At 74.5% G+C, this 57,501-nt stretch carries 50 protein-coding genes, 5 pseudogenes and 1 riboswitch (1 of these 56 only partly in view); of the genes and pseudogenes, 16 read left to right on the top strand and 39 right to left on the bottom strand.

The genetic code is table 11. The features are described 5' to 3' along the window. A protein-coding gene (locus GA0070216_RS25310; RefSeq protein ID WP_091251372.1) for an ABC transporter substrate-binding protein crosses the window boundary here: on the bottom strand, window positions 1-369 show its 5' end (the start). Its footprint begins 1,167 nt before the window's first position; only the first 369 of its 1,536 coding nucleotides appear in the window; it begins with the start codon at window positions 367-369; its stop codon lies off the left edge, out of view. A gap of 232 nt (window positions 370-601) precedes the next feature. Further along, the gene (paaI, locus tag GA0070216_RS25305; protein ID WP_091251369.1) at window positions 602-1,003 is read right to left on the bottom strand and encodes a hydroxyphenylacetyl-CoA thioesterase PaaI; all 402 of its coding nucleotides are present in this window, start codon (window positions 1,001-1,003) and stop codon (window positions 602-604) included. A gap of 453 nt (window positions 1,004-1,456) precedes the next feature. Between paaI and GA0070216_RS25300 the strand changes: the two are divergent. Continuing rightward, window positions 1,457-1,939, top strand: a pseudogene (locus GA0070216_RS25300) (FluC/FEX family fluoride channel); the annotation flags it as partial. A 116-nt stretch (window positions 1,940-2,055) separates the two neighbouring features. Beyond that, complete coding sequence (gene crcB, locus GA0070216_RS25295; protein ID WP_091251166.1) at window positions 2,056-2,418, top strand: fluoride efflux transporter CrcB; 363 nt, start codon at window positions 2,056-2,058, stop codon at window positions 2,416-2,418. A 140-nt stretch (window positions 2,419-2,558) separates the two neighbouring features. On the opposite strand, the pseudogene GA0070216_RS25290 reads toward crcB, so the two are convergent. The 17 genes and pseudogenes from GA0070216_RS25290 to GA0070216_RS25220 form a co-directional block, all read right to left on the bottom strand. Beyond that, window positions 2,559-3,461 (bottom strand): annotated as a pseudogene (locus tag GA0070216_RS25290) (sirohydrochlorin chelatase); the annotation flags it as partial. Then, entirely contained in the window at window positions 3,458-4,051 is a 594-nt protein-coding gene (locus tag GA0070216_RS25285) for a precorrin-8X methylmutase (protein WP_091251161.1), read from the bottom strand. The pseudogene GA0070216_RS25290 and the gene GA0070216_RS25285, both read right to left, overlap by 4 nt. Before the next feature lie 46 nt (window positions 4,052-4,097). Then, window positions 4,098-4,325, bottom strand: a complete 228-nt coding sequence (locus GA0070216_RS25280; protein ID WP_091251367.1) for a 4Fe-4S binding protein — start codon at window positions 4,323-4,325, stop codon at window positions 4,098-4,100. A 35-nt stretch (window positions 4,326-4,360) separates the two neighbouring features. Next, a complete protein-coding gene (gene cobJ / locus GA0070216_RS25275; protein ID WP_091251158.1) occupies window positions 4,361-6,160 on the bottom strand; it encodes a precorrin-3B C(17)-methyltransferase in 1,800 nt (599 codons plus the stop codon). Then, window positions 6,157-6,744, bottom strand: a pseudogene (gene cbiT, locus GA0070216_RS36675) (precorrin-6Y C5,15-methyltransferase (decarboxylating) subunit CbiT); the annotation flags it as partial. The pseudogene cbiT and the gene cobJ, both read right to left, overlap by 4 nt. Window positions 6,745-6,903: 159 nt before the next feature. Beyond that, window positions 6,904-7,584: pseudogene (cbiE, locus tag GA0070216_RS36670) on the bottom strand (precorrin-6y C5,15-methyltransferase (decarboxylating) subunit CbiE); the annotation flags it as partial. After that, complete coding sequence (locus GA0070216_RS25265; RefSeq protein WP_091251156.1) at window positions 7,581-8,732, bottom strand: cobalt-precorrin-5B (C(1))-methyltransferase; 1,152 nt, start codon at window positions 8,730-8,732, stop codon at window positions 7,581-7,583. The pseudogene cbiE and the gene GA0070216_RS25265, both read right to left, overlap by 4 nt. Beyond that, entirely contained in the window at window positions 8,729-9,559 is an 831-nt protein-coding gene (gene cobM, locus GA0070216_RS25260) for a precorrin-4 C(11)-methyltransferase (protein WP_091251153.1), read from the bottom strand. Before cobM ends, GA0070216_RS25265 begins: the two co-directional genes overlap by 4 nt. Beyond that, window positions 9,556-10,293 (bottom strand): precorrin-2 C(20)-methyltransferase, encoded by a 738-nt coding sequence (gene cobI / locus GA0070216_RS25255; protein WP_091251363.1) that lies wholly within the window; start codon window positions 10,291-10,293, stop codon window positions 9,556-9,558. The genes cobM and cobI overlap by 4 nt, the downstream gene beginning before the upstream one ends. A 98-nt stretch (window positions 10,294-10,391) precedes the next feature. Next, window positions 10,392-11,729 (bottom strand): cobyrinic acid a,c-diamide synthase CobB, encoded by a 1,338-nt coding sequence (locus tag GA0070216_RS25250; protein ID WP_091251361.1) that lies wholly within the window; start codon window positions 11,727-11,729, stop codon window positions 10,392-10,394. Between the two features lie 128 nt (window positions 11,730-11,857). Beyond that, window positions 11,858-12,469 carry a cob(I)yrinic acid a,c-diamide adenosyltransferase gene (gene cobO, locus GA0070216_RS25245; RefSeq protein WP_091251151.1) on the bottom strand — a complete coding sequence of 204 codons (612 nt, stop codon included), beginning with the start codon at window positions 12,467-12,469 and terminating at the stop codon, window positions 11,858-11,860. Then, window positions 12,469-14,777, bottom strand: a pseudogene (locus GA0070216_RS25240) (VWA domain-containing protein). The gene cobO and the pseudogene GA0070216_RS25240 overlap by 1 nt, the downstream one beginning before the upstream one ends. A 56-nt stretch (window positions 14,778-14,833) precedes the next feature. Then, window positions 14,834-18,529, bottom strand: coding sequence for a cobaltochelatase subunit CobN (cobN, locus tag GA0070216_RS25235; RefSeq protein WP_091251149.1), 3,696 nt, complete (start codon window positions 18,527-18,529; stop codon window positions 14,834-14,836). Between the two features lie 130 nt (window positions 18,530-18,659). Next, window positions 18,660-18,788: a hypothetical protein gene (locus GA0070216_RS36235; RefSeq protein ID WP_281190465.1), complete on the bottom strand. Its 129-nt coding sequence runs from the start codon at window positions 18,786-18,788 to the stop codon at window positions 18,660-18,662. Window positions 18,789-18,811: 23 nt separating this feature from the next. Further along, window positions 18,812-18,988, bottom strand: a riboswitch (cobalamin riboswitch). Window positions 18,989-19,092: 104 nt separating this feature from the next. Next, window positions 19,093-19,428, bottom strand: a complete 336-nt coding sequence (locus GA0070216_RS25230; RefSeq protein WP_091251147.1) for a hypothetical protein — start codon at window positions 19,426-19,428, stop codon at window positions 19,093-19,095. 90 nt (window positions 19,429-19,518) lie between these two features. Beyond that, complete coding sequence (locus GA0070216_RS25225; RefSeq protein ID WP_091251145.1) at window positions 19,519-20,418, bottom strand: aldo/keto reductase; 900 nt, start codon at window positions 20,416-20,418, stop codon at window positions 19,519-19,521. A gap of 73 nt (window positions 20,419-20,491) precedes the next feature. After that, window positions 20,492-21,718, bottom strand: coding sequence for an MFS transporter (locus GA0070216_RS25220; RefSeq protein WP_091251358.1), 1,227 nt, complete (start codon window positions 21,716-21,718; stop codon window positions 20,492-20,494). 380 nt (window positions 21,719-22,098) lie between these two features. On the opposite strand from GA0070216_RS25220, the gene GA0070216_RS25215 reads away from it, so the two are divergent. Beyond that, window positions 22,099-23,034: a hypothetical protein gene (locus GA0070216_RS25215; RefSeq protein WP_245722715.1), complete on the top strand. Its 936-nt coding sequence runs from the start codon at window positions 22,099-22,101 to the stop codon at window positions 23,032-23,034. A 578-nt stretch (window positions 23,035-23,612) separates the two neighbouring features. Here the strand turns inward: GA0070216_RS25215 and GA0070216_RS25205 are convergent. The 3 genes from GA0070216_RS25205 to GA0070216_RS25195 all read right to left on the bottom strand — a co-directional run bounded on the left by GA0070216_RS25205 (window position 23,613) and on the right by GA0070216_RS25195 (window position 26,832). Beyond that, entirely contained in the window at window positions 23,613-24,410 is a 798-nt protein-coding gene (locus GA0070216_RS25205; protein ID WP_245722733.1) for a sugar phosphate isomerase/epimerase family protein, read from the bottom strand. A 122-nt stretch (window positions 24,411-24,532) separates the two neighbouring features. Next, the gene (locus tag GA0070216_RS25200; protein ID WP_091251142.1) at window positions 24,533-25,684 is read right to left on the bottom strand and encodes a dihydrodipicolinate synthase family protein; all 1,152 of its coding nucleotides are present in this window, start codon (window positions 25,682-25,684) and stop codon (window positions 24,533-24,535) included. Then, window positions 25,681-26,832 carry a Gfo/Idh/MocA family protein gene (locus tag GA0070216_RS25195; RefSeq protein ID WP_091251140.1) on the bottom strand — a complete coding sequence of 384 codons (1,152 nt, stop codon included), beginning with the start codon at window positions 26,830-26,832 and terminating at the stop codon, window positions 25,681-25,683. The genes GA0070216_RS25200 and GA0070216_RS25195 overlap by 4 nt, the downstream gene beginning before the upstream one ends. Before the next feature lie 154 nt (window positions 26,833-26,986). Here GA0070216_RS25195 and GA0070216_RS25190 point away from each other — a divergent pair, with 154 nt between their 5' ends. Further along, window positions 26,987-28,003: a LacI family DNA-binding transcriptional regulator gene (locus GA0070216_RS25190; RefSeq protein ID WP_091251138.1), complete on the top strand. Its 1,017-nt coding sequence runs from the start codon at window positions 26,987-26,989 to the stop codon at window positions 28,001-28,003. A 142-nt stretch (window positions 28,004-28,145) separates the two neighbouring features. Here the strand turns inward: GA0070216_RS25190 and GA0070216_RS25185 are convergent, their stop codons facing one another. Genes GA0070216_RS25185 through GA0070216_RS25150 form a run of 8 tightly spaced genes read right to left on the bottom strand, consistent with a single transcriptional unit; the run spans window position 28,146 to window position 35,757 of the window. Next, window positions 28,146-28,754 (bottom strand): bifunctional 4-hydroxy-2-oxoglutarate aldolase/2-dehydro-3-deoxy-phosphogluconate aldolase, encoded by a 609-nt coding sequence (locus GA0070216_RS25185; protein WP_091251136.1) that lies wholly within the window; start codon window positions 28,752-28,754, stop codon window positions 28,146-28,148. Beyond that, window positions 28,751-29,803: a sugar kinase gene (locus GA0070216_RS25180; RefSeq protein WP_245722714.1), complete on the bottom strand. Its 1,053-nt coding sequence runs from the start codon at window positions 29,801-29,803 to the stop codon at window positions 28,751-28,753. Before GA0070216_RS25180 ends, GA0070216_RS25185 begins: the two co-directional genes overlap by 4 nt. Beyond that, a complete protein-coding gene (locus GA0070216_RS25175) occupies window positions 29,800-30,762 on the bottom strand; it encodes a DUF6807 domain-containing protein (RefSeq protein ID WP_245722713.1) in 963 nt (320 codons plus the stop codon). The genes GA0070216_RS25180 and GA0070216_RS25175 overlap by 4 nt, the downstream gene beginning before the upstream one ends. Then, window positions 30,759-31,391 carry a hypothetical protein gene (locus GA0070216_RS25170; RefSeq protein WP_091251134.1) on the bottom strand — a complete coding sequence of 211 codons (633 nt, stop codon included), beginning with the start codon at window positions 31,389-31,391 and terminating at the stop codon, window positions 30,759-30,761. Before GA0070216_RS25170 ends, GA0070216_RS25175 begins: the two co-directional genes overlap by 4 nt. Beyond that, window positions 31,388-32,269, bottom strand: a complete 882-nt coding sequence (locus GA0070216_RS25165; protein WP_091251133.1) for a carbohydrate ABC transporter permease — start codon at window positions 32,267-32,269, stop codon at window positions 31,388-31,390. Before GA0070216_RS25165 ends, GA0070216_RS25170 begins: the two co-directional genes overlap by 4 nt. Continuing rightward, on the bottom strand, window positions 32,269-33,246 hold the full coding sequence (locus tag GA0070216_RS25160) for a carbohydrate ABC transporter permease (RefSeq protein WP_091251132.1): 978 nt from the start codon (window positions 33,244-33,246) through the stop codon (window positions 32,269-32,271). Before GA0070216_RS25160 ends, GA0070216_RS25165 begins: the two co-directional genes overlap by 1 nt. A 35-nt stretch (window positions 33,247-33,281) precedes the next feature. After that, a complete protein-coding gene (locus GA0070216_RS25155; RefSeq protein ID WP_091251130.1) occupies window positions 33,282-34,622 on the bottom strand; it encodes an ABC transporter substrate-binding protein in 1,341 nt (446 codons plus the stop codon). Between the two features lie 16 nt (window positions 34,623-34,638). Continuing rightward, window positions 34,639-35,757, bottom strand: coding sequence for a LacI family DNA-binding transcriptional regulator (locus tag GA0070216_RS25150; RefSeq protein ID WP_091251128.1), 1,119 nt, complete (start codon window positions 35,755-35,757; stop codon window positions 34,639-34,641). Window positions 35,758-35,997: 240 nt separating this feature from the next. Here GA0070216_RS25150 and GA0070216_RS25145 point away from each other — a divergent pair, with 240 nt between their 5' ends. From GA0070216_RS25145 to GA0070216_RS25120, 6 genes are all read left to right on the top strand, one after another. Further along, the gene (locus tag GA0070216_RS25145; protein WP_091251126.1) at window positions 35,998-37,326 is read left to right on the top strand and encodes a Gfo/Idh/MocA family protein; all 1,329 of its coding nucleotides are present in this window, start codon (window positions 35,998-36,000) and stop codon (window positions 37,324-37,326) included. Window positions 37,327-37,464: 138 nt separating this feature from the next. After that, window positions 37,465-38,889, top strand: a complete 1,425-nt coding sequence (gene uxaC / locus GA0070216_RS25140; RefSeq protein WP_091251124.1) for a glucuronate isomerase — start codon at window positions 37,465-37,467, stop codon at window positions 38,887-38,889. Then, the gene (locus GA0070216_RS25135) at window positions 38,886-40,190 is read left to right on the top strand and encodes an enolase C-terminal domain-like protein (protein ID WP_091251122.1); all 1,305 of its coding nucleotides are present in this window, start codon (window positions 38,886-38,888) and stop codon (window positions 40,188-40,190) included. Before uxaC ends, GA0070216_RS25135 begins: the two co-directional genes overlap by 4 nt. After that, window positions 40,181-41,671, top strand: a complete 1,491-nt coding sequence (locus GA0070216_RS25130) for a mannitol dehydrogenase family protein (protein WP_091251120.1) — start codon at window positions 40,181-40,183, stop codon at window positions 41,669-41,671. Before GA0070216_RS25135 ends, GA0070216_RS25130 begins: the two co-directional genes overlap by 10 nt. Next, window positions 41,668-42,939 carry a Gfo/Idh/MocA family protein gene (locus tag GA0070216_RS25125; protein ID WP_425413194.1) on the top strand — a complete coding sequence of 424 codons (1,272 nt, stop codon included), beginning with the start codon at window positions 41,668-41,670 and terminating at the stop codon, window positions 42,937-42,939. Before GA0070216_RS25130 ends, GA0070216_RS25125 begins: the two co-directional genes overlap by 4 nt. Before the next feature lie 35 nt (window positions 42,940-42,974). After that, the gene (locus GA0070216_RS25120; protein ID WP_091251118.1) at window positions 42,975-44,321 is read left to right on the top strand and encodes a pectate lyase family protein; all 1,347 of its coding nucleotides are present in this window, start codon (window positions 42,975-42,977) and stop codon (window positions 44,319-44,321) included. A 125-nt stretch (window positions 44,322-44,446) separates the two neighbouring features. Here the strand turns inward: GA0070216_RS25120 and map are convergent, their stop codons facing one another. Continuing rightward, window positions 44,447-45,217, bottom strand: coding sequence for a type I methionyl aminopeptidase (gene map / locus GA0070216_RS25115; RefSeq protein WP_091251116.1), 771 nt, complete (start codon window positions 45,215-45,217; stop codon window positions 44,447-44,449). A 66-nt stretch (window positions 45,218-45,283) separates the two neighbouring features. Here map and GA0070216_RS25110 point away from each other — a divergent pair, with 66 nt between their 5' ends. The 3 genes from GA0070216_RS25110 (at window position 45,284) to GA0070216_RS25100 (ending at window position 47,123) form a co-directional block, all read left to right on the top strand. Then, on the top strand, window positions 45,284-45,586 hold the full coding sequence (locus tag GA0070216_RS25110; protein WP_091251114.1) for a helix-turn-helix domain-containing protein: 303 nt from the start codon (window positions 45,284-45,286) through the stop codon (window positions 45,584-45,586). Window positions 45,587-45,842: 256 nt separating this feature from the next. Beyond that, entirely contained in the window at window positions 45,843-46,346 is a 504-nt protein-coding gene (locus GA0070216_RS36230) for an ATP-binding protein (RefSeq protein ID WP_281190464.1), read from the top strand. A gap of 60 nt (window positions 46,347-46,406) precedes the next feature. Beyond that, complete coding sequence (locus GA0070216_RS25100; protein WP_091251112.1) at window positions 46,407-47,123, top strand: HD domain-containing protein; 717 nt, start codon at window positions 46,407-46,409, stop codon at window positions 47,121-47,123. A gap of 139 nt (window positions 47,124-47,262) precedes the next feature. On the opposite strand, the gene GA0070216_RS25095 is transcribed toward GA0070216_RS25100, so the two are convergent. The 5 genes from GA0070216_RS25095 to GA0070216_RS25075 all read right to left on the bottom strand — a co-directional run bounded on the left by GA0070216_RS25095 (window position 47,263) and on the right by GA0070216_RS25075 (window position 51,546). Further along, entirely contained in the window at window positions 47,263-47,703 is a 441-nt protein-coding gene (locus GA0070216_RS25095) for a barstar family protein (RefSeq protein ID WP_091251110.1), read from the bottom strand. A 61-nt stretch (window positions 47,704-47,764) separates the two neighbouring features. Beyond that, entirely contained in the window at window positions 47,765-48,244 is a 480-nt protein-coding gene (locus GA0070216_RS25090; RefSeq protein WP_425413193.1) for a ribonuclease domain-containing protein, read from the bottom strand. A gap of 215 nt (window positions 48,245-48,459) precedes the next feature. Continuing rightward, window positions 48,460-49,683, bottom strand: a complete 1,224-nt coding sequence (locus GA0070216_RS25085) for a cellulose-binding domain-containing protein (RefSeq protein WP_245722712.1) — start codon at window positions 49,681-49,683, stop codon at window positions 48,460-48,462. A gap of 442 nt (window positions 49,684-50,125) precedes the next feature. Further along, complete coding sequence (locus GA0070216_RS25080) at window positions 50,126-50,980, bottom strand: hypothetical protein (RefSeq protein WP_091251106.1); 855 nt, start codon at window positions 50,978-50,980, stop codon at window positions 50,126-50,128. Window positions 50,981-51,306: 326 nt separating this feature from the next. After that, complete coding sequence (locus GA0070216_RS25075; RefSeq protein ID WP_091251104.1) at window positions 51,307-51,546, bottom strand: winged helix-turn-helix domain-containing protein; 240 nt, start codon at window positions 51,544-51,546, stop codon at window positions 51,307-51,309. A 315-nt stretch (window positions 51,547-51,861) separates the two neighbouring features. Here GA0070216_RS25075 and GA0070216_RS25070 point away from each other — a divergent pair, with 315 nt between their 5' ends. Both GA0070216_RS25070 and GA0070216_RS35760 read left to right on the top strand, forming a co-directional pair. Further along, window positions 51,862-52,131 carry a DivIVA domain-containing protein gene (locus GA0070216_RS25070; RefSeq protein ID WP_245722711.1) on the top strand — a complete coding sequence of 90 codons (270 nt, stop codon included), beginning with the start codon at window positions 51,862-51,864 and terminating at the stop codon, window positions 52,129-52,131. Further along, window positions 52,128-52,550: a hypothetical protein gene (locus GA0070216_RS35760; RefSeq protein WP_245722710.1), complete on the top strand. Its 423-nt coding sequence runs from the start codon at window positions 52,128-52,130 to the stop codon at window positions 52,548-52,550. The genes GA0070216_RS25070 and GA0070216_RS35760 overlap by 4 nt, the downstream gene beginning before the upstream one ends. Window positions 52,551-52,579: 29 nt before the next feature. Here the strand turns inward: GA0070216_RS35760 and GA0070216_RS25060 are convergent, their stop codons facing one another. Both GA0070216_RS25060 and GA0070216_RS25055 read right to left on the bottom strand, forming a co-directional pair. Beyond that, window positions 52,580-53,281: a VOC family protein gene (locus tag GA0070216_RS25060; protein ID WP_091251102.1), complete on the bottom strand. Its 702-nt coding sequence runs from the start codon at window positions 53,279-53,281 to the stop codon at window positions 52,580-52,582. Between the two features lie 209 nt (window positions 53,282-53,490). Then, window positions 53,491-55,293: an ABC transporter ATP-binding protein gene (locus GA0070216_RS25055; protein WP_091251100.1), complete on the bottom strand. Its 1,803-nt coding sequence runs from the start codon at window positions 55,291-55,293 to the stop codon at window positions 53,491-53,493. Between the two features lie 279 nt (window positions 55,294-55,572). Between GA0070216_RS25055 and GA0070216_RS25050 the strand changes: the two genes are divergently transcribed. Then, entirely contained in the window at window positions 55,573-55,956 is a 384-nt protein-coding gene (locus GA0070216_RS25050; protein ID WP_091251098.1) for a MarR family winged helix-turn-helix transcriptional regulator, read from the top strand. Window positions 55,957-56,102: 146 nt separating this feature from the next. Here the strand turns inward: GA0070216_RS25050 and GA0070216_RS25045 are convergent, their stop codons facing one another. After that, window positions 56,103-57,104, bottom strand: a complete 1,002-nt coding sequence (locus tag GA0070216_RS25045) for an endonuclease domain-containing protein (protein WP_245722709.1) — start codon at window positions 57,102-57,104, stop codon at window positions 56,103-56,105. Window positions 57,105-57,501: the final 397 nt, after the last annotated feature.

Here is a 57,501-nt window from a genome sequence, read left to right as displayed (position 1 = left end):
GACGACGTCCTCCGAGGTCAGCGGGGAACCGTCGGAGAACGTCACGCCCTCGCGGAGGGTGAACGTCCAGGTGAGCTGGTCGCTGCTGGTGGTCCACCTGGTGGCCAGCGCGGGCCCCATCTTGAGGTCGGCGTCCGGCTCGACGAGGGTGTCGTAGACGTTCTCCAGCACCTCGAAGCTGTAGTAGGCCGATGTCCGGTGCGGGTCGAGCTGGTCCGGTTCGCCGCCGATCGCGGCGGTGAGCGTGCCCCCGGCCGATCCGCCGGCGGTGGCGTCACCGTCGACGTCGACGCTGTCTCCGGCGCCGCATCCGGCCAGCCCGGTCAGGGCGACGGCGAGCGCCGCTGCGACGATCCTCGATCTGGTCATGGACTCGGTCACCCTCCGTCGCCTGGCAGATCAAAGGGCGAGTCTTCTCCGCCAACCGGGGCGATGTCAATGAAACCAACGCAATTCCCCGACTGTCCCCGGACGACCCCCGCACCTCAGGGGGTCACCGGCGGAGCTGATCGGCGCGCCGACCGCCGACCGCCGCGCGCCGTCGCGTGTGGAGCGTGCACGGCGGACGGGCGCATACACCCTGTTTCCCACCGCGCGACGGTCAAACCTCCTGCGGTGCCGGTCGGTCGCCGGAGGACCGGTCGAGGGTGCGACTGCGTCCCCGGAACTCGGCGACCACCTCGTCCCCGCGGGTGACGGTGACGTCGTAGATGCCACTGCGGCCGTACCGGGCACGTTCGGTGGCGTACGCGGTCAACAGGTCGTCCTCGCGCACCGGACGGAGAAAGCTGATCTCACCGCCGGCCGCGACGGTGGCCGGGCCGTGGGTGTTGCAGGCCAGCGCGAAGGCGGTGTCGGCGAGCAGGAAGACGAAACCACCGTGACCGATCCGGTGGCCGTTGAGCATCCCGGCGGTCACCCGCATCCGGGCCACCGCCGCGCCGCCCCCGGCCGAGACCAGCTCGATGCCGAGGCCCCGGGAGGCCACGTCGGCGTCGAACATGTCGTGGGCGGCCGTCCGACCGGCCCCGCCACCGCCGCGCGGCACCCGCTCGACCCCGGCCCCGCCGCGCGGCACCCGCTCGACCCGGCCGCCGCCAATTTCCTCGGCAGGGTCGGGCGCGCTGGGGGGCGGGCTGCGGTCCGGCACGGTTCCTCCTGATGGTCACGGCGCGGCGGCCGGCACGGGTCCCGGTCGTCGCTGCCGACCGTACGCGGCCGGGGCGGTATCCACCCGGTGCGGGCCGTGGCGGGCATCCGACCTGCCGCACGGCCCGGACACACCGACCCGGGTCGGCCGCCGGTGCCGCCTCCTTTCGCGGTGGGGGGCGGCCGGTCGGGCTATGCTCACGGACGTGTCGGCGGTGGGGCCCGCCGTCCCGGCCCGACCGGGAGAACCGCGCCGGAGGCGCCAACGGTCCCTGCCAGTGGTCCGCATACTGGTGGGGAGGTCCCGATGACCCAGGGGGCACCGCGTCGCGTCGATCCCGACGTCGACCTGCGCGTCCCGACCGACCGGAGCGAACTGACCGCGCACCCGGCCACCGTGCTGGGCGCGATCGCCGCCGGTGGGGTGCTCGGGGCCCTCGCCCGGGCCGGGGTCCAGGCCGCCCTGCCGCACACCCCGACCGGCTTCCCCTGGTCCACCTTTGCCGTGAACGTCACCGGTTGCCTGCTGATCGGGGCGCTGATGGCGGTGCTCGGCCGGCGTCGGGTGGGCCCGCTGGTCCGGCCGTTCCTCGGGGTCGGCGTGCTCGGCGGTTTCACCACCTTCTCCGCGTACGTCGTCGACGTGCACCGGGCACTGGCCGCCGGGGCGGCCGGGATCGCGTGGGGCTACCTGGCCGCCACCCTGGCCGGCGGGCTGCTGGCGGTCGTCGCCGGTGACGCCCTGGCCACCCGGCTGCTGGGCCGGGGGGCCGGCCGGGGCGGACGACCGCCAGGCTCTGGTCGGCGCCGCCGGTCGCCGAAGGCGGGCCGGGACGACCGGTCGCCGGGCACGGGCCGAGACGACCGGTCGCCGGAAGCGGGCCGGATGGACCGGGAGGGCCCCCGGTGACCGTGCTGCTGATCGCGCTCGGCGCGGCGCTGGGTGCGCCGCTGCGCTACCTCACCGACCGCGCCGTGCAGGCCCGCCACCACTCCCGGTTCCCGTGGGGGACGCTGACCGTCAACGTCGTCGGTTCGCTGCTGCTCGGCGCGGTGGTCGGGGTGCCCGCCGGACCGGCGGTGACCGCGCTGGTCGGCACCGGCTTCTGTGGCGCGCTGACCACCTGGTCCACCTTCGGCTACGAGACCGTACGGCTGGCCCGCGCCGGTGACCGGCGGTACGCGCTGGCCAACGCCCTGGTCAGCGTGGTCGCGGGGCTGGGCGCGGCGACGCTCGGCTTCGCCCTGGCCCGGACGCTGACCGGCTGACCGGCGAACCGGCGAACCGGGCCTCAACGCACCGGGGTCACGTCCCGCACCGCATGCTGGCCGCCGTCCTGGTGATGACCGCTGTCGTGGTGATGACCGCTGTCGTGGTGGTGACCGCTGTCGTGGTGGTGACCGCCCTCGTGATGGTGGTGACCGCCCTCGTGGTGATGGTGGTGGCCGTGACCGTCGACCGGGTCGTCGGGATGGTCGTGGGGGGTCTGCGGGCGACCCACCTTGTCGGCGAAGCCGGGCATCAGCACCCGGTACGCGCAGGTGTCGCAGTTCATCCGGATGTCCCCGCGCAACGCCTCGGAGTGCCGCTCCAGGACCAGGTCGGCCAGGGCGTCGCAGTCACCGATCAGGTCGGCGACCCGGATGTCGAGGTCGGGATGCCCGGCCGCGTACGCCTGCGACTGGGCCACGATCCGGTCCGGCAGCACCCCGGCGAACAGGAAGTACGGCGCGACCACGATCCGGCGGGCACCGAGCCGGCGCAACCGGTCGAGCACCGCCGGCACGGAGGGCTCGGCCAGCGAGATGAACCCCGGTTCGACCCCGGCGTAACCGCGCCCCTCCCAGAGCAGCCGGGCCACCTTCGCCACCTCGGCGTTGGCGTCCGGGTCGGTGGCGCCGCGCCCGATCAGCGCCACCCAGGTGCCGGCCCGGTCCGCCCCGGCCAGCGCCGTGTCGATCCGCTGCTCCAGGACGGCGTGCAGCAGCGGGTGCGGGCCGAGCGGCCGACCGTAACGGTAGGTCAGGCCGGCGTGGCGGTCCTGCTCACGCGCCATCGCCGCCGGGATGTCGCCCTTGCCGTGACCGGCGCCGGTGAGCACCAGCGGCAACGCGACCAGTGCCCGGTGCCCCCGCCCGACCAGGGCGCTCACCGCGTCGGTCAGCGGCGGCCGGGACAGCTCGATGAAACCGCCCTCGACGTCGCCGACGGCGGCGCCGGCCCGGTCCCGGACCCGGTCGACGAGCGCGGCGAACTGCGCGACCCCGGCCGCGCTGCGCGTACCGTGCCCGACGATGACCAGTGCGGTCATGTTTCCTCCTGGTAGAGCAGGGCGTTGAGGGCGGCGGCGGCGACCGCCGAGCCACCCTTCTCGCCGATGTTGGACACGGCGGGCAGGCCACTGGCCCGCAGCGCCGCCTTGGACTCGGCGGCCCCGACGAAACCGACCGGCAGCCCGACCACCAGCGCCGGGGCGGCGTCGACGGCGATCAGCTCGAACAACGCGGTCGGCGCGCAGCCGACCACCCAGACCGCCCCCGGTCCGACCCGGTCCAGGGCGATCCGCACGGCCGCCGCCGACCGGGTCAACCCGGTCTCCCCGGCCAGGACGGCGGTGGCCGGTTCGGCGACCGGGCAGACGATCTCCCGCCCCGCGCGGGTGATCCCGGCGGCCACCATCGCCACGTCGGTGACGATCGACGCCCCGGCCCGCAGCGCGGCCAGCCCGCCGGCCAGCGCCGCCTCGTCGCAGACCAGGTCGGTGACGTAGTCGAGGTCGGCGCTGGCGTGCACCACCCGCTCGACCACCGCCCGGGTCAGCGGGGGCAACTGCCGCAGGTCGACCCGGTCCCGCAGGATCCGGTACGACTCCTGTTCGATCGGGTGGACGACCCGGCTCACCGCCCCCCTCCCGGAGCGGGCCGGTGGCGGGCCGGGCGGATGCTGGTCATGGTGCTCCTCGTCGGTCGGTGACGGTCCGGATCGCGTCCACCGGGCAGACCTCCACGCACTCCAGGCAGCCGGTGCAGCGGTCGGCCCGGACGGTCAGGCCGCCGGGCACCGGGCGGATCGCGTGGGTGGGACAGGTGAGCAGGCAGGCCCCGCAGCCCTGGCAGGCGTCGATCACCACCGGCGGGAAGGCCGGGACCCCCGCCGACGGGTCAGCCGGTGGCAGCACCGCGACCGGGTCGGGCACCGGAAGGGCGGGGATCACCCGCGCCACCGGTAGCCCCGGGGGGTGACCATCCGGCCGCCGACCAGCCGGGTCTGCGAGCTGCCCACCACCACCAGGCCGTACATGTCGACCACGGTCGGGTCGAAGGTGGCGAGGGTGGCCAGGTGGACCTGTTCGTCGGGCCGGCTGGCGTTGCGTACCACCCCGACGGGGGTCTGCGGCGGGCGGTGCGCGGCGAACGTCGCCAGCACCGCGCCGAGCTGCCAGTCCCGGGCCCGGCTGCGCGGGTTGTAGAGCAGCGCGACCAGGTCCGCCTCGGCGGCGGCGGCGACCCGCCGTTCGATCACCGCCCACGGGGTGTGCAGGTCGGACAGGCTCAGATAGACGTGGTCGTGTCCGATCGGCGCGCCGAGCAGGGCGGACGCGGCCAACGCGGCGGTCACCCCGGGCACACCGACCACGTCGATCCGCTCGTCGGCGTACTCCAGGGCGGGGCTGGCCATCGCGTACACCCCGGCGTCACCGGAGCCGATCAGCGCGACGGCGTGCCCGGCGGTGGCCTCGGCGACGGCGCTGCGGGCCCGTTCCTCCTCCGCGCCGAGCCCGCTGGCGAGCACCCGGGTACCCGGCCGGAGCAGGTGGCGGACCTGGTCGACGTACTGGTCGAGGCCGACGACCACGGCGGCCCGGCGCAACTCGGCGACGGCGCGCGGGGTGCGCAGGTCGGCCGCGCCCGGGCCCAGGCCGACGATCGCCAGCCGGCCGCGCGGGGCCTGCCGGGCGACCGCGACGGTGGCCATCGCCGAGGCGGTCTTCGGCGCCAGCAGGGTGCCGCCGTCGCGCAACGCCGCCGCCTCCGCGACGCTGGGCGTGCCGACGGCGGCCCGGACCACCTCGCTGGGGTGCGGCACGTCGACCGTCGCCAGGTCCGCCGCCGGCCAGGTCCGCAGGGGTACGCCGCGCGCGTCGGCGGTGGCCCGGATGCCCTCCTCGTCGGCTTTCACGTCGACGCTGGCCAGGCAGCGCAGGCTGGCCGGGCTCAACCCGGCGTCGGCGAGCACCCGACACAGCAGCGCGTCGACCTCGGCGGCGGCCACCCCCCGGCTGGACCCCACCCCGGCGACCAGGGACGGCGGTCGCAACACGGCGGTGCGGTCGTCGACCGGCACCACCCGGTCGGTGACCAGCACCCGGTACCCGCCCGCCGGATCGGCGGCCGGCCCCGGTCGGACGGGCGGGTGTGGCGCGGCGGGAGACGGTGCGGCGGCCGGTGGAACGAGATGGACGTTGGGCGGCAGGGCCGGCAGCGGCCACACCGCGTCGGCGACCAGTTGGACCGGTTCGCCGTCGAGGATCGCCCGGGACACCGCGGCCACCGCCCCCTCGACCGGCCAGCCGAGGGTGTCCAGGCCCGGCAGGTCGACCGCGTCGGTGGCCGTGGTGACCACCGGCCGGGCGTCGAGCAGCGCGGCCACCTCGGCGGCGAGCGTGTTCGCGCCGCCGGCGTGGCCGCCGAGCAGGGCGACGGCGTGCCGGGCGGCCTCGTCGACCACCACCACCGCCGGGTCGGTCCGCTTGTCACCGAGCAGCGGCGCCAGGATCCGCACCACCGCCCCGGTGGCCAGGAACGCCACCACCGCGTCGTACCCCGTCCAGGCCGTCCGCAGCGCGTCGGCGACCCCGTCGGCCTCGACCAGCCGGGCGTGCGGCCAGGCGGCGGCCAGGGTGCGGGCGTGCCGGCGGCCGGCGGCGGTGGCCGCGACGAGTCCGACCCGGGGCGGGCCGGTGCCGGTGCCGGTCCCGGCCCGGTGCCGGTGTGGTGCGGTGGCGGTCACGGGCGCTCCCCGGTGAGGACGACCACCGGGTTGGTGGCCGCGAGTCGGATGGACCCGCCGGGCAGATCGGCGAGGCGGGCGGCGGTGAGCTGACTGCCCGTCACCGCGTAGCCGGCGGCGCGCAGCAGGTGCACCGCCGGGGCGACCCGGTCCAGGGCGGCGAGGGCGACCACCACCCGGGCGGGGCGGCGGTCGGCGACGGCGGTCAGCACGTCGGTCCCCCCGCCGCCGACGAAGACGGCGTCTGGGTCGGGCAGCCCGCCCAGCACGGCTGGCGCGTCGCCGGTCACCACCCGGACGGCGACGCCGTGCCGGGCGGCGTTCTCGGCGACCGGTGCCGCTGGGTCCCGCTCCACGGCGATCACCGCCGCGCCGAGCAGCGCGCACTCGATGCCGACCGATCCGCTGCCCGCACCGACGTCCCAGACCAGTCGCCCGAGCCGGGGGCGTAGCCGGGCGACGGCCAGGGCCCGCACCTCGGCCTTCGTGATCATCGAGTCCCGGTGCCGGTACGCGTACTCGGGCAGCGCCCAGCCGCCGACGGGCGCGGCGGCCGGCTGGTTGTCCGCCCGCACCGGCCCGACCCCGGCCGGGGCACCATCGCCCGCCGGACCGCCGTCGCCCGCCAGGCCGGCGTCATCCGACCGGCCGGCGTCACCCGGTCCGACGGCCCCGTCCCGCTCAGCGGTGCTGGGACGCCCGGCGGGCTGCGCCCCGGGGTCGCCGTCGGCGGCACCGCCGGGCGCGGCCAGGCTGAGCAGGACGTGCGGGTCGGCCCAGGCGCGGGTGACGGCCTGCTCCGGGGTGGTCCAGGTGACCCGCTCGGCGGGCGTGCCGAGGTGTTCGGCGACCACCAGACACCGGGCCCAGCCGGTCAGCCCGGCACCGATCTCGGCGGCCCCGGCACCCGGCGCGGTGAGCACGGCCACGGCGGGCAGCGCCCGGCAGGCGTTGAGCGCGGGACCCAACTCCCGACCGTGGGCGGTGACCACCACGGCACCGTCCCAGTCGAGCCCGGCGCGGGCGAACGCGGCGGCCACGCTGGACACCGCCGGCAGCACCCGCACCGGCAGGCCGGCGGCGCGCAGCCGGCGTACCACGCCGAAGAACCCGGGGTCGCCGCTGGCCAGCACGACAGCCGGCTGCCCGGCGGCGTGGGCGGCGGCGAGCCGGTCCAGCGCGGGGGCGAGCGGGCCGAGCACGACGGTGTCGACGCCGGACGGCACCGGCACGGCGGCCAGGTGCCGGGCCGCTCCCACGACCAGCCGGGCCCCGGCCAGGGCGGCCACCGCCGACGGGGACAACGGCCGGCCGACCGCGTCCATCCCCACCACCACGACCGGCTCTGGCTGCAGCACCGGCGGCACCGATCCGGACCCGCCGGCCACCGGCTCCGATCCGGACCCCGGCACCGACCGCGTCATGCCGGCCACCGGCCGGAGGAGGCGACCAGGTGGTCGCCGGTGAAGTCGACCATCGCCACGTCGACGGTGAGCGCCGGCCCGGCGAAGCGGCGCAGCACCTGCCGGACCCGGTCGCAGAGCACGTCACCGGCGGGACGCAGCAGCCCGGCGGCCTCCCACAGCTCGTACGCGTGCCGGCCGGTGTTGGCCGCCACCACCGCCGCCACCAGGTCGGCGTCGCCGCCGGCCTCGGCGGTGACCGTGCCGAGCAGGGACAGGTCCACCTTCGAGCGGGTGTAGTGGGTCATCAGGATCCCGGCGGCGAGTTTCGCCAGCTTGCCGGCCATCCCGACGAAGACCACCCCGGTCATCGCGTCGCCCACGGCGGCGGTGACGGCCGCGCCGGTGAAGTCGCCGACCTCGACGAAACACACCTCGGGCAGCTCCGGCAGCAGCGCGCGGGCGGCCCGCTCGGTCCGCCCGCCGGTGCACAGCACCACGGTCCGCTCCCCCTGGGCGGCCATCACGTGCACCGCCTGTACCACGCTGGCCCGCCAGGAGGCGGTGGAGAACGGCCGGACGATGCCGGTGGTGCCGAGGATCGAGATGCCGCCGACGATGCCGAGCCGCCGGTTGGTGGTCTTGCGGGCCATCACCTCACCGCCCGGCACGCTGATCACCACCCGGACGCCCACCTCGGTCAGGTCGACCACCTCGGCCACGGCCTGGCCGATCATCCGCCGGGGGGTGTCGTTGATGGCCGGCCCGCCGACGGCGAGGCCGAGCCCGGGTCGGGTGACGGTGCCGACGCCCGAACCGCCGGCGAGGTCCAGGCCGGGTCGGGGCCGCCAGCCGACGGTGGCGGTGAGCTGGGCGCCGTGGGTGACGTCCGGGTCGTCCCCGGCGTCCTTGACCACCACCGCCTCCGCCTGCGGATCGGGCGACGGCGTCAGCTCGCACCGGGCGACCGGGAAGGCCACCCGCCGCCCGGCGGGCAGCCCGATCTCCACCTCCCGCTGGGGCACGCCGGTGACCAGCGCGGTCACCGCCGCCTTCGCCGCCGCCGTCGCGCACGCGCCGGTGGTCCAGCCGGTCCGCAGCGCCACCGGCCGGACCTTCGCGGTACGCGGCAGGTCCGGCTCGCGCAACGGCGGCTCGGCGTACGTCACGGTGTCGCGTCCTCCGCTGTGGTGGCGCGGGACCGGCGCAGCTCGGCGCGGGCGGTCGGCTCGGCCCGGCGGAAGGTGTGGAAGTGCCCGGGGTGGTAGAGGTGCGAACGGGTGCCGCTGGCGGCGAGCGCCGGCCCGACCAGGAACAGGGTGTGCTTCCACAGCCGGTGTTCCTTGACGGTGGCCGCCAGGTCGCCGAGCGCGCACCGCACCACCAGCTCGTCCGGCCAGGTCGCCTGGTAGGCCACCACGACGGGGGTGTCGACCGGGTAGCCCCCGGCGAGCAGCTCCGTCTGCGCCTGCCCGGCGCGGGCTGCGGAGAGGAACAGCGCCATGGTGGTGCCGTGCCGGGCGAAGTCGCGGACCCGCTCCCCCGCCGGCATCGGCGTCTTGCCGCCCTCCAGCCGGGTGAGGATCACCGACTGGGCTACCTCGGGGATGGTCAGTTCCCGGCCGACGATCGCGGCGACGGCGGTGAACGAGGAGACCCCGGGGACGATCTCCACGGCCAGGTCGAGGGCCCGGCACAGGTCGAGCTGCTCCTGCACGGCGCCCCAGAGCGCCGGGTCGCCGGAGTGGATCCGGGCCACGGTGAGCCGCTCGGCGGCGGCCCGTCGATAGAGCGGCAGCACCCCCTCGATGGGCAGCTGCGACGAGTCGACGATCTCGGCGTCGGGGCGGGCGTGGGCCAGCACGTCGGCGTGCACCAGGCTGGCCGCCCAGATCACCACGTCGGCGTCGGCGATCACCCGGGCGGCGCGCAGGGTGAGCAGGTCGGCCGCGCCGGGCCCGGCCCCCACGAACCACACCTTTCCGGTGGACGTCACAGTTTTCCTCCCCGCCCGTCCCGGCGCGCCGGGACCAGCAGCGTCGACAGGTACGGCAGGTCGTCGTCGGCGGGTCCGACCGGCCCGATCGACTCGTCGGGCAGGCCGAGGCCCCGGCCGAGCACCGCGTCGTCGAGCCGGTCGTGCCGGCGCAGCTCGTCGACGAGTTCCCGGTGCCGACGCCAGCCCTTGTAGACCACGACGGTGCCGGGCCCGGCGAGGGCGTCGGCGACCAGCGCCGGGCCGGCGGTGGCGGGCAGCAGGGTCAGCGGCTCCCGCCCCTGGCAGAGCGGGACGCCGCTGCGCGCGGCCAGCTCCTGCATGGCGGTGACGCCGGGCACGGTCCGCACCCGCACCGCCGGCCGCAGCGCGCGGACGCCGTGGGCCAGGTAGGCGAAGGTGGAGTAGACGTTCGGGTCGCCGATGGTGGCGAAGGCGATCGACCGGGCACCGGCGTCGATCGCGTCGACCACGGCACGGGCGGCGGCGTCCCAGGCGGCTTCCCGCCGGGCGGTCACCCCGCCCCGGTCGTCGAGGGCGAACGGCAACCGGCGCAGCCGGTCCGCCGGCACGTGGGCGCGGACCGTCGTCTCGGCCCGGCCGGGGGGCGTCGCCGGGTCCGCCGCCAGCCGGTCCAGCACCGGTACGACCACCAGGTCGGCCTCGGCCAGCACCCGGACCGCCTTGAGGGTGAGCAGTTCCGGGTCCCCCGGCCCGACCCCCACCCCGGTCAGCGTGGCGGGGTCCGTCGGCGCGGCCCGATCCGCGTCGGCTTCGACGGCACGCGGGCCGCCTGCCCCGGTCGTCGGCGGGCGACCCGCCCCGGCGGCGGTCACCGGCTCGCCGCCTCGACCAGGCGACGGGCGGCCTGCGGTCGACCCGCCCAGTGGGTGTGCAGGTAGGAGGCGTGCACCTGCCCGGTGACGAAACCGTGGGCGGTGTCGTCCCAGCGCCAGGCGGGTCGGTCGCCGTGCCCGGGGTCGGTGACGGTGCGGTGGAACTCGTGGCCGCGTACCGGCTCACCGGCGGGGTGGACCGGGGAGTCGGTGACGGCGACCGCGTCGCGGTAGCCGAGGGTGAGCCGGCCGGTCATCCGGGCGTGGTGGTCGAGCCGACCACACATCGGCACCCCGTCCAGCGAGCGGCCGAGATAGAGCAGCCCGGCGCACTCGGCGACCACCGGCCCGGCGAAGCCGGCCAGCTCGGCGCGGAGCCCGGTGTTGGCGCTCAACGCCTCCACGTGCACCTCGGGGAAGCCGCCGCCGATGACCACCGCCCGGGTGCCGGCGGGCAGGGCCGGGTCCCGCAGCGGGTCGAACGGGGCCACGTCCGCCCCGGCGGCGGTGAGCAGTTCGGTGGTCTCGGCGTACGAGAAGGTGAAGGCGGCTCCGGCGGCGACCGCGACTACCGGACGGTCCCCGCCGGCCGGGCCGCCGACGGCCGTCGCCGGGTTCCAGGCGTCCACGGTCAACGGTGGCGCGCTGCGGGCCAGGGCGAGCACCGCCTCGAGGTCGACGGTGGACTCGACCAGCCCGGCGAGCGCCTCGACGACGGCGAGCGACTCCGGTGCCCGTTCGGCGACCGGCACCAGCCCCAGGTGCCGGGCCGGCGCGGCCACCTCGACGGCCCGGGTGACCGCCCCCAGCACCGGTACGCCCACCTCGGCGAGCGCGTCGCGCAGCAGGGTCTCGTGCCGGGGCGAGCCGACCCGGTTGAGGATCACCCCACCGATCCGCACGGCCGGGTCGAAGGCGCGCATGCCGAGCACCAGCGCGGCGGCCGAGCGGCCCTGCGCGGTGGTGTCCAGGACCAGCAGCACCGGCGCGTCGATCAGCGTGGCGACGTGGGCGGTGGAGGCGTACCCGGCCCGGCCGACCGCGCCGTCGTGCAGCCCCATCACCCCCTCGACCACCGCGACGTCGGCGGGGGTGGGGACGCTCGCGCCGTGCCGCAGCAGCGGGGCGATCAGCTCCTCCCCGACCAGCCACGGGTCGAGGTTGCGGCCGGGTCGGCCGGCGGCGAGCGCGTGGTAGCCGGGGTCGATGTAGTCGGGGCCGACCTTGTGCGGGCTGACCCGCAGGCCCCGCCGGCGCAGGGCGGCGAGCAGGCCGGTGGCCACGGTGGTCTTGCCGTGTCCGCTGGCCGGGGCGGCGACCACCAGCCGGGGCAGCGCCCAGGCTCCGGCCGACGCGGCGCGCCCGGCCGACGGCTCCGGTCCGCCCGGCGCAGTGCCGCCCGGGTGGCCGGCCGGCGCGGTGCCGTGCGGGCGACGCTGGTCGGTGCGGCGGGTCGGTCCGGTCACCACTCGATGCCCTTCTGGCCCTTCTGGCCGGCGTCCATCGGGTGCTTGACCTTGGTCAGCTCGGCGACCAGGTCGGCCGCCTCGACCAGGCGCGGGTCGGCGTCCCGGCCGGTGATCACCACGTGCTGGAAGCCGGGCCGGTGGGTGAGGGTGTCGACCACCTCGTCGACGTCCACCCAACCCCATTTCATCGGATAGGTGAACTCGTCCAGGACATACAGACCGTAGCGCTCCGCGGCCAGGTCGCGCTGGATCTGCCGCCACCCCTCCAGGGCGTCGGCGGCGTGGTCGGCGTCGCCGCCGCGCTGGAGCCAGGACCAGCCCTCGCCCATCTTGTGCCAGGCGACCGGGGCGCCCTGCCCGGTGTCGGCGTGCACCTGGCCCAGGGCGCGGAAGGCGTTCTCCTCACCCACCCGCCACTTGGCGCTCTTGACGAACTGGAACACCCCGATCGGCAGCCCGGCGGTCCAGGCCCGCAGCGCCAGGCCGAACGCGGCGGTGGACTTCCCCTTCATCTGCCCGGTGTGCACGATGGTCAGCGGGCGGTGCCGCCGCTGCCGGGTGGTCAGCCCGTCGGCGGGCACGTGCTCCGGCTTTCCCTGCGGCATCAGCGCACGCTCCGATTCGCTCCGACGGTGGCGAGGCCGGCCAGCGGGTCGGCGGCCACCGTGTCGAGGTGGTGGTGGGCCGCGCCGAGCTGGTCGGCCAGCCGGCGGGCCAGGTGTAGCCGGACCGGGCCGGCCTCGCAGTCGACGACCACGCACGGCGCACCGGTGGCGGCGAGGACGGCCGCCGCGCGCGCCGACCGCTCCAGCGGCCGGGTGCCGGCGGTGGCCCGGCCGTCGGTGACGACCAGCACCAGCGGACGCCGTCGCGGGTCCCGCAGCCGCTGCACCCGCAGCAGGTCGACGGCGGCCAGCAACCCCTCCGCCAACGGGGTACGCCCGCCGGTGGGCAGCTCGGTCAGCCGCGCCGACGCGGCCAGCACCGACGAGGTGGCCGGCAGCACCACCTGCGCGCCCGCGCCCCGGAAGGCGACCACCGCCACCGTGTCCCGGCGCTGGTAGGCGTCGGTGAGCAGGGCCAGCACCGCCCCCTTCACCGCCGCCATCCGCTGCCGCGCGCCCATCGATCCGCTGGCGTCGACCACGAACAGCACCAGGTTGCCCTCACGGCCCTCCCGGACCGCCTCCCGCAGGTCGCCGGGGCGCAGCAGCAACCGACCGCCGCACCGGCCCCGCCCGGCCTGGTGCGGGGCGGCGGCGCGCAGGGTGGCCGGCAGGTGCACCGCGGCCGGCCGGCCGGCGGACACCCGCGCGCCGGTGGTCCGGCCCCGCCCGGTCCGGGCCCGCGACCGCCGACCGGGCACCCCGTCGCCCACCCCCGGGGCGGTGAACAACCGGGCCGTCAAACCCCGCTGAGGTACGGCCACCGACGATGTCCCGGTCCCCGGGCCGCCCGGGTCCGGGGTGCCGCCCTGGCCGGGTCGCCCGGGACGGGCCTCGGCGCGGTCGGCCGACCCGTCGTCGGGGCGTCCCGACCGACCGTCGGCGCGGTCGTCGCCGTCCGGCCCGCCGTCGTCGGCACGGTCCGGCCAACGGCCGTCCGCCGAGTACGGGGAGGTCGGACCGGTCCGGGCGGCACCGTGGTCGCCACGGTCCGGCGACCCGGTGTCGCCCTGCGGCCCACCTGCGGCGTCGGGGTCCTGCGGACCCGCCCCACCGTCGCCCGGGCCACCCGCCGACGGGCCGCCCGGCCCACCGGGGCCGGAACCGTCCGGCCCGCCGGAGGGGTCACCCGGGCCGGTGTCCGGCGGGTCGTCGTCGGGGTGCTCGTCGCGGGCCCGCTGCAACGCCTCGTCGAGGCGCTTCTCGTCCAGCCCCGGGGTGTCGAACGGGTCGCGGCGGCGGCGGTGCGGCAGGGCCAGCCGGGCGGCGACCCGGACGTCGTCGGCGGTGACCCGGTCCCGGCCCTGCCAGGCGGCGTGCGCGACGGCGGTACGGGCGGTGACGATGTCGGCGCGCATCCCGTCGACGTCGAACGCGGCACAGACCTCGGCGATCTGCCGCAGCGCGGCGTCGGGCAGCAGCACCCGGTCGAGCCGGTCCCGGGCGGCAACCACCCGGGCGGCCACCTCGGCGTCGGCGGCGGCCCAGCGGGCGGCGAACCCGGCCGGGTCGGCGTCGGCGGCGAGCCGGCGACGCACCACCTCCACCCGGACGGCGGGGTCGCGGCTGGCGGCCACCTCGACGGTGAGCCCGAACCGGTCGAGCAACTGCGGGCGCAGCTCCCCCTCCTCCGGGTTCATCGTGCCGACCAGCAGGAACCGGGCGGCGTGGCTGACCGAGACGCCCTCCCGTTCGACGTGGCAGCGACCCATCGCGGCGGCGTCCAAAAGCAGGTCGACCAGGTGGTCGTGCAGCAGGTTCACCTCGTCGACATAGAGCACCCCCCGGTGGGCGGCGGCGAGCAGGCCGGGCTCGAAGGCGCGGACCCCCTCGGCGAGCGCCTTCTCCAGGTCCAACGAGCCGACCACCCGGTCCTCGGCGGCCCCGACCGGCAACTCCACCAGCCGGGCCGGACGGCGCTCGACCGCCCCGGCGTGCTCCACGCCGCCCGGATGCGGGCCGTCCGGGCAGGTCGGGTCGGGGGCGGCCGGGTCGCAGCCGAACCGGCACCCGGCGACCCGGTCCACCGGCGGGAGCAGGGCGGCAAGGGCCCGCACGGCGGTGGACTTGGCGGTGCCCTTCTCGCCCCGGACGAGCACCCCGCCGATCGCCGGGCTGACCGCGTTGAGCAGCAGCGCCAACCGCATGTCGTCCATCCCGAGCACGGCCGAGAAGGGATAGCCGCTCACTGGGCTGCCTTCGCTCGCGACTGCGGGGCTCGCAAAACCGGCTCACTCCTCGCGCTCACAGCGCCACTCTTCGCTCGCGACTGCGGGGCTCGCAAAACCGGCTCACTCCTCGCGCTCACTGTCGATCCTCCAGGTCGCCCTCGGTGGCCAGGTACGTCTCGCGGAGCCGGTCCAGGGTGGCGGGCTCCGGCGCGGCCCACAGTCCCCGGTCGGCGGCCTCCAGCAGCCGTTCGGTGATGCCGCGCAGCGCCCACGGGTTGGACCGCTCCAGGAACTCCCGGGTTTCCCCGTCGAACAGGTACGCCTCGGCCAGCTGCTCGTACATCCAGTCGTCGACGACACCGGCGGTGGCGTCGTAGCCGAACAGGTAGTCCACGGTGGCGGCCAGCTCGAATGCCCCCTTGTAGCCGTGCCGGCGCATCGCGGCGATCCACCTCGGGTTCACCACCCGGGCCCGGAACACCCGCCGGGTCTCCTCGCCGAGGGTGCGGGTACGCACGTCGTGCGGCATCGCCGAGTCGCCCACGTAGGCGGCCGGGGCGGCCCCGGTGAGGTGCCGGACCATCGCCACCATCCCGCCGTGGTACTGGAAGTAGTCGTCGGAGTCGACGATGTCGTGCTCGCGGGTGTCCTGGTTCTTCGCCGCCACCGCGATCCGGGCGAAGGACCGTTCCATGTCGGCCCGCGCCTCCCGCCCGTCCAGCCCCCGGCCGTAGGCGTAACCACCCCAGACGGCGTACACCTCGGCCAGGTCGGCGTCGGTGCGCCAGTTGCGGGCGTCGATCAGCGGCAGCAGCCCCGCCCCGTACGCCCCCGGTTTGGAGCCGAAGATCCGGGCGGTGGCCCGCCGCTCGTCGCCGTGCGTGGCGACGTCGGCGGCGACGTGGGCCCGGAGGTAGTTGTCCTCGGCCGGCTCGTCGAGGGCGGCGACCAGCCGTACCGCGTCGTCGAGGAGGGCGACGACGTGCGGGAACGCGTCCCGGAAGAAGCCGGAGATGCGGACCGTGACGTCGACCCGGGGCCGGCCCAGCTCCGCCGGCGGCACCACCTCGACGCCGGTGACCCGCCGCGACCGGTCGTCCCACACCGGCCGGCAGCCGAGCAGGGCCAGCACCTCGGCGATGTCGTCACCCTGGGTACGCATGGCGCTGGTGCCCCAGACGGTCAGCCCGACCGAGCGGGGGTACTCCCCGGTGTCGGCGAGGTAGCGGGCGAGCAGCGAGTCGGCCAGCGCCACCCCGACGTCCCAGGCGTTGCGGCTGGGGATCGCCTTCGGGTCGACGGAGTAGAAGTTGCGGCCGGTGGGGAGCACGTTGACCAGGCCCCGGGTGGGCGACCCGGACGGTCCGGGCGGCACGAACCGGCCGTCGAGCGCGCCGAGGGTGTGGGTGATCTCGTCGGTGGTGCGGTCCAGCCGGGGCACCACCTCCCGGGCGGCGAAGCGCAGCACCGCCGCGACGTCGGGGCCGGCCCGGCCGGTGACCTCCGCGACCACCTCGTCGACCCGGGCGGGGTCCCAGCCGAGGGCCTCCATGCCGAGGACGAGCCGCCGGGCCAGCCCCTCGATCAGGTCCACGGCGTCGGCGGCGGTGACCGCCGGCCCGTCGACGATGTCGGTCAGCGTCGCCGGCACCACCACCCGCGCCCCGGGCTCGGCGAGCAGCGCCTGCTCGTCCAGGCCGTAACCGGCGGCGAGGGCCTGGCGCAGGCCGGGCAGGACGTGGGCGCCGCCCCAGACCTGGGGGGCGCGCAGCACGGCGAGGACCAGGTTCACCCGGGGCTCACCGGTGGGCACCTCGGCCAGGATGTGCAGCCCGTCGCGGATCTGCACGTCCTTGACCTCGCACAGGTAACCGTCGAGGTGCAGCACGAAGTCGTCGAAGTCGTCGGCGGCGGGCATCGCCTCGGTGTGCAGGTCGTGGTGCAGTTCGGCGGCGCGCACCAGCTCCCAGATCTGCCCCCGGACCACCGGCACCTTCGCCGGGTCGAGGGCCTGCACGGTGGCGTACTCGTCCAGGAGCTGTTCGAGTTTCGCCAGGTCGCCGTAGGTCTCGGCGCGGGCCATCGGTGGCACCAGGTGGTCGACCACCACGGCGTGCGCCCGCCGCTTGGCCTGGGTGCCCTCGCCGGGGTCGTTGACGATGAACGGGTAGACCAGCGGCAGGTCACCGAGGACGGCATCGGGGGCGCAGTCGGCGGCCAGGCCGAGGCCCTTGCCGGGCAGCCACTCCAGGGTGCCGTGCTTGCCGAGGTGCACCACCGCGTCCGCGCCGAAGCCGCCGTCGGCGACCGGCGCGGCCAGCCACCGGTAGGCGGCCAGGTAGTGGTGGCTGGGCGGCAGGTCGGGGTCGTGGTAGATGGCGATCGGGTTCTCGCCGAAGCCCCGCGGCGGCTGGATCAGCAGGGTGACGTTGCCGAACCGCAGCCCGGCCAGGACGATGTCGCCGTCGTCGGTGTAGAGCTGGCCGGGTGGCTCACCCCAGTGTTCCCGCATCCGGTCCCGCAGGTCGACCGGCACCTGGTCGAACCAGCGCCGGTAGGTCTCCCCCGGCACCCGGGCCTCGGCGGCGGACAACTGTTCCGGGGTGAGCCACTCGACGTCGTGACCCCCGGCGGCGATCAACGCGTGGATCAGCGCGTCCCCGTCGGTGGGCGGTGGCGCGTCGCCGAGGTGGTATCCGGCGGCGGCGAGGGCGGCGAGCAGCCGTACCGCCGAGGCGGGGGTGTCCAGGCCGACGGCGTTGCCGACCCGGGAGTGCTTCGTCGGGTAGGAGCTGAGCACGATCGCCAGCCGCTTGTCGGCGGCGGGCAGGTGTCGCAGCCGGGCCTGCCGGACGGCGATCCCGGCGACCCGGGCGGCCCGCTCGGCGTCGGCGGCGTAGACCGACAGCCCGTCGGCGTCGATCTGTTTGAACGAGAACGGCACGGTGACGATCCGGCCGTCGAACTCGGGGATGGCCACCTGCATCGCCGCGTCCAGCGGGGAGATCCCGGCGTCGCTCCCGGCCCACTGCTCGCGGGTGCTGGTGAGGCAGAGCGCCTGGATCACCGGGACGTCCAGGGCGGCGAGCGCGCCGACGTCCCAGGCGTCCTCGTCGCCTCCGCCGGAGGCGTCGGCGGCGACCGTCCCACCGGCGGCGAGGACGGTGACGACGAGGGCGTCGCAGCGGGCGAAGAGCTCCAGCGGCCCGTCGCCGGGGCTGAGCCCGCGCAGCGAGCCGCAGAAGATGGGCAGCGGGTTCCCGCCCGCCGCGTCGACCGCGTCGGCCAGGATCTGCACGAATTCGGTGTTGCCGGCCAGCGCGTGCGCCCGGTAGAACACGATCCCCACCGTCGGACGTCCGTCGCCGTCCACCTGCGGCCCGGCCGGTCCGGCCGCCCGCTGGCGGTCGAGGACGCCGAACGGCGGGGTGGGGGTGGGCGGGTCGAAGCCCTCGCCGGTGAGCAGGACCGTGTCGGACAGGAACCGGGCCAGCTGGGCCAGGTTGTCCGCACCCCCCTCGACCAGGTAGGACAGCGCCTCGGTGACCGCCCCGGAGGCCACCGTGGAGATCGCCATCAGCTCCGCGTCGGGCACCGCCTCGCCGCCGAGCACGATCGTGGGCACGCCGGAGCCGAGCACCGCCGCGAGGCCGTCCGGCCACGCCTGCCGACCACCGAGCAGCCGTACGACAGCCAGATCGACGCCGTCGAGCAGGGCCGGTACGGCGTCCACGTCGACCCGGGTGGGATTGGCGAGCCGGTAGTCGGCGGCGCTGGCGCGGGCGGCGAGCAGATCGGTGTCGGCGGTGGACAGCAGCAGGATGCGCACGTGCGGCTCCGGAGAGTGACACCCGACTCGACCACGGTGCCGGGTCGGACGGGGTGGGATGGACGCCGGTCAGCGGTGACGGAGGTACCGGCTCACCCGCGCCGCGGGGCGGGGCACCCGGGACCGGTCGTCAGTGGTGGGTGGCGGGCCAGCCGACCCGGCACAGGCCGGCGGCGACACGTACGCGCAGCGGCACGGGTTCGGCCGCGATGCGGGGATCACCGGCCGTCGTCGGGCCGGTGGGGACGCGGTGCGTCATCGGGTCCTCCTCGGGTGTCCACGCCCTGGGGTTCTCCGACGGCCGAAGTATCCTGGCTTCCGGATCGACGCTCACCCCCGGTCTTCCAACCGCACACACACGGTCGTGACTCACGAGGGGGGATCACTCCCCGGTGACAGTGGCGGGACCGCGTCGGAATCGCACCGACTTCCTTCACTGCCGTCAGGCCGCGAATGCTGCCACACTCCTCACCCCGAGGTCAACGGCAGGCACCGGGCCCCGGACGGCGTCCATCGAGCCCGGTGCCGGGGCCGGTGCGACCGGGGTCCGCGGGAGCCGCCGTTCAGCGCAGGCGACGTTCCGGGTGGGCCCGGTTCCAGACCCGCATCCGCTCCGGGTAGCCGGTCTTCGCCGCCTCGTAGAGGGGCACCGCGTGCCGGTGGGCCAGCTTCGCCGCCGTCCGCGGTGAGCCGGTGCGGCGACGGATCCACTCCCCGTCGTGGGCGATCGCCACGACGGTGGTGTCGGTGGCGGTGGTCTCCGGTTCGAGATAGAACTCCACCCCACGGTGGGCCGCCACGAAGTCCTCCAACGCGGTCAGGTCCTCCCGGGTGGCCTCCCGGTCGAGCGTGGTCGGGATGCCCTCGACGGCCCGGGGCCGCCGGCTGAACCAGCCCATCTTCCCGCTCCTCTCCTCGCGTGCCTCCAGTGCAGCACCGTCACCTGGTAGGGCGCTGCGAACCCCGTGACAGCCCGCTGAACGCCCCGCTCACTGCTGGTCGAGGGCGGCCAGCTCGTCGGGGGTGAGCCGCAGCGCGGCGGCGGCGACGTTCTCGGCGAGGTGGGCCGGGTCCCCGGTGCCGGGGATGGCCAGCACGTGCGGGCCCTGGTGCAGGGTCCACGCGAGCCGCACCTGCGCGCTGGTGGCGTCGTGGGCACGGGCGACGGCGCGGACCGCCGCGCTGTGGTCGGCGCGCGCCCCGCCCTCCCGGTTCCCGCCGGCCAGGGCGAAGAACGGCACGTAGGCGATGCCCCGGGCACCGCACTCACGGATCAGGGCGTCCTGGTCACCGCGGTTGTCCAGGGCGTAGTTGTTCTGCACGCAGACCACCGGGGCGATGGTCTGCGCCTCGTCGAGGTGGTCGAGGCGGACGTTGGACAGGCCCAGGTGCCGGATCAGGCCGGCGTCGCGCAACTCGGCCAGCGCACCGAAGCGTTCCGCCACGGAGTCCGGCGTCGGGCGCTTGACGATCCGCAGGTTGACCAGGTCGAGGTGGTCGCGGCCGAGCCGGCGCAGGTTCTCCTCGACCTGGGCGCGCAGCTGCGCCGGGCCGGCCTCCTCGTGCGTGCCGGTGGCCGGGTCGGACCGGAACCCGACCTTGGTGGCGATGACCAGGTGCTCCGGGTACGGGGCGAGCGCGGCGCGGATCAGCTCGGTGGCGTACCGGGCGGGGCCGGTGCCGACCTTCAGGGTGCCGCCCGGCGAGACGTAGAAGGCGGCGGTGTCGATGTGGTCGACCCCCAGCTCGACGGCCCGGCGCAGGACGCGCAACGCCCGGTCCCGGTCGGGGTGGGCGGTGATCCGCATCGAGCCGAACCCCATCCGGTGCACGGGGCGGTCGCCCAGGGTCCAGCGGCCCGCCGCTGCGGCGGTGATCTCGATTGGCATTCGGCGACCGTAGCCAGTGGCGGCGGCCCGGGTGATCGGCCGCGCACCCGATACCGACGACGGCCGGCGACTGCTAACTTTCTTGTATCGGGGCGGTGGGCGTCGGGCCGGCCGGCGGGCGGGTGGCCGGCACCAGGGCCAGCGTCGGGATCAGCAGCACCGGCACCACCAGCAGCGCCTGCAGGGTGCCCACGTGGTCGCCGAGCAGGCCGAGCAGCGGCGGGCTGGCCAGGAACGACGTGTAGCCGATCACCGCGACGACACTGACCCGGGCGGGTGCCCGGTCCTCGTCGTCGGCGGCGGCGCTCATCCCGACCGGGAAGCCGAGTGACGCGCCGAGCCCCCAGAGGACCACCCCGACGACGGCGAGCGGGCCGGAGCCGGCCAGCACGGCCAGCAGCGAGCCGGCGGCGGCCAGCAGGATCGTGCCGACCAGCACCGGCACCCGACCCCAGCGGTCGATGGCCACGGTGCCGGCGGTCCGGCCGATGGTCATGCCGACGACGAAGACCCCGAACACGGCCGCGCCGGCGGCCTCGCTGACCCCGTAGCCGTCGACGAAGGCGACCGCCAACCAGTCGTTCGCGCTGCCCTCGGTGAACGCCATCACCAGCACCAACGCGCCGATGAGCAGGGTGCGCGGCTCGCGCCAGGCCGCGAGCAGGCCGCCGCGGCGGGTGGACGCGGCCCCGTCGGCGGCCGGGGCGGGCAGGAAGTGACGCGCCCCGAGCACGGTGCCGCCGAGCACCAGCGCCGCCAGCACCGTCAGGTGGGCGGTGATCGGCACGCCGAACCGGGCCGCGCCGGCGCCGAGTCCCGCGCCGGCCACCGATCCGAGGCTCCAGGCGGCGTGGAACCGGGGCAGGATGGTGCGGCCCAGCCGTTTCTCCACCGCCGCGCCCTCGACGTTCATCGCCACGTCGCAGGTGCCGGAGCCGTAGCCGAGGGCGAACAGGCCGGCCGCCACCCCGGGCAGCGAACCGATCGGGCCGGCGGCGACGCCCACCCCGACCAGTCCGACCGCCACCAGCACCGTGGAGACGACGACGGTGCGGGCCGGGCCGAGCCGCTGGGTCACCAGGCCGGCGCTGGTCAGCGCCAGCACCGCGCCGCCGGACATGGCCAGCAGCAGCAGGCCGAGCCGGCCGGCGCTGAGACCGAGCGCCTCGCGTACCGCCGGGACCCGGGAGAACCAGGTGGCCACGGCGAGACCGTTGAGGGCGAAGACCACCGCGACGCCGGTACGGGCTGCCCGCACCGCCCGGGGCGCGACGGTACGGGTCTCGGTGGCGGCGTTCACGGCGGTGTGGTCCCTTCCGGGGGTGGCCCGTCCCCGTGCGGGCACGACGTCCTCACCGGAGATCTCACACCGGTTTCGTCACGGCCACAAGCGCGACGTGCCCCTTACCGCGCCAGGGCGGTCCGACGACTACCGGGCCCGACCGACCTGCGGCCCGCACCGAGGCATCGGGTCCGACGCCCGGGGGTGCCACCCCGCAGCCGGGGAAGACGGCGCGAGACCGGTCATTGTTGATCGACTAGGTTCAATTGAATGGCTTCACCTGACGGGACCGGGGCACGTCGCGTCGTGGGGGATACGTGAAGTTCGACCCACTCGGAGCATACCGCATACTTCCCGGGCAAAACTACTACATAAATGCCCCCAAGCAACGCAATCTGATGGTGGTCCTGACGGTCAACGAAAATGTGCTCATTCCGGTGGAACGCCTGGCCCAGGAGGTGTGGCACTTCGATCTCGTGGTGGGCGCGGACGGCGCCTGGTCCCGGGTCCGCCCGGCGGTACGCGGCACCGGTGTTGCCGACCGTGCCGGTGCTGGCCGGGGTGCGGCTGCCCCCGGCCGGATGCGGACCAGGGCGGGGTCTTGGTACGACGGCACGGCCACCCTGCTGTGGGCCGGCGCGGGTGAGCCGGACCCGAAGTCGTCGCTGCTCACCGGCGGCGGCGAGGCGGGTGGGGCGCTGCTGACCAGCGCCCAGGACCTGGGCGTGGATGTCGGTGACGTGGGCCGGATCAGCGAGCCCTCCGGGCGGGGCACCGGCTACCTGGCACTGATCGACGTGGTGGCGCTGTGGACCACCGGGCTGTTCAGCCTCAGTCTGCTGCTCTCCGACCGGGTGCAGGGCCGGGTGCAGGGGGTGGCCACGCTGATCTTCTCGATCCTGCTGATCCTGGCCTCGCTGGTGCTGCTGGTGATCGCCTTCGTCGAGTTGACGGTGATGGTGTCGCTCTTCCTGGCCGCACCCTTCGGCACCCTGGCCTACCTGGCGCTGTGGGGGTTCTTCCCGGTCGGCGAGGCCAGCCTGCTGCTCGCTCTGGTGCTGCTGTTGAAGCTGGTCTGGGGTGTGCTGCTACTGCTCGCCCAGCCCCGCTTCCTGCAGAACAAGGGGCTGGTCCTGCTGGTCCTGACCACCCTGGTCTGCACGGTCGTGCTGGAGTTCCTACACCGGCTGGTGCCGGTGATCCTGGTCAGCATCCTCGACGACGTCGGCGCCCTGGTGTTCGCGATCGTGGCCATCGTCTGGGGCCTGGTGCTGCTGATCGGCTCCATCCCCGCCATCGTCAAGGCCGTCCGCGTCACTGCCACCGTCCAATGACGCCCCCCGCCCGTCTGGCCGGGAGGTCTGGTCGGTCATCGGCCGTCGGTCGGTCCGGCAGTGATCGGCCATCGGTCGGTCCATCGGTCGTCGGTCGTCGGCCGGTCCGTCGGTCATCGGCCGTCGGTGATCGGTCCGGTGGTGGTCCGACGGTCGGTGGTCCGACGGTGGTCGCTTGGCGCGTGGGCGGGTCAGTGAGGTGAGGTGGCCGGCGGTGGTGAGACAGGAGAGGCATGACAGGCCACGGAGCGGTATGCCTCTCCGTCATATTCATGCCACAGAGGCATACCGCTCCTTCAGGAGACTGCCTGTTCTCCACTACTCAGTGTGAAACTGATTCCCCCGCGCGGACGAAGCTCACGGACCCCGCGTCCCAGGCAGACCCGACGACCCAGAAAGACCCCTTGTCCGACGACCCCGACAACCCCAACGACCCCGACAGGTCCTGCCGGCCGACGGACCCAATGGACTCGACGGACCCGACGGACCCGACGGACCCGACGGACCCGACGGACCCGACGGCCAGCATCGCCCGCCGTCGTGGCAGCCCCCAGCCCACCGGGCCCGTTCCGATCCGGTCAGGACACGTGGGCCAGGTAGGCGTCGATGGTGGCGGCGAGGATGTCGGGGCCGGGCCGGGACCAAAGTGCGGTCTGGAACACCTCGACCTCGACCGGCCCGACGTATCCGGCGGCGTCGACCGCCTCGCGCAGCCGGCGCAGCTCCACACAGCCCTCCCCGGGCAGCGCCCGACCGAGCAGCACGCCCTCCGGAAGCGGGGTCACCCAGTCCGCCGCCTGGAACGCGGCGATCCGGTCCCCGGCCCGGGCGATCTGCGCGTACACCGTGTCGTCCCACCACACGTGGTAGGTGTCGACCACCACCCCGACCACCGCCGGATCGAACCTCTCGGCGATGTCGAGCGCCTGGCCGAGGGTGGCGATCACACACCGGTCGGCGCTGAACATCGGGTGCAGCGGCTCGATGGCCAGCCGTACCCCGGCCGCTGCCGCCTCGTCGGCGAGGGCGGCGACGGCGTCGGTGACCTGCCGGCGGGCCCCGTCGACGTCCCGGCTGCCGGGCGGCAGCCCACCGGAGACCAGCACCAGTTCCCGGGTGCCGAGGGTGGCCGCCTCCTCGATGGCCCGCCGGTTCTCGTCCCACCAGTCCGGGGCGGTGAAGAACCCGCCCCGGCAGAGCGAGGTGACGGTCAGCCCGGCGGCACGGACCAGCCGGGCCGCCCGCTCGACCCCGAATTCCTGGACGGGTTCCCGCCACAGGCCGATGCCGGGCACCCCGGCCGCCGCGCAGCCGGCGACCGCCGCGGCCAGCGGCCAGTGCTGGGCGGTGGCCTGGTTGAACGAGAACCGTTCCAGCCCGGCCACCGCACCACCAAGCACCGCACCACCGCCGGCCGCCGTGCCACGGCCAACCACCGCGCCGCCGCCGGCCACCGCGCCATCGCCGGCCACCGCGCCATCGCCGGGCGTCATCCCGGTCACTGGGTCACCCCGGCCACGGTGAAGTACGCCCGCGCCCGCGCGGCGGCCAGCTCCGCGTCGGGCAGCAGCCCGGCGGCGTCGGCGAGGACGAGCAGCCGGGCCAGGTGGGCCGGGGACCGACCGGACTGCTGCCCGGCCAGCATGGTGAAGTGCTCCTGGTGCCCGGCCAACCAGGCCAGGAACACGATGCCGGTCTTGTAGAACCAGGTCGGCGCGGCGAACAGGTGCCGGGCCAGCGGCAGGGTCGGGGCGAACGCCGCGTCGTACCGGTCCAGGTCACCGGCGTCGAGCGCGGCGAGCGCGGTGGCGGCTGCCGGCGCGATGGCGGCGAAGACGCCGAGCAGCGCGTCGGAGTGGCCCTGCGCGTCACCCCGGATCAGCTCCGGGTAGTGGAAGTCGTCGCCGGTGTAGAGGCGTACCCCGGCGGGCAGGCGGCGACGCAGCGCCACCTCCCGACCGGCGTCGAGCAGGGACACCTTGATCCCGTCGATCTTCCCCTGGTGTTCCTTGACCAGGTGCAGCACCGTCTCGGTGGCCTCGTCCAGGTCGGCCGAACCCCAGTAACCGGCGAGCGCCGGGTCGAACATGTCGCCGAGCCAGTGCAGCACCACCGGCTGGTCGGCGGCGGCGAGCAGCTCGGCGTACACCCGAAGGTAGTCGTCGGGGCCGGTGGCGGCGGCGGCCAGGTGGCGGCTGCACATCAGCACCGGGCGGGCGCCGGCGGCGCTGACGTCGGCGAGCTGTTCGGCGTATGCCCGGGTCACCTGGGGCACCGTGGCCGGGCCGGGTGGCAGCTGGTCGGTGGCGACCCCGGCCACGATCCGGCCGCCGACCGCGCGGGCCTCGGCGGCGCTGCGCCGGATCAGCTCCCGGGTGGCCGGGTGGTCCAGGCCCGCGCCGCGCTGGGCGGTGTCCATCGCCTCGGCCACCCCCAGCCCGTACGACCAGAGGTGGTGGCGGAAGGCGAGCGTGCGTTCCCAGTCGACGGCGGCCGGGGCGCCCGGGACGTTCTCCGCGCCCGGGTCGGCGACGACGTGCGCGGCGGCGTACGCCACCCGGCTGGTGGACGGACCGGTGGGACGGTCATGACCGGCGCTGCCGCGCAGCCGGTGGGTGCTGCCGTCGGGCAGCCGGACGGTGCCGGTCACCGGGACAGCTCCGGCACCTCGACGCGGCGGCCCTCCCGCGCGGAGCGCAGCCCCAGCTCGGCCAGTTGCACGCCGCGCGCGCCGGCCAGGAAGTCCCAGGCGAACGGGGCGCCGGTGACGACGTGCCGCAGGAACGCTTCCCACTGCACCTTGAACCCGTTGTCGAACTCCTCGTTGTCGGGCACCTCGGTCCACTGGGCCCGGAAGTCCTCGGTGGCGGGCAGGTCGGGATTCCAGACCGGCTTGGGGGTGACCGCCCGGTGTTGGACCCGGCACCGGCGCAGCCCGGCGACGGCGCTGCCCTCGGTGCCGTCGACGTGGAACTCGACCAGTTCGTCGCGGTGCACCCGGGTGGCCCAGGACGAGTTGAGCGCGGCGACGATCCCGCCGTCGAGTTCGAAGATCCCGTACGCGGCGTCGTCGGCGGTGGCGGGGTAGGGGCGACCGGCCTCGTCGACGCGCTGCGGGATGTGGGTGGCGGCGAGGCAGGTGACCGCGCGGACCGGGGCGAACAGCTCCTCCAGCACGTACTGCCAGTGCGGGAACATGTCCATCACGATGCCGCCGCCGTCCTCGGTGCGGTAGTTCCAGGAGGGTCGCTGGGCGGGCTGCCAGTCGCCCTCGAACACCCAGTAGCCGAACTCGCCGCGGACGGACAGGATGCGTCCGAAGAAGCCGCCATCGATGAGCCGGCGGAGCTTGCGCAGCCCGGGGAGGAAGAGTTTGTCCTGTACGACGCCGGTGCGGATGCCCGCGGCGTCGGCGGCCCGGACCAGTTCCAGCGCGGCGGCGCTGGACTCGGCGAGCGGCTTCTCGGTGTAGATGTGCTTGCCGGCCTCGATGGCCTGGCGGATCGCCTTCTCCCGTTGCTGGGTCACCTGGGCGTCGAAGTAGATCTCCGCGTCGTCGCGGGCCAGGGCGGCGGCCAGGTCGGTGGTCCAGTCGGTGAGGCCGTGCCGTTCCGCGACCGCCCGCAGCCGGGTCTCGTCCCGGCCGACCAGGATCGGCTCGGGCCAGATCCGGGTGCCGTCGCCCAGCGGCAGCCCGCCCTGCTCACGAATCGCGAGCAGGGAGCGGACGAGGTGCTGGCGGTAGCCCATCCGACCGGTGACGCCGTTGACGATGATGCCGATCGACCTTCGGGTCATGGTCGTCCTTCCCCTTTGCACATCACATAGGTAAGCGCTTTCCTAGCAGCCTAGGCGGCGGCCCGACCACGGGCAAGGGCCCGCCCCGGCCGTTGCGGTAACCTGTCCGCTACCGCGCGGCCCGGATCGGGGCCGGACACTTTCGGGGGTGCCCATGGCGACGCTGGCCGATGTCGCCCGCCGCGCCGGGGTCTCCCCCGCCACCGCCTCCCGGGTGATCAACGGCAGCAGCAAGCCCGTCGCCGACAACCTGCGCGAACGGGTGCTGCGGGCCGTCGCCGACCTGCGCTACGTGCCGAACGCGCACGCCCAGTTGCTGGCCCGGCCGCAGCGCAGCGTGGTCGGCGTGGTGGTGCACGACGTCTCCGACCCGTACTTCGCCGAGCTGACCCGGGGACTGCAACGGGTTGCCACCGACCACGGCCGGCTGGTCATCATCTGCAACAGCTACCGCGACCCGGAACGCGAGTTGGAGTACGTGGAGATGCTGCGCGCCCAGCAGGTCGCCGCGATCGTGCTGGCCGGCTCCGGCTACCACGACGCCACCTTCACCGCCCGGCTCGCCGAGAAGCTGGCCGCCTACGAGGCGACCGGCGGCCGGGTGGCGGTGGTCGGCCGGCACGAGCACCCGGGCGACGCGGTGATGCCGGCGAACGCCGACGGCGGCCGACTGCTCGGCGCGGAACTGCTGCGCCAGGGACACCGCCGGATCGGGGTGGTCGCCGGGCCGCAGGTGCTGACCACGATCACCGACCGGCTCGACGGGCTGCGTGCCGCGCTCGCCGAGGGCGGCCACCCGCTGTCCGAGGAGCGGATCCGCTACGCCGACTTCGACCGCGACGGCGGCGCCCGCGCCGCCGGTGAGCTGCTCGACGCCGTCCCCGGGCTGACCGCCCTGGTGGCGCTGAACGACTCGATGGCCGTCGGCGCGCTGACCCTGCTGCGCGCCCGCGACATCCCGGTCCCCGGGCAGGTCTCGGTGGTGGGCTTCGACGACATGCCGGTCGCCGCCGACGTCACCCCCGCGCTGACCACCGTCCGGCTGCCGCTGGTGGAGCTGGGCGCACGGGCGATGACCCTGGCCCTGGGCCCGGCCGCCGACCGGTCCCGGGTCGAGGTGCTGCCGGCCACCCTGGTCGTCCGGGACAGTCTCGGCCCCGCCCCGGACTGACCCGCCCGCACCGATCCACCGGATCGGTGCCCTGGCCGCCGCACGCCCGCGCGACAGGCCGGCGGTCGACACCGGCCGGCGCGGCAGGCCGGCGGGCGGCAGCGTCCGGCCCGGCAGGGCGGCGGGCGGGGTCGGCACCGGCTCAGGCCGGGGTCGTCGCCAGCTCGGCGAGCCGGTCGATCTGCCGGGGGTCGGACAGCGCCGAACCCACCGCCACCACCCGCACCCCGGCGGCGAGGAAGTCGGCGGCGTTGCCCGCGTCGATCCCCCCGGTCGCCACGAACCGCAGCTCCGGCAGTGGGCCGGCGACCGCCTTGAACCACTGTGGGCCGAGGCTGACCGCCGGGAACGCCTTGAGCCAGATCAGCCCGTGGTCGAGCGCGAGCTGCGCCTCGGTGGGGGTGGCCACCCCGGGCAGGTGCGGGATGCCGTAGCTGACCGCCGCGTCGGCCACCGCCAGGTCCAACCCGGGGGCGACGGTGAACGCCGCCCCGGCGCTGGCGGCCTGCCGGACCTGGGCGGGGGTGCGCACCGTGCCGGCACCGACCCGTCGGCCCCGGTCCTTGCCGGCCTCCACCGCCGCCCGCAGGGCGAGCGTGGCGTCGGGGGTGCGGATCGGCACCTCGACCACGTCGATGCCCAGATCCCAGGCCCGTTGGGCGAGCCGCACGGTCTCCATCGGGGGCAGGTCGCGCAGGATCACCATCACCCGTGCGGTGCCGAACAGGGGTGCGAAGTCGTGCGCGGTCATCGACCGTTCCTTCCGGTGGCGGGGGTGGGGAGCAGGCCGGCGTCGACCAGGTCCAGGCTCGCCCAGTCCCGTGCCGGCAGGGCGAGGAGCCGATCGGCCAGCGCCCGCCCCGGTGGCGGAGCGGTGTCGCCGGCCACGGTCAGGGCGGGGACCGCGCAGAGGTGCCCGAGCCGCAGGCAGTGGTGCAGGTCGAGGCCGCGCAGCAGCCCGGACAGGCAGCCGGCGGCGAAGGCGTCGCCGGCGCCGACCGGCTCGTGCACCGGCACCCGCAGCGCGGGGACGAAGACGGCCGGGCCGGTGCGGGGCAGCGCGGTGACGCCGACGTCGGCGTCCTTGACCACCACCAGGTCCGGGCCGGGCAACAGATCCCGCACGGCGTCCGGGTCGGTGACGCCCCACAGCGTGTGTGCCTCGTCCAACCCGACGAGGACCACGTCGGCGGCGTCGGCGAGCCCGCGCAGCACCGGCGCGGCGGTCCCGGCCGGCCAGAGCCGGGCCCGGTGGTTGACGTCGAAGGTGACCCGGGCGGCGGGCAGCGGCCGGTCGGTGACCGCCCGGCGCACCAGGGCCGCGCAGGACGGCGAGAGGGCGGCGGTGATCCCGGACAGGTGCAGCAGCCGGGCCCCGGCCAGCGCCGGGTCGTCCAGCACCCCGGGGTGCAGGCGGGAGGCCGCCGAACCGGACCGGTAGTAGTGCACGGCGGTGCCGTCGGGCGTCGGGTCCTTGAGGTAGACGCCGGTCGGCGCGGTCGGGTCGACGGCGACCAGGCCGGTGTCCACCCCGGTGTCGGCGACGTGTCGTAGCACCCGCCGGCCGAACGGGTCGTCGCCGACCCGGCTCACCCAGGCGGTCCGGTGGCCGAGCGCGGCGAGCGCGGACGCCACGTTGGACTCCGCGCCGCCGACCGAGACGCCCAGCCGGTCGGCCCGCGCCAGCGGGCCCGTGGGGTCCGGGCTGAGCACCACCATCGACTCGCCGACGGTGACCACCTCAGGTCCGGCCGACGGCTCGGGGTGCCCCGCCACGGCGGTCGGTCCGCCGGCGGTCACGCCGGCTCCGCGGCGGCGAGCAGGGCGGCCACGCCGGCCCGGTCGCGTACCCCGTCGGCGACCAGCACCCGGTGCCGGCCGGTCCGTCGACCACCGGCGGGCACCACGGCCGGCCGGTCGAAGGCGAAGGCCACACAGACGCCCGGATACATCGCCGTCCGCACGAACCACCGGTCGCCCAGCCCGAGCCCGGTGAAGACCAGGGTGTACGCCCCACCGCCCGGCGCGACGCCGGTCAGCGCGACCCAGCGGGCGGCGCTGCCGTTGGCCGCCTTCTCCCCGTCGGTGTCGGCGGTGAACGTGACCGGCTCACCGTCGGCGACCGCCCGCCAGAAGAAGCCGCCGTAGCCGGCCCCGTCGGGTCGCCCGTTGGTGGCCGGGCTGCCCAGGTGGACGTCCCGGTCCGTGGGGGCGGTGAGGGTGTAGTCGATGTCGAGGGCCCAGGCGTCGGGGGCCACCGGGGTCGCGGCGAGCCGGCGGTGCTCGGTGAGCAGCACACCGCCGCCGCGGTCGCGCCACTGCAACGCGTGCGCCAACCGGTCCGGGGCCCGTTCCCGCCACTGGGTGTGGGCGATCACGCCGTGGTCGTCGCGCCAGGTGTAGCCGGTGTCCCGGACGTACGTCCGGCCGCCCCACAGGTTGGTGCCGTCGACGTCCTGCACCGCCAGCGACGCCCCGAGGTGCCACACGTGGTCGGCGGGCAGCGCGTCGGTGACCGGGGTGCCGGCCAGCGTCCGCACCGGGTGCAGGTAGGGCCGGGGACCGTGGCGGGGGGCCAGGTCGGGCCGCACCACGTACCGGGCCACCTCGACGTCACCGATGTGCAGCGCCGGATCGTCGTCGTCCGGCCCGCCCGCGTCGGACGCACCCGGGTGGGTGACCGCCCCGACCGGGTCCGGGCCGGGGTGGTGCGGCTGCGGGTCGAACCGCGCGGGAGCAGGGTGGGGGTGACCGGTCACGGTGCCTCCGTCCGGGGGGAAGACCGGCGGGCGGCGACGGCGTGCAGGGCGGCCAACGCGTAGCCGGCCAGGATCGGCACCGCCACCGGGGTGACCAGTATCCCCAACAGAGCGGCCACCGCGCAGACCCCTCCGGCCGCCACCCAGGTCCCCGGCCGGGCCAGGCCGGTCCGGGCGGCGACCCGGGCCGCGCCCCGCCAGCCCCGCCCGCCGGTACGACCGATCGCCACCACGGTCAGCCCGGCGTACCCGGCCAGGGCGGCGGTGACCACGGCGGTGCCGGCCAACGCGACCCCGCCGCCGGGCACCCGGCCGGTGGCCAGCGCGACCAGGTCGACGCCGAGCGCGACGGCGACGGCCACCCCGACGGCGCTGGCCGCCAGGCCGGCCGGCACCCCCCGGCCGAACCGGGCGAGCGTGGTGCGCAGGTCCGGCCAACCGCCGAGGGTCAGCCGGTCGTGCACGGCGGCGCTGGCGGTGGCCAGGGCCGGCGCGAGGGTGAGCACCGGCAGCGCGGCCAGCGTCAGCGCGAACCCGAGCACCGCCAGGTCGGTGGCGTCGCGCAGGGTGTCCCGCCAGTCCCGACGGACCGGCTCGGCGTCCTCCTGCGCCAGCGGGACGGCGGTCATCCCTTCAACCCGCTGGTGTTGATGCCCTCGACGAGCATCCGCTGGAAGGCCAGGAAGAACAGGAAGACCGGCAGCAGCGACAGCACCGACATCGCGAACATCGGGCCGACCGCGCTCTGGCTGGTGGAGTCGATGAACAGGGTCAGTGCCACCGGCACGGTGTAGTCGTCCAGGCTGGACAGGAAGACCAGTTGCCGGAAGAAGTCGTTCCAGGTCCAGATGAACGAGAAGATCGCGGTGGTGACCAGCGCCGGCCGGCTCAGCGGCAGGATGACGTGCCGGAAGATGCCGTACGGGCTGGCACCGTCGATCTTGGCTGCCTCGTCCAGCTCGCGCGGGATGCCCCGCATGAACTGCACCATCAGGAACACGAAGAACGCCTCGGTGGCGAGGAACTGCGGGATGAGCAGCGGCAGGTAGGGCCACTCCCCGCCGACCAGACCCAGGCTGCGGAACAGGATGTACTGCGGCACGATCAGCACGTGGCCGGGGAGCAGCAGGGTGCCGATCATGACGGCGAACCAGATCCCCCGCAGCCGGAACCGCAGCCGGGCGAAGGCGTACGCGGCCAGCAGGCAGGAGACCGCGTTGCCGACCACGGTCAGCAGGCTGACCATCGCGCTGTTGAGGAAGAACGTGCCGAAGCTGAGGTCGAAGTTGCCCCAGCCGGCGGTGAAGTTGCCCGGGGTGAACGTCTCGGGCAGCAGGCCGACGTTGTTGACGATCTCTTCCGGCGACTTGACCGAGGTGCCCAGCATCCACAGCAGCGGATAGAGCACCACGGCCACGATCACGATCAGGATGAGCAGGCGTACCGCCTGCCGGCCGCCCGACTTGCGGCTGCTGCGTGGACGCGCCGTCGAGGTCACCGCCACCATCACTTCTCCCCGTCGGAGTAGTGCACCCAGAACCGCCCGGTGCTGAAGAAGATCGCGGTGATCAGGCCGATCGCGATCAGGAAGACCCAGGCCATCGCGGAGGCGTAGCCCATCTCCAGGTCGGTGAAGCCGGAGATGTAGAGCTTCAGGGTGTACATCAGGGTGGAGTCGACCGGGCCGCCGGTGCCGTTGCTGAGCACGAAGGCGGCGGTGAAACCCTGGAACCCGTTGATGGTCTCCAGCACCAGGTTGAAGAAGATGACCGGGGAGAGCATCGGCAGGGTGACGTGCCAGAACTGCGACCACCGGCTGGCGCCGTCGACGGAGGCGGCCTCGTACAGCTCGGTGGGCACCTGCTTGAGCCCGGCCAGGAAGATCACCATCGGGGCCCCGAACTGCCAGATCGCCAGCACCATCAGCGTCTGCAGCGCCCAGTCCGGGTCGCTGACCCAGGGCAGCCCCTCGATGCCGAACAGCGCGAGGAACGAGTTGAACGCGCCGTCCCGGTTGAACATGTTGACCCAGACGATGGCCAGCGCCACGCTGCCGCCGAGCAGTGACGGCAGGTAGAACAGCGCCCGGAACAGGCCCACCCCGCGCCACGCCTTGTTGAGCAGCAACGCCACGCCGAGCGCGGCGGCCAGCTTCAGCGGCACGGCCACCAGGGCGAAGGTCAACGTGACCCGGACCGCGTGCCAGTACGACGGGTCGGCGGTGAACATCCGCTCGTAGTTGGCCAGCCCGACCCACTGCACCTCGGACAGCGGGGTGAGGATGTCGTAGTTGGTGAAGCTCAGCCAGAGCGAGAGCAGCATGGGGATCGCCGTGACGCCCATCAGTCCGATGAGCCAGGGCGAGAGGAATACGTAACCCGCCAGTCCTTCGGCGTGCCGGTCCCGCCCGACCCGACGCCGGTTGGCGTGGGGGCGGGCGGAACCGGTGCGTCCGGTCCGGCCGGGGGCCGTGGTGAGGGCCACGGGGCCGGCTCCTTTCGTCGACCGCGACGGGTCGATCAGGCGATCGCGGACTTGCAGGCGGTGATGAACTGCTCCGCCGCCTGGGCCGGGCTGGCCCGCTTGTACTGGACGTTCTCAGCGGCCTTGATCAGCTCGGACTTGACCTTGCTGTGTCCCTTGATCGGCACCTGCGGCGACTGGCCGAACTTCTGCGCCAGCTCGGACTCGACCTGGATGGACTGCTTCATCGCCGGGTCGGTCACCGACTCGCTGACCTTGGCCCGCAGGTCCATGTTCGACGGCAGCCCCCGGTCGGTGCCGAGCAGCGCCGCCGCCTCCGGGTCGTTGGCCAGGAAGTTGATCACGTCGACGGCGGTGTCGCGGTGCTTGCTGCTCTTGAACACCGACCAGTACATCGAGGCGCGGGCCCACTGGGCGCTCGGGTCACCCGGGTACGCCACGACGCCCAGCTCGTCCTTGGTGTTCTTCTTCAGGTCCGGCATCTGGTTGACCCAGACCCAGGAGGTGGCGGCCTTGCCGGTGACCACGAGCTGCTTGGTCACGTCGCTGGCGTTGCCCTCGTGGATCACGTCGGGGGTGGGGGTGGCGCCCCGGTCCCGGGCGCCCTTCCACAACTCGAACCACTTCGTCACGTCCTCGGCAGTGAAGCCCAGGTCCTTGCCGTTGTAGAGGTCCTTGCCCTGCTGGCGCAGCCAGACCCAGAACGCCTTGTAGTCGGCGCTCGGGTCCTGGGTGCCCGGAATCTTGGTCTTCCTGGCCACCTGCTCGGCCCAGGCGATGTGCTCCTCCCAGCTCTGGCCGGTGGTCGGCTCCGCGAGGCCGTTGCTGGTCAGCAGGGTCTTGTTGTAGACCAGGCCCTGGGTGTTCTCGCCGGAGGCGACCCCGGCCAGCTTGCCGTCGACGACGCCGTACTCCAGCAGGCTCTTGGGGAACTTGGACACGTCGAGCTTGCCGGAGTCCTGGTAGCTCTTGAGGTCGAGCACGGTGCTGCGGCCGGCGTACTCGGACAGGTAGTTGTCGTCGATCTGGAACAGGTCCGGCGGGTTGCCGCCGGCGGTGAGGGTGGCCAGCTTGTCGAAGTAGCCCTGGTTGGCCTGCCAGGTCTTCTCGAACGTCACGTTCGGGTGCTTCTTGGTGTAGAGGGCGAGGGCGTCCTCGGTGAGCTTGGCCCGCGCCTCACCGCCCCACCAGAAGACCGAGAGCTTGACCTGTCCGTCGGCACCGGCGTCGTCGTCGCCGCAGGCCGCCGCGCCGAACATCAGCGGTACGGCGACGGCGGCGGCGACCAGGCCGCGCAGGAATCGACGACGGGGTGCGAGGGTACGGTGGTGCGGTTCGGCCGGCGTACCGGCGGTGGGGGACGTTGCGGGGTGCATGCGCTCACTCCTCGGGTTAGGAGGCGACGACGCCACCGGTGGTCACGGTCGGGCTGCCCGGGTCCGCAAGGCGATGCGGGCCCGGGCCATCCGGAACGGATCCGGGACGGGATCGACCGGGTACGGGTCCGGTCGAGTCGCGAATGACCAGTTCGGTCTGGAGCATTACCTGTGCGGTGGTGCGTCGGTCGCCGACGGCCGCTGCCCGTCCCCCGCCGCGCGGGCGGAGTTCGGAGTCGTGCTGCAGCAGCATGTCGACGGCCGTCCGGCCGGCGGCCGCGGTTGGGGTGGCCACCGTCGTCAACTTGGGGCGGGTGAGTCGGCTCAGCGCGATGTCGTCGACCCCGACCACGCTGACGTCCTGCGGCACCCGGATGCCGAGGTGGTCGAGCCCCTCGATCAGCCCGATCGCCATCAGGTCGTTGTAGGCGAGCACGGCGCTGACGCCGCTGTCGCGTACCTGGGTGGCCAGCGCGCTGCCGCCGGTCTCGGTGGGCGGGTTCGGGCCGAGCACGGTCAGCTCGGCCCCACCGGAGCGGGCGGCGGCCCCGGCCGCCCGGCGCATCTGCTGGTTGGTCCAGGAGCCGCGCGGGCCGCCGAGCAGGGCGAGCTGCCGGTGGCCGAGGCCCAGCAGGTGCTCGATCGCGGCGCGGGCGCCCTGACCGACGTCCATCATCACGCAGGGCAGACCGGTCACCTGGCGGTTTATCACCACCACCGGGACTTCCCGGCTGACCTGCTCGATCAGGGCGTTGCTCATCCGGGGGCTGCACAGCAGCACCCCGTCCACCTGCTTGGCCAGCGCGTGGACCAGTTCCTCCTCGGCGGCCGGGTCCTCATTGGTGTCGGCCACGAAGACGTGGTAGTCGCGGTGCCGGGCCTGCCCCTCGGCCGCCTTGATCAACGGCGGGAAGAACGGGTTGGCGATGTCCGCGATGATCAGGCCGATGTTGTGGGTCCGGCCGGTGATCAGGGCGCGGGCGGCCCGGTTGGGCCGGTAGCCGAGCTCCTCGGCGCAGGCCAGCACCCGGACCCGGGTCTCCGGGTTGACCAGGTGCGGCGCCGAGAAGGTGCGGGACACCGTGGAGATGTGCACGCCCGAGGCCCGCGCGACGTCGCGGATGGTGGCTGGCACGGGCGGCCCTCTCGTCGATGGTGTGGTCGGGGTCACGTGGGTGCCGCCAATTAATGCAAACGGTTGCTCCACTGTCAACGGGAGTTTGTTACAGGTCGATTGCGGGGGCGCTCTCACCATGCCCCCTTAAGCCCACAAAAGGGTATCTATACCACGGGATTGGCATCGATCGTTGACGTGATCTTCATCGTCGTGGTTTCTTCACTGCAAACCTTTGCAGCGACCGGGGAGGTCCACCCGATGTCACCACCCGCCACGCCGCGTCGACGGCACGCCCTGGTCGGCACCGGGGCGCGGGCCGAGATGTTCGTCCGTGCCCTGGTCACCGAGCACGCCGACACCGCCCAGCTGGTCGCCTTCGCCGACGTCAACCAGACCCGGATGGACGCGCACAACCGGTGGCTGGCCGAGCTGGGCCACCCGGCCGTGCCGACCTACCGGGCCGGCGACTTCGCCGCCATGCTCGACAGGGAACGGGTCGACGTGGTCCTGGTGACCAGCGTCGACGTCACCCACGACGAGTACATCGTGGCGGCCCTGCGGGCCGGCTGCGACGTGGTCACCGAGAAGCCGATGACCGTCGATGCAGCCCGCTGCCGACGCATCCTCGACGCGGTCGCCGAGACCGGCCGGCAGGTCACCGTCGCCTTCAACTACCGCTACAACCCGTTGCACGAGCAGGTCCGGCGGCTGCTCGCCGACGGCGCGGTCGGCGAGGTCGGCTCGGTGCACTTCGAGTGGCTGCTCGACGTGCGGCACGGCGCGGACTACTTCCGCCGCTGGCACCGGGACAAGGGCAGCTCGGGCGGGCTGATGGTGCACAAGGCCAGCCACCACTTCGACCTGGTCAACTGGTGGCTCGACGCCACCCCGGTCGAGGTGTACGCGGCCGGCCGGCTGTTCTTCTACGGCGCCGACGGCCGCCGGCACGGCTACGCCCGCGACTACGACCGGGCGCACGACTCCCCCGCCGCCGCCGACGACCCGTTCGCCCTGCGGCTGGCCGACCACCCCCGGCTGCGGGAGCTGTACCTCGACGCCGAGGGAGAGGACGGCTACCACCGCGACCGCAACGTCTTCGCCCCCGGGGTGAGCATCGAGGACGACATGGCGGTGCTGGCCCGCTACTCCACCGGCGCGACGATGACCTACCACCTCACCGCGTACGCGCCCTGGGAGGGTTACCGGGTGATGGTCAACGGCAGCCGGGGCCGCCTCGAACTGGAGGTCACCGAGAGCGACTTCGTCAGCCCGGGGGCCGCCGGCGCGCTCAAGGGCGCCGCCCTGCACGGCGACGAGGCCGCCGCCGAACACGGCACGGCCACCCTGACCCTGCGTCCGTTCTGGGCCCCGCCCACCCGGGTGCCGGTCGAGGGCTACACCCGGCAGGGCCACGGTGGCGCGGACGCCCGGATGACCCGGGTGATCTTCGGTGGCGAGTCGGACCCGCTGGACCGGGCCGCCACCGCCCGTGACGGAGCGCTGGCCCTGCTCACCGGGTTGGCCGCCAACCGCTCCTTCGCCACCGGCGATCCGGTCCGGGTGGCCGACCTGCTCACCCTGCCCTGACCGCTGCCGGCCGACCCTGCACCCACCCTGACCCGTTGCGGCCCACCCACCGGCCCACCCCGGCCGCTGCGGCCCACGCCACCACCGCCCCCGCCCTGATCCGCCGACCCGCCGCCCGTACCCGAGGAGTCCCCCGACGTGCCGACCTCTCCTGACCTGCTCCTGCCGACCGACCCGGGCGTCCGGGCCATCGCCCGCGAGCTGTACGCCCTGGCCGGGCCGCAGCCGATCATCTCGCCGCACGGGCACGTCGACCCGGCGCTGCTGGCCGAGGACCAGCCCTTCCCCGACCCGGCCCGGCTGCTCATCGTGCCCGACCACTACCTCACCCGGATGCTGCTCAGCCAGGGCGTCCCCCCGGCCGAGCTGGGCGTGCCCAGCGTCGACGGCAGCCCGGTGGAGACCGACGGCCGGACGATCTGGCGGCGCTTCGCCGCGCACTGGCACCTGTTCCGGGGCACCCCGTCCCGGCTGTGGCTGACCCGCACCTTCAGCGAGGTGTTCGGGGTGGACACCGCGCTGACCCCGGACACCGCCGACGCCGTCTACGACGAGCTGGCCGCCCGGCTGGCCGAGCCGGAGTACCGGCCCCGGGCGCTGTTCGAACGGTTCCGCATCGAGGTGCTGGCCACCACCGAGTCGCCCCTGGACGACCTCGGCCGGCACGCCAAGCTCGCCGCCGACGGCTGGGGCGGCCCGGGCGGCCGGGTGGTCACCACGTTCCGCCCGGACAACGTGGTCGACATGGAGTTCGACGGCTGGGCCGACAACGTGGCCCGGCTCGGCGAGGTGGCCGGCGTCGACACCGGCACGTACGCCGGCTACCTGGACGCGCTGCGGGCCCGCCGGGCGGCGTTCATCGCGGCCGGCGCGACCTCCTCCGACCACGGCCACCCCACCGCGCGGACCCTGGCGCTGACCGCCGACGAGGCGGCGAAGCTCTACGACAGGGGCCGGCGCGGACTGGCCGACGCCGCCGACGCCGAGGCGTTCCGGGCACACATGCTGGTGGAGTTCGCCCGGATGTCCCTCGACGACGGGCTGGTGCTGCAACTGCACCCCGGCGCGGTCCGCAACCACAACCGCCGGCTGTACGCCAGCCACGGCCGCGACGTCGGCGGCGACGTCCCACAGGCCACCGAGTACGTGCACGCGCTGGCCCCGCTGCTCGACGCGTACGGCAACGACCCGCGGCTGCGGGTGGTGCTCTACACCCTCGACGAGTACACCTTCACCCGGGAGCTGGCCCCGCTGGCGGGCGGCTACGCCGCGCTCTACCTCGGCGCGCCCTGGTGGTTCCTGGACTCCCCGGAGGTGCTGCGCCGGTTCCGGGAGGCGGTCACCGAGTCCGCCGGGTTCTACAACACCGCCGGGTTCGTCGACGACACCCGTGCGTTCTGCTCCATCCCGGTCCGCCACGACGTGGCCCGCCGGATCGACGCCGGGTTCCTGGCCCGCCTCGTCGCCGAACACCGGCTGACCGAGGACGAGGCCGCCGAGACGGTCGTCGACCTGGCGTACCGGCTGCCCAAGAAGGTCTTCAGGTTCGGAGGGTCCGCATGAGCACCAGGATCACCGACGTCGACGTGCACGACGTCCGGTTCCCCACCGCGGCGGCCGGCGACGGCTCGGACGCGATCAACCGGGGTGACTACTCGGCCAGCTACGTGGAGCTGCGCACCGACACCGGTCCGACCGGCGCCGGGTTCACCTTCACCAACGGCCGGGGCAACGAGATCACCTGCGCGGCGATCGAGGCCCTCGCCCACCACGTCCGTGGGCGCACCGTGGAGGAGATCGCGGCCGAGCCGGTGGCGTTCTGGCGTTCGCTCACCGCCGACGTGCAGCTGCGCTGGCTGGGGCCGGAGAAGGGGGTCATCCACATGGCCGCCGGCGCGCTGGTCAACGCGGTCTGGGACCTGCGGGCCAAGCTGGCCGGCAAGCCGATGTGGCGCTACCTCGCCGAGCTGCCCACCGACGAACTGGTCGCCAACATCGACTTCCACCACATCACCGACGCGCTCACCCCCGACGAGGCGGCCACCATCCTCGACAAGGGATTAGTCGGAGGGTCGGGACGGCTCGCGGAACTTGAGCAGGGTGGTTTTCCGTCGTACACGACGTCGGTCGGGTGGTTGGGGTATCCGGACGAGAAGGTGCGGGCGTTGACCCGCGAGGCGTACGCCCAGGGGTGGCGGGCGATGAAGATGAAGGTCGGCGGTCCGCCGGCCGACGACCTGCGCCGGGCGCGGATCATCCGGGCCGAGATCGGCCCGGACGCGCTGCTGATGATGGACGCCAACCAGGTCTGGGACGTCGACGAGGCGATCACCGCCATGACCGCGCTGGCCGAGGTCGACCCGTACTGGATCGAGGAGCCGACGCACGCGGACGACATCCTCGGGCACGCCCGGATCGCCCGCGCCGTGACCGCGCTGACCGACGGCCGGTGCCGGGTCGCCACCGGCGAGGTGGCCGCCAACCGGGTGATCTTCAAGCAGCTGCTCCAGGCCGAGGCGATCGGGGTGATGCAGATCGACGCCTGCCGGGTCGGCGGGGTCAACGAGGTGCTGGCGGAGATCCTGCTGGCGGCCAAGTTCGGGGTGCCGATCTGCCCGCACGCCGGTGGCGTCGGCCTCTGCGAGTACGTGCAGCACCTGGCGATCTTCGACTACCTGCGGGTCGGGGCCAGCCTGGACGGGCGGATGGTCGAGTACGTCGACCACCTGCACGAGCACTTCGTCGACCCGGTCCACACCCGGGGCGGCCGGTACCTGCTGCCCACCGCCCCCGGCTACAGCGCCACCATGCGCCCCGAGTCGATCGCCCGGTTCCGCTTCCCGGACGGCCCGGCATGGCGGTGAACGGGGGCGCCGAACGGCTGGGCCTGGCCACCCTGCACCGGGTGCCCGCGCAGAGCCGACCGCTGATCCGGCCGGGCACCGTGCCGGCCGGCATCGTCCACCTGGGACTGGGCGCGTTCCACCGGGCCCACCAGGCGGTCTTCACCGAGGCGGCGATCGGTGCGGCCGGCGGCGACTGGGGCATCATCGGGGTCGCCCCGCGCAGCACCGCGCTGGTCGAGGCCCTCGCGGCGCAGGACGCGCTGTTCAGCGTCACCACGCTGGCCGCCGACCGGTCCGAGACCCGGGTGGTCGGCGCGCTGGCCGGGGTACGCCACGCGGCCAGCGACCCGGCGGCGGTGGTCGCGCTGCTGGCCGACCCGGCGATCCGGGTGGTGACGCTGACGGTGACCGAGAAGGCGTACCACCTGGACCCGGTCTCCGGGGTGCTGCGGGCCGACCCGGAGCTGACCCTCGACCTGACCACCGACCGGCTGCCGGTCACCGTGCCCGGCCTGCTGGTGCGCGGGCTGCTCGCCCGTGCCGCCGCGCAGGCGGGCCCGATCGCGCTGGTCAGCTGCGACAACCTGCCGTCCAACGGGCGTCGGCTGCGCGGCCTGGTGCAGCAGTCGCTGACCCTGGCCGGGGCGCCGGACGCCGTGCTGGACGCCCTCGCCGGGCAGGTGAGCTTCCCCGGCACGATGGTGGACCGGATCGTCCCGGCCAGCACCGACGGGACGCTGGCGGACGCCCGCGCCGCGCTGGGGGTGGCCGACCTGGCGGCGGTGGCCGCCGAGCCGTACACCCAGTGGGTGGTGGAGGACGACTTCCCCGGCGGCCGGCCCCGGTGGGAGCAGGCCGGCGCGGTGCTCACCACCGACGCCGGGCCGTGGGAGCGGCTGAAGCTGCGCGGCCTCAACGGCGTGCACTCCGCGGTGGCCTACCTGGGGGCGGTGGCCGGCCGCGAGACGATCGCCGAGGCGCTGACCCTGCCCGGCCTGACCGACGTGCTGCGTCGGTTCGTCGCCGACGACGTGGCCGCCAGCTTCACCCCGCCCGACGGGGTACGGGTCACCGGGTACGGCGACGAGGCGCTGGCCCGCTTCGCCAACCCGGCGATCCGGCACCGCACCCTCCAGGTGGCGATGGACGGTTCGCAGAAGCTGCCGCAGCGGGTCCTGCACACCGCCGTCGACCTGCGCGCGCAGGGTCGGCCGGCGTACTGGTCGGCGCTGGTCGTGGCGGCCTGGCTGCGGTTCCTCGACGGGCGGGCCGACGACGGCACCGTGCTGCCGCTGGACGACCCGCTGGCCGACCGGATCACCGCCGCGCTCGCCACCGCCGGGGACACCCCCGCCGGTACGGTCGAGGCGCTGTTCGCCCTGCCGGAGGTCTTCCCGGCCGCGCTCGCCGACGACGACGGGTTCCGCGCCGACGTCGCCGGGTGGCTCGGCGCGCTGCGTACCCACGGCGTGGCGGCGGTCCTGGCGGGCGCGGCGTGACCGCCCCGGTGCCGCCGGCCGCCGCCGGTGGGCTGGCCGCCCAGGACGCGCCGGCCACCCGCGACGCCACCGCAACGCCGACCGGCACCGGGGTCGCCGTACCCCGGGTGGCGATCGTCGGCGCGAACGGGCACGGCCGCTGGCACCGGCGGACGGTGGCCCCGCTGCACGCGGCGGGACGGTTGCAGCTGGTGGCGCTGGTGGACGTGCGGCCGATCGAGGACGAGCCGGCCGCGCCCGTGCCGGCCGAGGCCACCGTGCACACCGACCACCGGGAGATGCTCGCCGCCACCCGGCCGGACGTGGTGATCGTCTGCACCCCGCCGCACACCCACCTGCCGATCGCCCTGGACGCCCTCGCCGCCGGTGCGGACCTGCTGCTGGAGAAGCCACCGGTGCTGTCCACCGCCGAACACCGGACGCTGGCCGGGGCGCTGACCGCGACCGGGCGGGCCTGCCAGGTCGGCTTTCAGGCGCTCGGGTCGGCGGCGCTGGCGCAGTTGTCGGCCGCCGTCGGGCAGGGCCGGCTGGGCACCGTCACCGGCATCGGCACGGTCGCCGCCTGGCAACGACCGGACGGCTACTTCGCCCGCTCCCCGTGGGCCGGCCGACGCACCCTGCACGGTCGGCCGGTGCTGGACGGGGCGTTGGTGAACCCGCTCGCGCACGCGGTGATGCAGTGCCTGGCGGTGGCCGAGACGGTGACCGGCGCGCCGGTCCGGCCGTCGGAGATCGAGCTGGAACGCTACCGGGTCCGGCCGATCGAGGTGGACGACACCGCCGCGCTGCGGATCGTCGTCGCCGGCGGGCCGCCGATCGTGGTGGCGGTGACGCTGGCCGGGGAGGACTTCGTCGCCGGTGAGGTGATCGTGACCGGCACCGCCGGGCGGGCGGTGCTGGAGTACCCGACCGACCGGCTGCTGCTGCCCGGTGACCCGCAACCCCGGGTGGTGCCGGGGCGGCGGGGGCTGCTGGAGAACCTGCTCGCCCACCGCGCCGACCCGGCCGGCACCCCGCTGATCGCCCCGCTGGCCCGGACCGCCCCGTTCACCGCCGTGCTGGAACAGGTACAGCGCGCTCCCGAGCCGACCATGCTCGGCGGCGACCTGGTCACGGTGACCGGCAGCGGACCGGAGCGGGCGGTGACGGTGCGCGGGATCAACGCGGTGCTGCGCCGGGCCGCCGAGCAGGGGGCGCTGCTGTCGGAGCTGGCGGTGCCGTGGGCGGTGCCGCCGGTGCGCACCGCCCTGGCGGCGCAGGACGACTGACCCACCACCCACCACCACACCCTCCGGAGAGTCCTATGCGTCCACGCACCACCGGGGCGGCCCTGGTCGCCCTCTCCCTCCTGCTGACCTCGGGCACCGCCGCGTACGCCGCGCCACCCGACGGGCCGCCCCGGGCCGTCGAGCGGATCGCCCGGCAGACCCTGCCGGCCGGTGACGGCTGGGCGGCCGACGGCCCCGGCACCACCGGCGGCGCGGCGGCCGGCCCGGACCAGGTCCACCTGGTACGCAGCCGGGCCGACCTGGTCCGCGCGCTGGGCGGCGACAACGCCACCAACCGGAGCAACGCCACCCCGAAGGTGATCGTCGTGGACGGCACTGTGGACGGGTTCGCCGCCGACGACGGCAGCCTGCGCAGCTGTGCCGACCTGGCCGACCCGGAGTACAGCCTGCCGGCCTACCTGGCCGCGTACGACCCGGCGGTGTGGGGCATGGTGCCGCCGACCGGGGCACTGGAGGCCGCCCGGGTCCGCTCGGTGGCCAGCCAGACCCGGCAGACGCAGATCAACGTCGGCCCGAACACCACGATCGTCGGCCGACACGGGGCGGTCCTCACCGGACTGACCCTGATGGTCGACGGGGCCAACAACGTCATCGTCCGCAACCTGACCTTCGACGACACCCGGGACTGCTTCCCGGCCTGGTCGCCCACCGACGGCGCGACCGGCAACTGGAACTCCCAGTACGACCAGATCTCGGTACGCCGCAGCGAGCACGTCTGGGTCGACCACAACACCTTCACCGACGGCGACAACCCGGACAGCGCCCAACCGGTGTACTTCGGCCGGCCGTACCAGGTGCACGACGGGTCGCTGGACATCACCCACACCGCCAGCCTGGTGACCGCCTCGTACAACCGGTTCACCGGAAGGGACAAGCTGATGCTGATCGGCTCGTCCAACACGGTCGGGCCGGACGTCGGCCGGTTGAAGGTGACGCTGCACCACAACCTGTTCGACCGGGTGCTCCAGCGGCTGCCCCGGGTCCGCTTCGGCCAGGTCGACGTCTACAACAACTGGTACCGGCTGGCCGGCGACGACTTCGCGTACGCGATCGGCGTGGGCGTGCAGTCCGCCGCGTACGTGGAGAACAACTTCTTCACCCTCGGCGTCGGCGTCGCCTCCGGCGACCTGCTGTACGACTGGGGTGGCACCGCGGTCACCACCCGGGGCAACTGGGTGGACGCCGACCGGGCGCTGCCCCGACCGGTCGACCTGGTGGCCGCCTACAACGCGACCCACGACCCGGACCTGGGCGGTGACGCCGGCTGGACGCCGACCCTGCGCGCGTCGCCGGCGGTGCCCGCGCCGCTGGTGCCGCTCGTGGTGGGGCCGTTCGCCGGGGCCGGTCGACTGCCCCTGTGACCCGCCCCCGGTCGGGCCGCGCCGTCCCAGGTGCGGCCCGACCGGGGCGATCGTCGCGCCCCCTCGCCGGCGGCCCGCGCGACGACGGGCCGGCACCGGTCGGGGTGCCGGCGGTCGGTGCCGGGTCACCGCGGCAGGGTCATCACCTCGGCGCCGTCGGGGGTGATGGCGATGGTGTGTTCGCTGTGTGCCGTCCGGCAGCCGGTCACGCTGCGCAGCGTCCAGCCGTCGGCGTCGGTGACGAGTTCGGCGGTGTCCGCCATGACCCAGGGCTCCAGGGCCAGCAGCAACCCGGGGCGCAGCCGGTAGCCGCGACCGGGCCGGCCGGTGTTGGACACGTGCGGGTCCTGGTGCATGGTCGAGCCGACGCCGTGGCCGCCGAACTCGGTGTTGATCCGGTATCCCGCCGCGTCGAGGACGCTGCCGATGGCGTGCGAGATGTCACCGACGCGCGCGCCGGGGCCGGCGGCGGCGATCCCGGCGGCCAGCGCGCGCTCGGTCGCGTCGATCAGGGCGACGCTCTCCGGGGACGACGCGTCGCCCACGACGAAGCTGACGGCCGAGTCGGCGACCACGCCGCCGAGACAGACCGCGAGGTCGAGCGAGAGCAGGTCACCGTCGGCGAGCGGATAGTCGTACGGCAGGCCGTGCAGCACCGCGTCGTTGACCGAGGTGCAGATGTAGTGGCCGAACGGTCCGCGTCCGAAGGACGGCTCGTAGTCGACGTAGCAGGACTGCGCACCGGCCTCGACGATCATGTCCTGCGCCCACTGGTCTATCTCCAGCAGGTTGGTGCCGACCGTGCTGCGGCTCTTCAGTGTCCGCAGGATGTCGGCGACCAGAGCGCCGGTGTCCCGCGCACGCACCAGGTCGGCGGGGTTCAGGATCTCGATCATGCGGTGCCTTCCTCGGACCACCAATAAATATCCCGGCCATGTTATCCCGGTACTAGAATCGCAGCCATGGTCAGGTTGCCGCTCACTCCCGCCGAGGTCGAACGCGGACAACGTCTCGGCGCACTGCTGCGCCGCGCCCGGGGGCAGCGTTCGATGCTCGGCACCGCGCTGGCCGCAGGGCTCTCACCGGAGACCCTCCGCAAGATCGAGTCCGGCCGGGTGGCCACCCCCGCCTTCCCGACCATCGCGGTGCTCGCCGACGTCCTGGGCCTCTCGCTCGACGCGGTCTGGGCGGAGATAAGGCGGTCCGACGGCGGCATCGGTCTCGCCGACCCGGTGCCCGACCCGGGCGAGCGGTTGGCCTCGTAGCCGCCGCCGACCGCCGGGTCGCCCCGGTCCGGCCCGGGCGCGACAGCATCCACCCACTCCCGCCGGCCGGGATCGCCACCCCGCATGGCCGGCTCCACCCGCCGGGAGGCCCCGCCCCGGGGGCGGCACCCGGCGGCGGGCCGGGACAGGCAGAATGGCCCGGGGACGACGATCGGGGCTCGCCGGCACCGGTCGGCCTGTTGGTAGTCGACCTGCCTCGACCCGGGCGGCAAGGATCAGCGGGAGGTGGACGCGGGTGACGGGTGGACGCGACGTCGGCGCGAGCTGCCCCGACCCGACGGCCGGACGCCGCCCGGCGGACGACCCGCCCGGCATGCCGTCGCCGGCCGGCCCGATGGTCCGGGACGCGCCGGTGGTGTTCCGCGCCGCGCTGGCCGCCGACCCGGCCCAGCTCTCCCCCACCCGGGAGGCGCTGCGGTCGTGGCTGGCCGGGGCCGGGGTGGACGAGGCGGACCTGGAGGTGGTGCTGATCGCCGTCGGCGAGGCGTGCGCCAATGCCATCGAGCACGGTTGCCGCTTCGCGTCCGAGGCCACCGTCACGGTACGGGCCGGGCTGCACGCCGGCCGACTGGAGATCGAGGTGTCCGACACCGGCGGCTGGCGGGAGGGCCCCTCCGGCGGGCGGGACCGGGGCCGGGGGCGACTGATCATGGCCCGGTTGATGGACGAGGCACAGCTCGACGGCACCCCCGGCGGGACGACGGTACGCCTGGTCAAGCACCTTTCCGGCAGGAGGTGACCCGGTCACATGCCCGACGACGGGGTCCGCTGGACAGTGAAGATCGGCTATAAGTAGGCGATGGAGTTCCCGCCGTACCTCGCCACCATGCCGATGCACGCGATCACCGAGCTGCACGGCGAGCCGGGCCTGCTGGCCCGGTTCCGGTTGGAGCTGCCGGCCTTCGCGGCGGCCGACCGGGACCGGCTGACCGCCGCCCTGGACCTCGCCGCCGAGCTGCACCGCGACGACCGCCGCTCCCGGGAGCCCTACCTCAACCACCTGCTGCGGGTGTCGATCCGGATGATGCACCACTACCAGGTGCACGACGTCGACGTGATCGTCGCCGGCCTGCTGCACGACGCGGTGGAGGACCACCCCCGGGAGTTGGCCGGCGCGGAGGCCGCCGATCCGACGGCGGGGGCGCTGGCCACGCTGGCCGACCGGTTCGGGGCGCGGGTGGCCCGGCTCGTCGGCGCGGTCACCAACCCGGTGTACGACCCGGACCGGGACCCGCACGTGCAGTACCGCGAGCACGTCGCGGCCAGCCTGGACCGGGAGCCGTGGGCCCGGGTCATCAAGGTCAGCGACTTCACCGACAACGGCGTGGGGGTGGTCTACGCCGTCGGGCCCAAGGTGGCCCGCTCGGCGGCGAAGTACCGTCCACTGGTGCCGGTCTTCCGTGATCTGATCGCCCGGCCGGACACCCCGCTGTCGGCACCGGTGAAGCGGCACATCTTCGCCCAGCTCGACCTGGCCGAGGAGCGGTTCAGCGCGATCCTCGACCACCCCAACTGACCACGGCCCCCGGCACCGGCGCTGCCCGTCCCCCACCGGCCGGGCAAGGGGTCCGGCTCAGCGCGCCGGGCGTGGCCGACGGGCAGGAACGGCGCGGCGCGCCGGGCCAGCGGCAGAAGACGGCTCAGCACGCCACGCCTCAGTGCGCCACGCCGCCCGGCGGGGCGGCCACGCCGCAGCCGCCGAGGACGGCGGAGAGCCGCAGTCGCAGGGCGGGCAGCCGCTGCGGGGTGTCCCGCAGCACCAGCCGGACCGGCTCCCGGGCACCCGCCGACACCCCGCCGACCACGTCGAGCAGCGTGCCGAGCTGCCCGGGCGGCTCGTCGGCGAGCAGCAGACCGGCGTCGGTCACCTCCAGGGTGACCGGCCCGACGTCGAGCCGGTCGGCCAGCACGTCGGCGAGCGCGTCCCAGTTGCGGCCGAAGTGTCCGGGCAGGTCGAGGGCGTCGGTGAGGGTGTCGAACAGCGCGGGGCGGGTACGGGCCGCCGCGCCGGCCACGGTGACCGACGACGTCGGGTGCCCCGGCGGCCGGGCCTCGTCGGTCACCCGCAGCCACCCCGGCTGACGCTGTCCGGTCATCGTGCATCCTCCTGCTCGCCCGGGGCGGGCCGGCGGACCGGCCCACCCCGATGGTCCTGGCTCAGATCCGGTAGAAGTTCGCGTAGTGGTCGGGCGAGAACCAGGTCGCCCCGGTGCTCCTGTTCACCACGATGCGGTACGCGTCCCGCGCCGCGCCGGAGACCCGCGGATAGACGTCGTACTCGTAGTAGGTGGCGCCGCCGGGGAGCTGCCCCTCGTAGTTGTGGAACTGGCCGCCGGCGAAGTTCGACAGGCCGCCGCTCCAGGCGTACCAGCCCCGGCTGGTGGGGAAGCTCTTGGCCGACCAGCCGGAGCGGGCGGTACGGGCGTCCGCGCAGCGGGACATCGTGCAGGAGCCGTAGACCGCCGCCGACGCGGAGTCGGTCAGTCTCGGGGTCACCACGGACGGTCCGACCAGCACCGCCGCGACCATGGCGGTCAGCAGGGCGAGCGTGCCCAGCAGGCGACGCGGTCGGGTGACGGGGTGCGGGGCGGGGGTGGCAGGGGTCGGGGCGGTGACGGGGTTCGCGGGAGTGCGCAACGGGTCCTCCGGGTCGCGGGGGCCGACAGGAATGCATCGACCGAGATGGTTATCCCGATCAGCCACATTCTGGCGGGAGACGAACCCCGCCGACCAGAGGTCAGCCTGGCAATCGTGGATGAACGCACCATGATCGGCACCCCACCGCCGGCTGAATGGTCAGTCGGCCCGGCCGGGGCCGGGCAGCCCCGTCGGCCGCCCGGCCCCGGAGCGGGTCAGCAGCCGATCCGGCTGCTGCCCAGGGCGACGTCGTCGTACCAGATGGTGTCCGCGCCCTCGCCGTAGCTCTCCCAGCCCAGCTTCAGGTCGGTCAGCCGGGGCCGCCAGGTGCGGTTGTACCACTGGCCGTCGATGTCGTGGGTGGCCACCCCGTCGGCGGTCAGCCCGGTGATGGCGGTGCCGTCGAGCCAGGTACGCAGCTGTCCCTGGTTGCCGTCGACCATGAACTCCAGGCACGTCCAGCGCCCGGTGGGCAGCGGCACGCTCAACGCCACCCCGGCCGGGCTCTGCTCGGGCAGGGTCGCGTCGTCGGAGGCCCGGTTCCACTGCAACGCGCCGTTCTGGCCGCCCATCCGCAGGTCCTTGTTGCCGTCGGCGGTGTCGGTCATCGCCGTCATGGTGACGTGCTGGGTCGGCAGGGCGGTGGTGTGGCGCAGCCAGATCCGGCCGTACCGGACGGTGCCCACGGCGCTGAGGTCCTTGTTGGACCGGACGAAGACGTGGTTGCAGTAACCGGCCGCGCCGTCGATCCGCAGCGAGCGGCTACCGCTGTGCGTGGTGGTCGTGTCCACCGCCGCCCGGCCCGCCCCGGAGCAGTCCGGGTTGACCACGCTCCAGTCGCCGGCCGGCGTGGTGCCGGTCTGGTTCTCGAATCCGTCACAGAGCACCGCACCGGCACACCCGACCGGCGGCGGGGTGGTCGGCGGAGGAGTCGTGGGCGGCGGGGTGGTCGGGGGCGGCGTGGTCGGCGGCGGGGTCGTCGGGGGCGGCGTGGTCGGGGGCGGGGTCGTCGGCGGCACCGGCGTGGTGGTCGGGGGCACCGGCGTGGTGGTCGGCGGCGGACCGCCGTTGCACGCCACGCCGTTGAGCGCGAACCCGGTCGGCACGGCGGAACCCGAGGTGCTGGTCCCCTGGACGCCGAATTCGGTCGAGCCGCCGGCCGGGACACTGCCGTTCCAGGCGGCGTTGCGGGCGGTGACCGTGGTGCCGGCCTGGCTGACCTGGGCGTTCCAGCCACCGGTGATCCGCTGCCCGCCCAGGTAGGACCAGGTGACGGTCCAACTGCTCAGGGCGGTGTCGCCCGGGGAGACCCGGACGTTGGCGGTGAAGCCGCCGGTCCACTCGTTGGGCTGGTAGTCGATCCGGCAGCCCTGGGCGGCCGAGGCGGTGCCGGCGAGCACGGTGGTGACGGCCGCCGCCACCGTGACGGTGGCAGCCACGGCGGCGGTGATACGGGTACGGGAAATCCTCACAGGGGTCCTTCCGGCTGGCCGTCGGTGTGGACCGACGGCACGGGAGCAGTGACATCGCTCGCGCGTCGACGTGCCTTCTCGGCACATGGACAACAGCCCGGCTCAGGCTGAACAGCCGCCCGGCAACTCGGCGGCACCCGGACCCAATGTAGTGATGGTTGCCTATGGAAACAAGTGCGTCGTCGACCCGCAGACAGGCGAACCAGCATCGGGGCGATCCGGCGGCCCGACAGGCCCGGGGCAACCATGAGCACGATCGTCGTCACGCTCGCCCCGGCCGATCACCTACATCTGCCCAGGCGGGATCGGCCCCCCAACCGGACGGCCAGCTCCGGTATTGACAGCGCACAGATCCGAGCGGCCGCCTCGGCCGGTCGACACGTAGTCGGGTCGACCGGCCGAGGGCGGCTCAGCGGCCAGCGGTGAGGCTGGCGCAGTCGGTCTCGTCGGGCAGCAGCGGGCGGAGGGTCACCGTCCACCGCTTCCCGCCGGAGGTCCACGGGGTCGCGGCGTTGGCCTTGCCGGCGGTGGCGATCACCTGTTGCACGGCGGTGCCGGTGACCGTCACACAGCCCAGGTTGAGGCCCTCGCCGAGGCTGGCACCGGGCAACGTCGGGCCGAGCCACTCCACCCTGGGCTGCTTCGCCGTCTCCGGGGTGGCGACCCACGGCCCGGCCACCGCCGCGATGGCGGTCGGCTGGTACGGCTGCGTCGCCGCGCCCGCCGGGTCGGTCACCTTGTCGGCGAACGCCCGCAGTTTGTCGCGGGCGGCCTGCTGGGCGGCGGTCAGGCCGGACTGCGGGCCGGTCGCCTCGCCCAGCGCGTAGACCTCCAACTGCTCGGTGCCGACCGATCCCCGGATGGTGAAGCGGGTGGTGGCCACGTCGGTGATCGACGGGGTGCCCACGTCGACGGAGCTGCCCACCCCGGCGGCGCGGGCCTGCTCGACCAGCTTCGCCACCTCGGCCGCGCTGATCGTGCGGACCTGGATGTTGGGCAGCGCCGGCCCGGGATAGCTCAGGATGGTCGGCCCCTGGGTGATCACCCGGCCGTCGCCGTAGACGCTGACGGCCGGCAGCCGGGTGAGGTTCGTCTCGGGCCGCACGAAGCCGCCCGTGTGGTCGATCCGGAGCACCGGCACATCAGCCGGAAAGGTAGGCGTGGCATCCTCGGATGCACCGGTCGGCTCACCCTGCCCCGCGCAGGCAGCCGTGAGCAGGAGCAGCGGAACGACCGCCACCCATATGCCTCGAAAACTCGTCATACCCCTTGGACGCACCCAGACCCCCCACGGCTCCCCCCACTTTCCCCACCCACCCCACCCCACCTCCCGCTCCCGCTCCCACCCCGCCCGGTGATCAAGAGGGTTACGTCAAGGTTGATCTTCTGTATGACACAAACCTCTTGATCACCGGGCGGGGCGCTCGGCGTGAGGAGCGGGCGAGGCGAAGCGGAGACGCGGGGGCGCAGAGCCTGCCATGCGCCCGGTGATCAAGGAGTTTGCGTCATCGGGGAGATCAACGTTGACGTAAACCTCTTGATCACCGGGTAGACCGCCGCGCGTGGGGCGGGGTGAGGCGGGTTAAGGGGTCAGGGTTCGCGCATCCAGAGCTGCGGGTCGTTGACGAAGACGCCCTTGCCCTGGTGTCGCCAGATCACTCGCAGTGCTTCCAGCCGGACGTAGACCTGCTTCACCGTCGACGGGCTGACCTTGTGCAGCGCGGCAAGCTCCGTGATCGAGGGCAGCTTGTCCCCCGGCGTCAGCTTCTTCGCCCTGACGTCGGCGACGATCTCATCGGCGATGCGGATGTAGTCGGCGGTGATCGGCATGACTCCCCCTGCGTGGCACGCCAATTCGATCACGCAAGGACACCCTCCAACAACTCTACGTTTGACTCGGATGACTGGGACAGCTAAGTTGAGTGCTGCCTCTCCCCTTGCGTGGCAACAAGGACGAGGGGTTTCCCCTGGTCGGGGCGGGTGCGTGTGCCCGTCCCGACCCCATCCGGCTGCTCTGCTGTCGTACCGCCGATGTGGGCTGCGACGGCCGGGCCGGCGGGTCGTCCGCAGCCGGCGGCGGACGACCCGCCTTCCAGCACCACCGATAGGACCCTTCCGCCCTCCCCCGCACCGGAAAGGACCCCCGTGGCCCAGGTGTATCGGGGCGGCCAGCCCTACGGGACCGGCCGCCCGGCGCTACTGACCCCCCACGAGGTACGCACCCACGAGTTTCCGCCACTCCGACGCGGCGTCGACCCCGTCGAGGTACACCGGTTCCAGGCCCGACTCGCCGACGAACTCGCCGCGTTGTACCAGGAGATCCGCGTCCTGGCCCAGGAGAACGACCGGCTGAGGCGGGCCCTGCGCGACTGGCAGGCCCGGCGGTGCCGACCGCGCAACGGCGGGCCCTGGTGAGCGGCGGGACACCGGCCGTCGCGCCACCCCGCCCCGGTGAGCTGCTGATCATCGACCGGGCCGCCTCGGTGCAGTTCGCCGGGGAACGCGCCCTGCGGTTCCGGGTCGTGTCGGTGGGCGAGATCGTGCCCTATCGGTCCTGGCTCTGGCTCACCGGGTACGTCCTGGATCAGCACGACCGGGCGGTGGCCAGGCGGGAGATATTCGTCCGGCTCGACGGCCTGCGCCCGGCCCCGCCAGCGGCCCCACCGACCCGGGCGGACCGGGGCAACGCCGCGCGATCACCAGCGCCGACCCCGCCGCCCCGAGTCGGTTCTGCCGGTGCGCGACCGACAGCGTCTGCCCGCCGCACTGAGCTGGCAACGCCGGTGCGCGACCGACAGCACCAGGCCCGCCGGGCCGGCACCGGTTCCGGGTGAACCGGCCGAGCTGAACCGTGCCGGGCGGTTCAGGGCACCGGAGTCTCCTCGGTGGGGTGGCGATCGGGTTGGCCCTGACGGGCGCGCAGGAACGGGCCGAGGCCCATTCCGTCCTCGGTGGCCAGGAACGCGCCGCGCGCGGTGAGCAGCGTCTCGTCGGCGTGCGCCATGCAACCCCACGCCGTGTCGCCCCACGAGTCGGCGAGCTTGACCTCTGCCGGCTCCGCACAGGATTCGCCGCGCGGGCCGCCGATCTGGCAGCGGGCGGGTGCGCCGCCGCGCCGACCGGCCGCCTCGGCGGCCTCCCGGATCAGCGAGAACCGCACCTCACCGCCCGCCTGCGGGTCACGCTCCTGCGGCGGTACGGCCTGCCGCTGCCCGAAGGCGACCACGTTGCCGTCGGGGTCGGTGACCCGGCACTCGCCTCCGGGGGCGTGCTCCGGGTAGCCGGCCTTCTCGACCGGGTGCCCGGCGGCGGTGAGCCGCTCGGCGGTCGCGGTCAGGTCGTCGACGTACAGGTAGACGAGCAAGGGCAGCTCGACGGTGACCAGGCGGGGGGTGACCGCCGCCAGCAGCAGCGTCAACTCCCCGCACCGCAGGTACGACCAGCGTGATCCGCCGTCGCCGCCGGCCCGGATCTCGGTGTAGCCGAAGATCTCGTAGAACCGTCGGGCCGCGTCGGCGTCCGCCACGTACAGCACCGGCACCTGGGCCGCCACACCACTTTGCACGGCGTCACTCTAACCACTGCCGATCGGGGACTCACGTCTCGTAGTTCGGGTTTCTCACCACGCACCATCGGCCCTGGTCAAGACCCTGCTCGTGGACCGGCCGGGGCGGGGCGCAGGACGACGGGGCGGGCCGGCGGTCAGGGTGGCATAGCGCCGGCAGCCCCGACCGGCGTCTCAGGCCCCACGGTAGCGGCCGGGGTGGCCGGCGGTCAGGTGGCCAGGGTGGCGTACCGGCCGGCGCGGGCCACCAGCGTCTCGTGGGTCCCGGACTCGACGATCCGACCGTGGTCGAGCACCGCGATCTGATCGGCGTGCCGCACGGTGGAGAGCCGGTGCGCGATGGTGATCACCGTGCGCCCCTCGGCGAGGGTGTCGAAGGCCCGTTGCACGGCGCGTTCGGTCTCGGTGTCCAGCGCGCTGGTCGCCTCGTCCAGCACCAGCACCCGGGGGTCGCGCAGCAGCGTACGGGCGATCGCCAGACGCTGCTTCTCGCCGCCGGAGAAGCGGTGGCCCCGGGAGCCGACGACCGTGTCGTACCCGTCGGGAAGGGCGGCGATCAGGTCGTGGATCTGCGCGGCACGGGCGGCGTCGGCCAACTGGGCGTCGGTGGCGTCGGGGCGCGCGTACCGCAGATTCTCCCGGATGGTGGTGTGCAGCAGGTAGGTCTCCTGGCTGACCACGCCCACGACGGCGGCCAGGTCGGTGAGGCGCAGGTCGCGCAGGTCGACACCGTCGATGGTGATCCGACCGGCGTCCGGGTCGTGCAGGCGGCTGACCAGGGCGGCGAGGGTGCTCTTGCCGGAGCCGGTCTCGCCGACCAGGGCGAGGCTGGTGCCCGCCGGGACGTCCAGGCTGATGCCGGCGACGGCGGCGGTGTCGCTGCCGGGGTAGCTGAAGGTGACGTCCTCGACGCGCAGGTGCCCGCGCACCCGGGTCGGGTCGAGCGGCACCGGCCGGGCCGGGTCGTCCACCTCCACCGGCAGGTCGAGGTACTCGAAGATCCGGGCGAACAGCGCCAGCGAGGCGGTCAGCGTGACGCCCACGTTGAGCAGCCCCATCAGCGGCCGGAACAGCCCACCCTGCAGGGCGGTGAAGGCGACCAGGGTGCCGATGCTGAGCGTGCCGGCGGTGCCCGGCAGCCCCGCGCCGAGGTAGATCACCGCCGGAATGGCGGCGAAGATGATCGTCATGGTGGCCATCCGCCAGCGGCCGGCCAGCTCCGAGCGCAGCTCCAGGTCGACCAGGCGGGCCGAGCTGGTGGTGAACCGGTCGATCAGCGCGCCACCCGCGCCGAGGGTCTTGCTGAGCTGCACGCCGCTGATCGACAGCCCCTCCTCGATGGTGACGTTGAGGTCGGCCAGTTCCCGCTGGCGCTGGGCGGTGATCTCGCGGCGCATCGCGGCGACCCGGCGGGTCAGCCAGATGGCCGGCGGCAGCACCACCAGGGAGACCAGGGTGAGCCGCCAGGACAGCGCCACCATGGCGACCAGCGTGGCCACCACGGTGGTCAGGTTGGACGCGATCGAGGTGGCGGTGGAGGTGACCACGGCCTGCATGCCGCCGATGTCGTTGGTGATCCGCGACTGCACCTCGCCGGTGCGGGTACGGGTGAAGAAGGCGATCGACTGCCGGTGCAGGTGGGCGAAGACGTCGGTGCGCAGCCGGTGCATCACCAACTGCCCGACCCGGGTGGAGATCCAGGTCTGCGCCACGCCGAGCACGGCGGTCACCGCCGCCACGGCGATCATGCCGACGACCAGCCAGACCAGCAGGGTCAGGTCGCGCTCCGGCAACGCGCGGTCGATCACCGCCCGCAGCAGGAAGGGCGAGGCCATCGCGACCATCGACGACACCACGATGATCGCGGTGACCACGGCCAACTGCCCACGGTACGCGGTGAACAGCCGACCGATCCGGCGCAGCGAGACGGCACGGGCCTGGGTCTTCTCGGCGGCACTGACGGTCCGGGGGGCGCCGCCGCGGCCCTCCCGGTGGGTTTGGGTGGTGTCCAAGGGTTCCTTCTTTCGTCCGGGGGTGCGTGCTTCGTGTTGTCACCGGGGCTGGTACTCCCGGTCGGGGGTTTCACGGGTGCGGGTAATGCTGAGGTTACCTCATCATGAGGTAGCAACAGCGACTCCTGCTACCGTATTCCGGTGACCGGTGCGACATCCGACCCGCCAGCCGAACCGGCCGCGCGCTCCACTGATCCGCCCGCCGCGCGCTCCACTGATCCGCAGGTTGGGCGCTCCGCCGCGCCGCCCACCAAGCCGGCCGAGGAGAGTCTCGCGGAGTTGTTCTGGGCGGTGGCCCGACGGCTGCGCCACCAGTCCCGTCGTACCCTCGAACCCTGGGACGTCAACCCCGGACACGCCCGCGCCCTCGCGGTGCTGACCCGGCACGGCGCGATGCGGCTCAGCGCCCTCGCCGAGCACCTGCACATCGCACCCCGCTCCACCACCGAGGTCGTCGACGGCCTGGAGGAACGCGGGCTCGTCGCACGCCGGCAGGACCCGGCCGACCGGCGGGCGACCCTGGTCGCGCCGACCGACGAGGGTACGCGCGTCGGCGCGGCCATCCGGACGGCCCGCAGCGCCGAGGCGGAACGCTTCTTCGGCCACCTCTCCCCCACCGACCACACCGACCTCACCCGCATCCTGCGCACCCTCCGCGACTGACACCCGCCGGCCACCTCGCACCTCGCACCTCGCACCTGGAGAGCCGCACCGGGCCCGGCATGCCGGGCCGCGCTGCCCCGCACCGCCCCCCACGCGGCGCCGTGCTGCCCCACGCCGTGCCTGCCGTGAGTGTCTCCTACAGGTGTTCATGGCGGTGGGAAGGCAGTGTCTCGACCGACCAACGTGTCTGCGCGTCGGGTGGCGAGGATCGCGTGCACCTCACGGCGGACCGCATCGGGCTCGTGGACCAGGCGGTGGCGGGCGAAGCGCACCACCAGGATGCCGACGGTGGCGAGCAGCGCGTCCCGGCGCAGGTCGATCTCCCGCTCGCGGGGATCACCGTGGGTCGTCGCGCCGTCGAGTTCGAAGTCGACGCGCTCCCGCTCGGCGTACACGTCGAGGTAGATGGTGCGCCGACCGACGGCGATCCGGGCCTGCCGGCGGAAGACGGGCATTCCCGGGCCGGTGAAGACGTGGTCGTGCCCCCAGATCTCCAGCGGGCTACGGCAGCCGGCGGCGAGCCGGTCGAGCAGGGTGCGCAACTGCGCCCGGCCGGTCAGCCTCGGCACGGCGGTAAGCACTGGGGCGATCCGGCCCGGGGTGGTGAGCCGGTCGTTGACGGCTTTGATCACCGGAGCGGGGCGATCCTGCGGGGGCAACACCGACCAGGCGTCGACCAGTGCCCGTTCCCACCGCACCACCGCAAGACCACGCCGGGTCAGCACCCCGGGTGGGGCGAGGGAGAGGTCGTCCCGGCGGTGGATCACGAGGTGCGATCGGCTCCTGAGGCCGGAACCCGCCATCACGTCCAGGCGCACCGGCTCCCCGTCCGGCTGCCTGCGTACTCCCCAGACGGCGAGGGCGGTGACACTGCCCAGCGCCGCACGCCCGTCGGCCCAGGCGAGCGCCGCCCGGTGACGGCGGGTGACGTCCAGCAGCCGGAACGCCTCGTCACCATCGGGTCCGACGGCTCCCACCCCGGCAACGGAACCCGGCGCGGTGGGGGTAACGGAGACAGTGGAGGCGGTGGGGGTGATGAGGGCGGCGTCGACGTAGACGCCGGGCAGGACCCGCCGGAGTTGGCCCACGCGATGGGCGTGGGTGAGCACCCAGGCCGGCACCACCTGCACCACTGCCCGGCGCGTCACCAAACCACCGTCCCGCTCCACCAACGCTCGCAACACCGGGTGCATGCCCGAAGGCTGCCTCCGGCAGGCGTACCGCAGCAACACTCCGCTACCGCCCTGTGGACACCCACCACCGCTGTGGACAACACCCCACCCGCCCACGAGATCTGCTAAGGAACCAAGGCATCCCTGGCCGGACTACCGGGTGGGCTCAAGATCAGATTGCAGTTACGAGCACTTTCCCCGGCGTGTCGTCTGCTTTTCGGCACTCTGATCACCAGTGCAGCACGACGCGGGGGCGGGACGCGGGGGCGGGGGCGGGTGGGGGGGGGGGGGGGGGGGGGGGGGGGGGGGGGGGGGGGGGGGGGGGGGGGGGGGGGGGGGGGGGGGGGGGGGGGGGGGGGGGGGGGGGGGGGGG

The organism is Micromonospora matsumotoense, assembly GCF_900091525.1.
Taxonomy (GTDB): Bacteria; Actinomycetota; Actinomycetes; order Mycobacteriales; family Micromonosporaceae; genus Micromonospora; species Micromonospora matsumotoensis.
The sequence above is the reverse complement of the archived record's forward strand: the minus strand, read 5'-3'. Positions and strand labels throughout refer to the sequence as shown.

Coding starts and splice junctions, on each gene's coding strand:
- GA0070216_RS25095 (WP_091251110.1), bottom strand. CDS start 47,703: ATGACCGGACAGCGTCAGCCGGGGTGGCTGCGGGTGACCGACGAGGCC.
- GA0070216_RS25165 (WP_091251133.1), bottom strand. CDS start 32,269: ATGGTGGCGGTGACCTCGACGGCGCGTCCACGCAGCAGCCGCAAGTCG.
- GA0070216_RS25155 (WP_091251130.1), bottom strand. CDS start 34,622: ATGCACCCCGCAACGTCCCCCACCGCCGGTACGCCGGCCGAACCGCAC.
- GA0070216_RS25120 (WP_091251118.1), top strand. CDS start 42,975: ATGCGTCCACGCACCACCGGGGCGGCCCTGGTCGCCCTCTCCCTCCTG.
- GA0070216_RS36235 (WP_281190465.1), bottom strand. CDS start 18,788: ATGACGCACCGCGTCCCCACCGGCCCGACGACGGCCGGTGATCCCCGC.
- GA0070216_RS25075 (WP_091251104.1), bottom strand. CDS start 51,546: ATGCCGATCACCGCCGACTACATCCGCATCGCCGATGAGATCGTCGCC.
- GA0070216_RS25190 (WP_091251138.1), top strand. CDS start 26,987: ATGGCGACGCTGGCCGATGTCGCCCGCCGCGCCGGGGTCTCCCCCGCC.
- GA0070216_RS25080 (WP_091251106.1), bottom strand. CDS start 50,980: ATGACGAGTTTTCGAGGCATATGGGTGGCGGTCGTTCCGCTGCTCCTG.
- GA0070216_RS25195 (WP_091251140.1), bottom strand. CDS start 26,832: ATGACCCGAAGGTCGATCGGCATCATCGTCAACGGCGTCACCGGTCGG.
- GA0070216_RS25130 (WP_091251120.1), top strand. CDS start 40,181: ATGGCGGTGAACGGGGGCGCCGAACGGCTGGGCCTGGCCACCCTGCAC.
- GA0070216_RS25185 (WP_091251136.1), bottom strand. CDS start 28,754: ATGACCGCGCACGACTTCGCACCCCTGTTCGGCACCGCACGGGTGATG.
- map (WP_091251116.1), bottom strand. CDS start 45,217: ATGATCGAGATCCTGAACCCCGCCGACCTGGTGCGTGCGCGGGACACC.
- paaI (WP_091251369.1), bottom strand. CDS start 1,003: ATGTTCGACGCCGACGTGGCCTCCCGGGGCCTCGGCATCGAGCTGGTC.
- GA0070216_RS25170 (WP_091251134.1), bottom strand. CDS start 31,391: ATGACCGCCGTCCCGCTGGCGCAGGAGGACGCCGAGCCGGTCCGTCGG.
- GA0070216_RS25225 (WP_091251145.1), bottom strand. CDS start 20,418: ATGCCAATCGAGATCACCGCCGCAGCGGCGGGCCGCTGGACCCTGGGC.
- GA0070216_RS25135 (WP_091251122.1), top strand. CDS start 38,886: ATGAGCACCAGGATCACCGACGTCGACGTGCACGACGTCCGGTTCCCC.
- cobO (WP_091251151.1), bottom strand. CDS start 12,469: ATGCCGCAGGGAAAGCCGGAGCACGTGCCCGCCGACGGGCTGACCACC.
- GA0070216_RS25110 (WP_091251114.1), top strand. CDS start 45,284: ATGGTCAGGTTGCCGCTCACTCCCGCCGAGGTCGAACGCGGACAACGT.
- GA0070216_RS25215 (WP_245722715.1), top strand. CDS start 22,099: ATGGTGGTCCTGACGGTCAACGAAAATGTGCTCATTCCGGTGGAACGC.
- GA0070216_RS25145 (WP_091251126.1), top strand. CDS start 35,998: ATGTCACCACCCGCCACGCCGCGTCGACGGCACGCCCTGGTCGGCACC.
- GA0070216_RS25230 (WP_091251147.1), bottom strand. CDS start 19,428: ATGGGCTGGTTCAGCCGGCGGCCCCGGGCCGTCGAGGGCATCCCGACC.
- GA0070216_RS25100 (WP_091251112.1), top strand. CDS start 46,407: ATGGAGTTCCCGCCGTACCTCGCCACCATGCCGATGCACGCGATCACC.